47 protein-coding genes (2 of these 47 cut by a window edge) are annotated in these 57,671 nt (G+C 73.4%); 11 read left to right on the forward strand and 36 right to left on the reverse strand.

Going from position 1 to position 57,671, the window contains the following annotated elements; translation table 11 throughout:
• A protein-coding gene (locus WA762_RS19685) for an alpha/beta fold hydrolase (RefSeq protein WP_335937187.1) crosses the window boundary here: on the forward strand, window positions 1-317 show its end. 559 nt of this gene lie to the left of the window's left edge; the window shows 317 of its 876 coding nt (coding positions 560-876); the start codon falls outside the window, past its left edge; it ends in the stop codon at window positions 315-317.
• 106 nt (window positions 318-423) lie between these two features.
• Here WA762_RS19685 and fxsT read toward each other — a convergent pair whose 3' ends face one another.
• From fxsT to fxsA, 4 genes are all read right to left on the reverse strand, one after another.
• The gene (gene fxsT / locus WA762_RS19690; RefSeq protein ID WP_335937188.1) at window positions 424-4,356 is read right to left on the reverse strand and encodes an FxSxx-COOH system tetratricopeptide repeat protein; all 3,933 of its coding nucleotides are present in this window, start codon (window positions 4,354-4,356) and stop codon (window positions 424-426) included.
• Window positions 4,340-5,695 carry a TIR-like protein FxsC gene (locus WA762_RS19695; RefSeq protein WP_335937189.1) on the reverse strand — a complete coding sequence of 452 codons (1,356 nt, stop codon included), beginning with the start codon at window positions 5,693-5,695 and terminating at the stop codon, window positions 4,340-4,342. Before WA762_RS19695 ends, fxsT begins: the two co-directional genes overlap by 17 nt.
• A gap of 214 nt (window positions 5,696-5,909) precedes the next feature.
• Window positions 5,910-8,144, reverse strand: coding sequence for a radical SAM/SPASM protein FxsBH, inactivated beta-hydroxylase extension form (gene fxsBH, locus WA762_RS19700; RefSeq protein WP_335937190.1), 2,235 nt, complete (start codon window positions 8,142-8,144; stop codon window positions 5,910-5,912).
• Between the two features lie 29 nt (window positions 8,145-8,173).
• Window positions 8,174-8,341 (reverse strand): FxSxx-COOH cyclophane-containing RiPP peptide, encoded by a 168-nt coding sequence (fxsA, locus tag WA762_RS19705; RefSeq protein ID WP_335937191.1) that lies wholly within the window; start codon window positions 8,339-8,341, stop codon window positions 8,174-8,176.
• Between the two features lie 637 nt (window positions 8,342-8,978).
• On the opposite strand from fxsA, the gene WA762_RS19710 reads away from it, so the two are divergent.
• Entirely contained in the window at window positions 8,979-9,875 is an 897-nt protein-coding gene (locus WA762_RS19710) for a DUF4231 domain-containing protein (protein WP_335937192.1), read from the forward strand.
• A gap of 37 nt (window positions 9,876-9,912) precedes the next feature.
• Here the strand turns inward: WA762_RS19710 and WA762_RS19715 are convergent, their stop codons facing one another.
• From WA762_RS19715 to WA762_RS19745, 8 genes are all read right to left on the reverse strand, one after another.
• Complete coding sequence (locus WA762_RS19715; RefSeq protein ID WP_335937193.1) at window positions 9,913-10,392, reverse strand: hypothetical protein; 480 nt, start codon at window positions 10,390-10,392, stop codon at window positions 9,913-9,915.
• 285 nt (window positions 10,393-10,677) lie between these two features.
• Window positions 10,678-11,595 (reverse strand): S1 family peptidase, encoded by a 918-nt coding sequence (locus WA762_RS19720; RefSeq protein WP_335937194.1) that lies wholly within the window; start codon window positions 11,593-11,595, stop codon window positions 10,678-10,680.
• A 257-nt stretch (window positions 11,596-11,852) separates the two neighbouring features.
• A complete protein-coding gene (locus WA762_RS35715) occupies window positions 11,853-12,206 on the reverse strand; it encodes a DUF7919 family protein (RefSeq protein WP_443080635.1) in 354 nt (117 codons plus the stop codon).
• Window positions 12,203-13,498 (reverse strand): NtaA/DmoA family FMN-dependent monooxygenase, encoded by a 1,296-nt coding sequence (locus WA762_RS19725; protein WP_335937195.1) that lies wholly within the window; start codon window positions 13,496-13,498, stop codon window positions 12,203-12,205. The genes WA762_RS35715 and WA762_RS19725 overlap by 4 nt, the downstream gene beginning before the upstream one ends.
• Window positions 13,495-14,565, reverse strand: coding sequence for an LLM class flavin-dependent oxidoreductase (locus tag WA762_RS19730; RefSeq protein ID WP_335937196.1), 1,071 nt, complete (start codon window positions 14,563-14,565; stop codon window positions 13,495-13,497). Before WA762_RS19730 ends, WA762_RS19725 begins: the two co-directional genes overlap by 4 nt.
• A 255-nt stretch (window positions 14,566-14,820) precedes the next feature.
• Window positions 14,821-15,573: an amino acid ABC transporter ATP-binding protein gene (locus tag WA762_RS19735; RefSeq protein ID WP_335937252.1), complete on the reverse strand. Its 753-nt coding sequence runs from the start codon at window positions 15,571-15,573 to the stop codon at window positions 14,821-14,823.
• A 198-nt stretch (window positions 15,574-15,771) separates the two neighbouring features.
• Window positions 15,772-17,631: an FAD/NAD(P)-binding protein gene (locus tag WA762_RS19740; RefSeq protein WP_335937197.1), complete on the reverse strand. Its 1,860-nt coding sequence runs from the start codon at window positions 17,629-17,631 to the stop codon at window positions 15,772-15,774.
• Window positions 17,628-18,506: an amino acid ABC transporter permease gene (locus tag WA762_RS19745; RefSeq protein WP_335937198.1), complete on the reverse strand. Its 879-nt coding sequence runs from the start codon at window positions 18,504-18,506 to the stop codon at window positions 17,628-17,630. Before WA762_RS19745 ends, WA762_RS19740 begins: the two co-directional genes overlap by 4 nt.
• Before the next feature lie 582 nt (window positions 18,507-19,088).
• On the opposite strand from WA762_RS19745, the gene WA762_RS19750 reads away from it, so the two are divergent.
• The gene (locus tag WA762_RS19750; RefSeq protein WP_335937199.1) at window positions 19,089-20,024 is read left to right on the forward strand and encodes an ABC transporter substrate-binding protein; all 936 of its coding nucleotides are present in this window, start codon (window positions 19,089-19,091) and stop codon (window positions 20,022-20,024) included.
• Window positions 20,025-20,246: 222 nt separating this feature from the next.
• On the opposite strand, the gene WA762_RS19755 is transcribed toward WA762_RS19750, so the two are convergent.
• Window positions 20,247-21,614, reverse strand: coding sequence for a DUF5685 family protein (locus WA762_RS19755; protein ID WP_335937200.1), 1,368 nt, complete (start codon window positions 21,612-21,614; stop codon window positions 20,247-20,249).
• Between the two features lie 312 nt (window positions 21,615-21,926).
• Between WA762_RS19755 and WA762_RS19760 the strand changes: the two genes are divergently transcribed.
• Window positions 21,927-22,370: a cell division protein SepF gene (locus WA762_RS19760; RefSeq protein ID WP_335937201.1), complete on the forward strand. Its 444-nt coding sequence runs from the start codon at window positions 21,927-21,929 to the stop codon at window positions 22,368-22,370.
• 24 nt (window positions 22,371-22,394) lie between these two features.
• Here the strand turns inward: WA762_RS19760 and WA762_RS19765 are convergent, their stop codons facing one another.
• Together WA762_RS19765 and WA762_RS19770 are read right to left on the reverse strand one after the other, a co-directional pair.
• A complete protein-coding gene (locus tag WA762_RS19765) occupies window positions 22,395-23,603 on the reverse strand; it encodes an acyl-CoA dehydrogenase family protein (RefSeq protein WP_335937202.1) in 1,209 nt (402 codons plus the stop codon).
• Between the two features lie 167 nt (window positions 23,604-23,770).
• Complete coding sequence (locus tag WA762_RS19770; RefSeq protein WP_335937203.1) at window positions 23,771-25,606, reverse strand: MFS transporter; 1,836 nt, start codon at window positions 25,604-25,606, stop codon at window positions 23,771-23,773.
• A 542-nt stretch (window positions 25,607-26,148) separates the two neighbouring features.
• On the opposite strand from WA762_RS19770, the gene WA762_RS19775 reads away from it, so the two are divergent.
• Window positions 26,149-27,171 carry a phosphatase PAP2 family protein gene (locus WA762_RS19775; RefSeq protein WP_335937204.1) on the forward strand — a complete coding sequence of 341 codons (1,023 nt, stop codon included), beginning with the start codon at window positions 26,149-26,151 and terminating at the stop codon, window positions 27,169-27,171.
• Between the two features lie 162 nt (window positions 27,172-27,333).
• Here WA762_RS19775 and WA762_RS19780 read toward each other — a convergent pair whose 3' ends face one another.
• The 3 genes from WA762_RS19780 to WA762_RS19790 form a co-directional block, all read right to left on the reverse strand.
• Window positions 27,334-27,549: an I78 family peptidase inhibitor gene (locus WA762_RS19780; RefSeq protein WP_335937205.1), complete on the reverse strand. Its 216-nt coding sequence runs from the start codon at window positions 27,547-27,549 to the stop codon at window positions 27,334-27,336.
• A 509-nt stretch (window positions 27,550-28,058) separates the two neighbouring features.
• The gene (locus WA762_RS19785) at window positions 28,059-28,970 is read right to left on the reverse strand and encodes a transferase (protein WP_335937206.1); all 912 of its coding nucleotides are present in this window, start codon (window positions 28,968-28,970) and stop codon (window positions 28,059-28,061) included.
• Window positions 28,967-30,250: a glycosyltransferase gene (locus WA762_RS19790; RefSeq protein ID WP_335937207.1), complete on the reverse strand. Its 1,284-nt coding sequence runs from the start codon at window positions 30,248-30,250 to the stop codon at window positions 28,967-28,969. Before WA762_RS19790 ends, WA762_RS19785 begins: the two co-directional genes overlap by 4 nt.
• Before the next feature lie 354 nt (window positions 30,251-30,604).
• Here WA762_RS19790 and WA762_RS19795 point away from each other — a divergent pair, with 354 nt between their 5' ends.
• Entirely contained in the window at window positions 30,605-31,405 is an 801-nt protein-coding gene (locus WA762_RS19795) for a hypothetical protein (RefSeq protein WP_335937208.1), read from the forward strand.
• Between the two features lie 137 nt (window positions 31,406-31,542).
• Window positions 31,543-31,887, forward strand: a complete 345-nt coding sequence (locus tag WA762_RS19800; protein WP_335937209.1) for a hypothetical protein — start codon at window positions 31,543-31,545, stop codon at window positions 31,885-31,887.
• Between the two features lie 69 nt (window positions 31,888-31,956).
• Here WA762_RS19800 and der read toward each other — a convergent pair whose 3' ends face one another.
• The 5 genes from der to aroH all read right to left on the reverse strand — a co-directional run bounded on the left by der (window position 31,957) and on the right by aroH (window position 36,507).
• Window positions 31,957-33,426 carry a ribosome biogenesis GTPase Der gene (der, locus tag WA762_RS19805; RefSeq protein ID WP_335937210.1) on the reverse strand — a complete coding sequence of 490 codons (1,470 nt, stop codon included), beginning with the start codon at window positions 33,424-33,426 and terminating at the stop codon, window positions 31,957-31,959.
• 66 nt (window positions 33,427-33,492) lie between these two features.
• On the reverse strand, window positions 33,493-34,191 hold the full coding sequence (locus WA762_RS19810; protein ID WP_443080634.1) for a lysophospholipid acyltransferase family protein: 699 nt from the start codon (window positions 34,189-34,191) through the stop codon (window positions 33,493-33,495).
• Window positions 34,149-34,865 (reverse strand): (d)CMP kinase, encoded by a 717-nt coding sequence (gene cmk / locus WA762_RS19815; RefSeq protein ID WP_335937212.1) that lies wholly within the window; start codon window positions 34,863-34,865, stop codon window positions 34,149-34,151. Before cmk ends, WA762_RS19810 begins: the two co-directional genes overlap by 43 nt.
• A 197-nt stretch (window positions 34,866-35,062) precedes the next feature.
• Window positions 35,063-36,148, reverse strand: coding sequence for a prephenate dehydrogenase (locus tag WA762_RS19820; protein ID WP_335937213.1), 1,086 nt, complete (start codon window positions 36,146-36,148; stop codon window positions 35,063-35,065).
• Window positions 36,145-36,507 (reverse strand): chorismate mutase, encoded by a 363-nt coding sequence (gene aroH, locus WA762_RS19825; RefSeq protein ID WP_335937214.1) that lies wholly within the window; start codon window positions 36,505-36,507, stop codon window positions 36,145-36,147. The genes WA762_RS19820 and aroH overlap by 4 nt, the downstream gene beginning before the upstream one ends.
• Before the next feature lie 187 nt (window positions 36,508-36,694).
• Here aroH and WA762_RS19830 point away from each other — a divergent pair, with 187 nt between their 5' ends.
• Window positions 36,695-37,402, forward strand: a complete 708-nt coding sequence (locus WA762_RS19830; RefSeq protein WP_335937215.1) for a nucleotidyltransferase domain-containing protein — start codon at window positions 36,695-36,697, stop codon at window positions 37,400-37,402.
• A gap of 90 nt (window positions 37,403-37,492) precedes the next feature.
• On the opposite strand, the gene WA762_RS19835 is transcribed toward WA762_RS19830, so the two are convergent.
• The 10 genes from WA762_RS19835 to WA762_RS19880 form a co-directional block, all read right to left on the reverse strand.
• Entirely contained in the window at window positions 37,493-38,278 is a 786-nt protein-coding gene (locus tag WA762_RS19835; RefSeq protein WP_335937216.1) for a nucleotidyltransferase domain-containing protein, read from the reverse strand.
• 3 nt (window positions 38,279-38,281) lie between these two features.
• On the reverse strand, window positions 38,282-39,304 hold the full coding sequence (locus tag WA762_RS19840; protein WP_335937217.1) for an ADP-ribosylglycohydrolase family protein: 1,023 nt from the start codon (window positions 39,302-39,304) through the stop codon (window positions 38,282-38,284).
• On the reverse strand, window positions 39,301-40,035 hold the full coding sequence (locus WA762_RS19845) for an NUDIX hydrolase (protein ID WP_335937218.1): 735 nt from the start codon (window positions 40,033-40,035) through the stop codon (window positions 39,301-39,303). The genes WA762_RS19840 and WA762_RS19845 overlap by 4 nt, the downstream gene beginning before the upstream one ends.
• A gap of 225 nt (window positions 40,036-40,260) precedes the next feature.
• Complete coding sequence (locus WA762_RS19850) at window positions 40,261-41,370, reverse strand: pseudouridine synthase (RefSeq protein ID WP_335937219.1); 1,110 nt, start codon at window positions 41,368-41,370, stop codon at window positions 40,261-40,263.
• Entirely contained in the window at window positions 41,370-42,020 is a 651-nt protein-coding gene (gene scpB / locus WA762_RS19855) for an SMC-Scp complex subunit ScpB (protein ID WP_335937220.1), read from the reverse strand. Before scpB ends, WA762_RS19850 begins: the two co-directional genes overlap by 1 nt.
• On the reverse strand, window positions 42,017-43,240 hold the full coding sequence (locus WA762_RS19860; protein WP_335937221.1) for a segregation and condensation protein A: 1,224 nt from the start codon (window positions 43,238-43,240) through the stop codon (window positions 42,017-42,019). The genes scpB and WA762_RS19860 overlap by 4 nt, the downstream gene beginning before the upstream one ends.
• 105 nt (window positions 43,241-43,345) lie before the next feature.
• Entirely contained in the window at window positions 43,346-43,933 is a 588-nt protein-coding gene (locus tag WA762_RS19865) for a hypothetical protein (RefSeq protein WP_335937222.1), read from the reverse strand.
• The gene (locus tag WA762_RS19870; protein WP_335937223.1) at window positions 43,918-45,036 is read right to left on the reverse strand and encodes a ParA family protein; all 1,119 of its coding nucleotides are present in this window, start codon (window positions 45,034-45,036) and stop codon (window positions 43,918-43,920) included. Before WA762_RS19870 ends, WA762_RS19865 begins: the two co-directional genes overlap by 16 nt.
• 398 nt (window positions 45,037-45,434) lie before the next feature.
• Window positions 45,435-46,559 carry an alanine dehydrogenase gene (ald, locus tag WA762_RS19875; protein WP_335937224.1) on the reverse strand — a complete coding sequence of 375 codons (1,125 nt, stop codon included), beginning with the start codon at window positions 46,557-46,559 and terminating at the stop codon, window positions 45,435-45,437.
• A 135-nt stretch (window positions 46,560-46,694) separates the two neighbouring features.
• A complete protein-coding gene (locus WA762_RS19880; protein WP_335937226.1) occupies window positions 46,695-48,758 on the reverse strand; it encodes a tetratricopeptide repeat protein in 2,064 nt (687 codons plus the stop codon).
• Window positions 48,759-49,285: 527 nt separating this feature from the next.
• Between WA762_RS19880 and WA762_RS19885 the strand changes: the two genes are divergently transcribed.
• Entirely contained in the window at window positions 49,286-50,125 is an 840-nt protein-coding gene (locus WA762_RS19885; protein WP_335937227.1) for a class I SAM-dependent methyltransferase, read from the forward strand.
• A gap of 86 nt (window positions 50,126-50,211) precedes the next feature.
• Here the strand turns inward: WA762_RS19885 and WA762_RS19890 are convergent, their stop codons facing one another.
• Window positions 50,212-50,838, reverse strand: a complete 627-nt coding sequence (locus WA762_RS19890) for an NUDIX hydrolase (RefSeq protein WP_335937228.1) — start codon at window positions 50,836-50,838, stop codon at window positions 50,212-50,214.
• A 100-nt stretch (window positions 50,839-50,938) separates the two neighbouring features.
• A complete protein-coding gene (locus tag WA762_RS19895) occupies window positions 50,939-52,600 on the reverse strand; it encodes a CTP synthase (RefSeq protein WP_335937230.1) in 1,662 nt (553 codons plus the stop codon).
• Window positions 52,601-53,005: 405 nt separating this feature from the next.
• On the opposite strand from WA762_RS19895, the gene WA762_RS19900 reads away from it, so the two are divergent.
• Together WA762_RS19900 and WA762_RS19905 are read left to right on the forward strand one after the other, a co-directional pair.
• Window positions 53,006-54,808, forward strand: coding sequence for a glycoside hydrolase family 15 protein (locus WA762_RS19900; protein WP_335937253.1), 1,803 nt, complete (start codon window positions 53,006-53,008; stop codon window positions 54,806-54,808).
• A 191-nt stretch (window positions 54,809-54,999) separates the two neighbouring features.
• The gene (locus WA762_RS19905; RefSeq protein ID WP_335937231.1) at window positions 55,000-56,628 is read left to right on the forward strand and encodes a PucR family transcriptional regulator; all 1,629 of its coding nucleotides are present in this window, start codon (window positions 55,000-55,002) and stop codon (window positions 56,626-56,628) included.
• A gap of 19 nt (window positions 56,629-56,647) precedes the next feature.
• On the opposite strand, the gene WA762_RS19910 is transcribed toward WA762_RS19905, so the two are convergent.
• Window positions 56,648-57,671: the 3' portion of a glycosyltransferase family 4 protein gene (locus WA762_RS19910; RefSeq protein WP_335937232.1), read on the reverse strand. Its footprint extends 74 nt past the window's final position; 1,024 of the gene's 1,098 nt are visible here — the last part of the coding sequence; its start codon lies beyond the right edge, outside the window; it ends in the stop codon at window positions 56,648-56,650.

Consider the following 57,671-nt stretch of genomic DNA (forward strand, 5'->3'; position numbering starts at 1 on the left):
TGGTGGTCAACGACGCGGGGGTCCGCACCATGCTGCTGCGCAACTACAGCGAGGGGCTGCGCACTTCGGCATGGGGATGGATCGACGACGCGATCGCGTTCAGCCGCCCTTGGGGGTTCGACCCCTCGGACATTCCCGGTCCGGTGCTGCTGTGGCACGGCGAGAAGGACGTGTTCTCGCCGGTGGGCCATTCCCGCTGGCTGGCCGACCGCATCCCGAACTCGACCGTGGTGGTGGACCCGACGGCCGCGCACTTCGACGCCCTGCACGCCCTGCCCAGGATCCTCAACTGGCTGCTGGAACCGACCGCCGGCTGAGGCCCCGGGCGCGGACACGGGTACGGGCGACGCCGCCGGGCGGGACGAGTGCCCCGCCGGGGCGGTCGGGGCGGGCCGGCCGGATGGCGGACCCGCCCCCGGCCGGTCACGCCCCCATCGGCTCCAGCTCGCGCTCGAAGCGGCGCTCGTCCCGGGCGATCCGGGTCATCGGGTGGTCCTCGCCGAGCTGCCGGGCCAGTTCGTCGCCCGTTTCCGCCCGCAGCCGCGCCGCCTCCTCCTCGCGTCCCATCGCGTCCAGTGTGACCGCCATGTTCGACGTCATGGCCAGGGTCTCCGGGTGATGCGACCCGAGGGCGTGCCGCAACTGCCCGGCCAGTCTCCGCTCGGTCCTCAGCACGAGGTCGAGATCGCCCCGTTCGGCCGTCGCGTTGGCGAGGTTCATGGCGCAGAACAGCGTGTTGGGGTGCTCCTGCCCGTACATCTCCCGCATCGATGCGACCACCCGGGTCAGCACCCGCTCCGACTCCTCCACATCGCCGACGCCCAGGTGGTAGACGGCGAGGTTGTTCAGCGCGGCCAGAGTGGTCGGGTGCTTCTCCCCCGGCACCTTCATGTACTGGTCGACGACCTGCTGCGCGGTGTCCCTGGCCTCGGTGAGCTCGCCCGCCGCGTACAGGTCGGCCGCCAGGTTGAGCTCGCAGGCGAGCCATTCCGGGTTGGCCGCCGTGTACTTGGCCCGGTAACGGCCGAGCGTGGCCACCGTGAGCCGGCGGGCTTCCTCCAGCCTGCCCGCCCTGCGCAACGAGACCGCCAGGCTCTTGGCGGCGCTCAGCGTGCCGGGGAAGGCCCGCCCGAGGGTGGCCTTGTAGCTGTCGTATGTGCGGCTGAGGATGGCGACGGAGTCCTCGTACCGGCCGACGTCGCGCAGGTCGCGGGCCAGGTTCATGGCCGAGGACAGGCTGTAGGGGTGCTCCTCCCCCAGCACCTCGACCCTTCGGTCGAAGACGTCCTGGTCGATCTCGCGGGCCCGGGCGTACTGCCCGATGGACCGCAGGGTGAACGCCAGGTTGTTCGCCGCCGCCAGGGTCCTGGGGTGCGAGTCGTGGAAGATCTGGTTGAACCCGTCGGTGGCCTCCGTCGCCAGCTCGATCGCCCTGGTGTACTCGCCCAGCGTGCCCAGGTCCGTCGCCAGGCTGCTGATGCTCATGTAGGTGTGCGGGTGCTCCGGGCCCAGCACCTCCTGCTGCACCGCCAGAGTGATCTCGTCCAGCTCCCGCGCCTCCACGTAACGGCCGCGCGAGCGGTAGATGTTGGCGAGGTGGAAGCAGAGGTAGAGGTACTGGATGTCCCGCTCGCCGAGCGTCTCCTTCCAGATGGCGCGCAGCTCCTCGCAGAGCGCCCCGGCGGTCCTGAACTCGCCGCGCTTCCAGAGGTAGCGGACCCGGTCGATCAGCAGCCTGCGGGCCTCCGGCTCCTTGCAGTTGCGGGCGTCGGAGGGGGCGAGGTGCGGCCAGATGGTGGCGAACTGCGGCCAGGTCGCGGGGTTGTCGATGGGCTCGTCGTCGTCGGGCCGGGCGCCCGCCAGGATGCGGTGGACGGCGTGCCGGGCGTCCCGCCGCTCCTCCTCGCTGAGCTGCGCCCGGATGACGGCCTGGACGAGGCGGTGCACCTGGATGGAGTTGGACACCTGGTCGACCTTGGCCAGGGCGAACCGGCCGATCTCCCGGATGACCCGGCCCAGCACCAGCTTCTCCTGGAGCGCGGGGTCGTACGGCTTCAGCGCCTCGATCATCTCCTTGCTGTAGAGGAGATTGCCCGAGATCGGCTCCGGGGCGAAGAAGGCGCAGAGCTGGAGCAGCCGCACCGCGGCGGGCGAGCGCTCCTTGAGCCGTTCTATGGAGATGTTCCAGGTCGCGGCGACCGGCTGCGGATAGCCGGCCGGCTGGTTGAGCGCCAGCACCTCGGGGGCCTGCTGGGCCAGCTGTTCCAGGTACGTGTCGATCGGGGTGGCGGTCTCCGCGATCCACGCCGCCGCCTGCTCCACGGCCAGCGGCAGGTCGCCGACCGCCATGGCCACCTGGTCGGCGTCCTCGGCGCTCAGCCCCGGCGCCCGGCGCTGGAGGTGCTCGACGGACTCCTCGCGCAGGAACACGTCGACGGGCAGCGCGTCGCCGTGCTGCGACCACGACTGGTTCCGGGAGGTGACCAGGATGTGCCCGGAACCGCTCTGCGGGAAGTACCGCTTGAGCCGTTCGGGGTCGTCGGCGTTGTCGAAGACCAGCAGCCAGCGGTCCGTGGGCACACCGCGCCGCAGCAGGTCCACCGCCTCCCGGGAGGCGGCCACCATGTCGTCGCCGCCCTGGGCGCCGATCTGCACGGCCAGCTCCGCGAGCGAGGCCACCACGTCGTCGGTCTGCTCCGACGCGATCCACCAGACCAGGTCGTAGTCGGCCATGAAGCGGTGCACGTACTCCAGCGCCACCTGGGTCTTGCCGACGCCGCCGAGGCCGTACAGGGTCTGCGGCTGGGGCAGGACGACGGCCATGCCGCCGCCGAGCTGGTCGCGCATCCGCTCCAGGACCGTGGAGCGGCCGGTGAAGCCGGGGTTGCGCGGCGGCGCGTTCCAGATCCGGGGGACGGTGCCCGGGAAGCGCGGGCCGGGCGGCACCCCGTCGGTCGGCTGCACCGGCCGGTCCAGGGCGCGCAGCAGCGCGGCGGTGGCGTGCGCCTCGTCGAGCCGGAAGAGGTCCACGGGGTTGCGGTCGATGTAGGACGCCGACAGGCGCACGTCGCCGACCCTGACCGGCAGCAGCTGGCGCCGGCCGCCGCCGGGGTCGTCGGACGCGGCCCGGTTCCAGGCGCCGACCGCGCGCTGCGACTTGAGGTAGGCGTTGGAGAGCAGGACCACGGTGCGGGCCGCGTTCTCCGCGGTGGCCGTCTGCTCCGTACCCTCCCGCTCGACGGACACGTCGCGCGGCACGACGCGGAATCCGGCCCGGGTGAGCACGGATTCGATCCAGTCGGCCCACATCCGGTTCTCCGCCACGTAGCTGAGGAAGAGATCGGCGGGCAGGGTGGGCCGGCGCCGGGTGAACGCGTCCCGGATGCGCAGCCGCACCTCCTCGCCGACCGGGGGCATCGAGGTGATCCGCCGGTCGGTGATGAACGCGGTGAGCCGTTCGAAGGCGGAGAGCAGCGAGTTGCTCAGACCGGCTTCGTCGCCGAAGGTGGCGAGGGTCTCCTCGTACGCGTAGTAGGGGCGGTACGGGATCTCCACCGCGCCCCAGTAGGCGGTGAGCTCGTCGCCGGAGAGGTCGCGCGGCAGCCGGTCGAACTTCAGCCGGGCCAGGGCCCGTCCGGCGTCGGCCTTCTCCTTCTCGCCCTCGTCGATGCGCATGGGGACGGGGTAGATCGCGATGGGGCGGCCGGTGTAGCGCTCGGAGATCTGCCGGGCGACGGAGGCGGCGCCGTCGATGGACTGGTCGCTGAGGGTGAAGCAGTCGACGAGGACGTCGGGCAGATGGACGGTGCAGATGTCGGCGATGTCGCTGAGGCCGGTCCGGCTGTCGATCAGGACGTAGTCGTAGTTGGCCTTCATGTCGTCGCGCAGGGCGTCGAAGAAGTGGCCGCCGCCGAGCCGGTCGTAGAAGTTGTCCCAGTCGAAGGTGGAGACGGTCGCGGAGTACTCACGGTTCTGGCGCCCCGCGGAGACGAAGTCGAGGGTGCCGCCCTGCGGGAACTGCCAGCCGAACGTCTCGGGGGTGAGGGAGACGGCGTGCGGCTGGATGCGGGCGTAGTCGCGGTGCCAGTCGTCGGGGCGCCGGGCGGGGCTGGTCGCGGCCCACGCGTACTCGGTGATCAGGTCGATGACGCCGGTGGTGGCGCCGAGCGTGGAGGGGTCGAGGAACGGGTGGAAGAACCGGTGGAGTCCCGGCGCCTCCAGGTCCCAGTCGACGGCCAGCACCCGTTTTCCGTTGGCGGCGAGTATCCAGGCGGTGTTGGCCAGGGCCATGGTGCGCCCGGTGCCGCCCTTGTACGAGTAGAAGGTGACGATGCGCCCGTCACGACCGGTGGTCATCCGTGTCCTCCGCATCCGTCGCAGGGTCGTGTGTCTCGGGGAGGTGGTCCGTCTGCGCCATCGGCCCCGTCAAGCGTGTCCGTTCGGTGTGTCCGCCGCCGGCGGGCGGGTAGACCGTCGCGTGCCTCAGGTACTGCTGGGCCGCCACCTCGACCACCTGCGGCAGGATCTGCCCGAACGCCTCCATGCTGGGCACGCCCTTGGCGGCGGCCCGGCAGAAGGCCCGTCCCTGGCGCATCTTGGCCGGCATGGTCTGTTCGAGCTTCTCGGTGAGTTCGGCCTCGGCCACCCTGTTCTCCAGGTCCTCCCGGTTCCACGGCACGACCATCGTCACCCAGGGGCGGTCCTCGGCGTCGAAGGCGGCGAGCCGCTGCCGCCGCTCCTCGTCCTGGAGGGCCCAGCGGTCGACGAGCAGGATCTCCGGCCTGCTGGGCGTCTGCTTGCCCTCGGGATGCCCGGACTCCTCGTCGAAGGAGGCGATGGTCGCCTGGTAGTTGAGGGACCGGACCAGGTCTTCGGCCACATAGGCCAGCGGGCGGACGGCGGCCGGATGGTACGGGTTCCAGTCCTGCGGGGTGTCGCCGTAGTACTCGTCGCTGCGGCCCTCGGGCAGTTCGTGCCGGGTGGGCGCGGCGATGGTCACCTGCATCGGGCGCGGGGAGACCGTGCTGTTGGGCGGGCCGAAGGCGCTGGGGGCCATGCGGTAGTCGACGGGGCGGCCGGTGCCGAGCCGGATCGTGTCCGCCACATTGACTATGCGTTTGGCGAGTTCGTAGACGGCGCGCTCGTACTCCTCGGCGAAGAGCCGGAGTTTGATGAGTCCATAGAGTCCGTCGCTGACGTAGCGGTCCCCGAAATCGCGGTGATTGAACTGCAATCGCTCTGCGGGGCCCGGGAGTTGACTCGGCGGCACCGGCACCCAGAGCGCCGGGACGATCGCCTCGGCCCGCTGATTCGAGCGGGCGCGATGATGGATGGCGCGCTGCGCGAAGGCGTACCACTCCTTGCCGCACATCTCACTGGCGAAGTAGCGCGGCGAGAACAGCGGAACGAACACCCGGCAGGTGGCGAGCACCTCGCCCAGCCGCTCCGACCAGCCCTCGCCGGAGCGTATCTCCCGGTCGATGAACCCGGCGGGCGCGCCCGCGGGCAGATCGGTCATGGCCATCACATGGCCGCAGAGATCGTGGAAGAGCCGCTCGACCCACATGTCGGGGTCCGTTCCACCGCCGTACCCCGGTGTGTGGGCATAGCTCAAGAAGAAGTACGGCCGATGGTCCGCCGCTCGCTGTTGCGTTGTTGCGTGCACACGACCCCCGTCCTGTGTGAGCACCCGCATCCGAGGCGTGAAGTGAATGCGGGCGAATTCATCATTCCGGAGCGGACGCTGCTCCACCCCCATGGCGTTCGGTCATTCAACGCCGGTTTCCAGTCATACGTTCCCGGAACGAGCCGATCGTTCCCTTGATCGAATTCGGTCTGCGGCCTTTATTCCCGGTTGTCCCGTGTTCGGCGGCGTCCGGCCGAAACGGAATAAGGGAATCGAATACCTCTCAGGTCTCTTTTCGCATCAGGTCCAACAGGCGCTTTCCATGGACGGTCAGCTCGGCCGCCCCCTCCAGCGTGTCAAGAGCCTGCCCCACGCCTTCCAGCCATTGCGGCCCGAAAGCACCCAATGCCATCCGCTCATAGGTCTCGGCCAGCAGCCGGGAAAACGGAACCGGCTCTTCCTGCCAGGGAATTCGATGCTCCCAGGAGCCGTCTGCCGCGTAAAGATCCGTGACATCGCGAAGCGCCCGCAACCGGGCCCGCCGGAAGCCCCGGAGCAGGACGAACGCCAGCTCCTCGGCGGTGCCGTCCACGGGGACGCCCAGCGCGCCGGGCCCGTGCCGTCCGACGGCGGGCTCCGCGGGGGCCGCTCCGGACAGCGGGGTGAGGGTGGTGAGGAAGCCCGCCATCTCCCGGGCGCGGGCGGGCGCCTTCGCCTCGATCAACGCCCATGCCTCGCCGACCCGGGCCGCGAGAGCGGCGGCGGCGCGGTCGCCGAGGGCGTCGGCCGGCGGAAGCCCGAAGCAGTCGCGGTACGGGTCGGTGTCGTCGAGCACCGGGCCGGTCGCCGCGCCGGGCACGGCGATCCGTCGCAGCGGCCGCCAGCCGGGGCCGGGCTCCTCCGGCCGGACGGTCCTCGTCCCGGCCGCACCGCCCCCCTCCCGCCGGACCAGGAAGCCGTCCCCGGCGCCCCGCACCACGGCCGTGCCGCTCTCCCCCGCGTCCGCGAGCCGCAGCGCGCCGAGACCGGGCAGGAGGAGTCGTCCGTCCGTGAACGTCACCCGGACGGGCAGATCGAGTCCGGCCCGGACCGCGGCCGCCGCCAGGTACGCCGGCAGCCGCCGCGCCGCGCGCGCGGCCCCGGACGGGTCGTGGGCCGTCTCCAGCGCGTGGAGCAGCCAGCCGCGGGTGTAGGGCAGGGCCAGCACCTCGTCCAGGCCGCGGGCCCCCTCGTCGGAGCCGTCGAGGGCGGCGGCCAGCTCCCAGGCGGCGGCCCACTCCGCGCCGCCGCGCCGGCCGATGTCGGCGTTCAGCCGGGCGAGCAGGGTGCGGGTGAGGTCCTGCTGGGCGGCGGCCAGCTCGGCGGGGTCGGTCACCGCGGGCGCGACGAGGGTGTGCGCCGTGCGCGCCTCGACGCCGCGCACCAGGGCCGCCAGGTCGGCGCAGTACACGGAGGGGTTGTCGAACGCGTCGGACGGCGACACGGAGTCGTAGCGGTGGGTGTAGAGGCCGCCTCCGCAGGAACGGACGACCGGGCAGCTCCGGCAGGTCTCGCTCACCCCGGCCAGCCCGAGTTGGCGGGCGCGCACGCCGGGATGGGCCGCCACCTCGTCGAAGGCGTGGTCGAAGACGTCGAACCCGGTGGCCGCCGCGCCCTCGTAGGCGCTCTTGAGCGAGTCGACCTGCTCCAGCCGGCCGTCGGTCTCCACCACGACGAGGTCGGTGGGGGCGAGTCCCAGGGACTCGGTGAGGCTGGGGCCGCCGCCCAGGGTGGACAGCAGCGAGGAGAACATCCGCACCGGCACCGGACGCCCCCGCTCCTGCCAGCGGTCGAAGACCGCGAGGAGCCAGTCGGCGTAGGCGGTGGGCGACCCGTCCGGGCGAAGGGGCGGCTCGTCCCAGGTGGCGTGCGGCAGCAGGAAGTCGATGAGCGGCGGTTCGAGGTCGACGAGCGCGTCGAGGACCGCGTGCGGGTCGTTCCGGACGTCGACGGTGCACAGCAGGCCGAGATCGAGGTGGCGGTAGCGCTCCTGGTGGAGCAGTTCGACGGCCTTGAGCACCAGGGGGTGGCTGCTGCGTCCGTCGGCGTAGCGGCGGTGGCGGTCGTTGGCGGCCCGGTCGCCGTCGAGGGAGATGCCGACCCTGACGCCGAACTCGTCGAAGAGGTCGAGATAGCGCGGGCTGAGCTGGGTGCCGTTGGTGTGGACGCGGAGGTCGAGCTCCGTGATGCCGTCGAGGGCGGAGACGAGTGCCTCGCAGACGCGTCGCAGTCGGGCGGGACCCGCCAGCAGGGGCTCCCCTCCGTGCAGGATCACTGACACGGAGGGCAACGCATGCGCTGCGGCATGCTCGGCCAGGCGCTGAGCTGTCCGGAAAATGACGTCGTCAGAGATTGTTCTGGGGCGGGTACGCCAACTCTGATCTGCATGTTCGTAGACGTAGCAATGGTCGCAGGCGAGATCGCACCTGCTGTGCACTTTGAGCACGATTTCGCGGAATGGGACCAGGGGTCCTGTCATTCCCTCAGTCTAGCCAGCATGCGACGCGGTCAGAGCGCGGAATTGAAGGTGGACGCCTGGGTGTGGCGGTCGGCGGGGGCCGAGAACACTCGGCCGAGCTTGCGGGCGGCTTCGGCGCCGCGGGCGTCGATCTCGGTCAGCGACGCGCGGCCGTTCTTCGCGCGGGCGAGGGCACGGGGGGATTCAGTGATCTTCACGGGTCATCCTTGAGGGGAGAGTTCCGGATCATGGACAAAGCAGCCGGTTTCCGCGTCATCACAGTGCCCGGCGGAATGACTTTACTCCCCTCAACAGCCTTGGCAACTGCGGAGATCCACTCGTCACACGAGTGGCATACAGCGAGGCCCGGGCGTCACGGGAGTCGCCCGGGCCCCCTCCCGCGACCAGCCAAATCCGCAGAGAAATCCGAAGACGGCATCGGCGTTCGAGTCGAGGCCCCGAGACGTCCGGGTCGAGATCCCGAGACGCCCGGACCGGGGTCCCGGGAGCGGGCCGTCGCCCGCCCGGCGCATCGGCGCCGTGGGGCGGCAGCCCCGGCCGCTCGGCCCGCACCCCGACCCGCCCGGTCCGTCGTCGCGCCCCCACTCGCAGCCGCAGGGTGAACTCTCGGTAACTTGCCTTAAAATACTGCCAGTTGGACTAGGCGCTCACAACGTCCCGCCCCGGGCGCGGCGGGGACCGGAATCGGCCAGGACCGGAATCGGCCGAGCAGGACCGAAAACAGCCGTTGTCGCGTCGGATCCGTTGCCGCCCCCGACGCCGCCGCCTACCCTCATGCCCCCACAACCGCAGACGGGAGCGAACATGACGGCGATTCCCGGACCACTCCAGAGCATGGTGTTCAGGAACGCTGACCTGCCGGAGCTCTTCCATCACACGGACACGATCGCCATCGCGAGCCAGCGGGAGGCGGTGAACACCACCCGGATCCAGCTGATCCTGCTGGTCGTCGGCACGATTCCGGCGGCGCTGCCCTGGCACGCACGACTGGGCGACGCCTTCCAGCTCGCCGACGCCGTGGGCGTGCTGTCCTACGCGGGGGTGCTGATCACGACCTATGCCGCCACCCGACGCCGGGCGAAGTCGCATTGGCAGCTCAACCGCTCCGCGGCCGAGTTCATCAAGTCGATGTGCTGGCGCTACTCGGTGCACGGGGCGCCCTTCGACTCCGGTGTCGAGCACCCCGAGGCGGTGTTCGCCAACCGTCTGGAGGAGGGACTCCAGGAGCTGCGCAAGGTGGGCTGGGCCGACCCGCGCGAGCTGACGGCGGATTCGGGCGGGCTGATCACGGAGTCCATGCGCAAGCTGCGGAACAAGGCGTTCACCGTCCGCAAGGAGACCTATGTGCGCGACCGGCTGATCGAGCAGCGCACGTGGTACCGCAGGCGCCAGGAGGTGTCGCGCCGGGCCACCCTGCTCTGGTCGAGCACGATCGCCGTGCTGACCGCGCTGGCCCTGCTGTCGGCCCTGCTGCGGACGTTCTCCGTCACTCAGTCCTTCGCCCTGACCGGGGTGCTGTCGGCCGCCGCCGCGGCCTGTCTGGCGTGGAACGAGATCCGCCGTCACCACCCGCTGATCTCTGCCCACTCGCTGGTGGAGCAGGACCTGGAGTCGATGCAGGTGGCGATGGAGACCACGCTGACCGAACGGCAGTGGCCGCGGGCCGTGTTCGAGACCGAGCGCATCGTCTCCCCGCAGCACACCGACTGGCTGGCCCGGCACCAGATGTGAGCGCGGGGCCCGTTCCCGCCCGCCGCGGCGCCGGCGGTCAGCCGCGCTCCACGCCCTCGCGCCAGATCACGGTGACCGGGCGGCCCAGGCTGCGGGCGTACGTCACGATGTCGCCCGTGCCGCCGAGGCCGCGGGCGGGCCGGCCGTCCCACACGGCGAGCAGCCGGTCGCAGTGGTCCACGATGTACGCGCCCGCCGCGTAGTACGCCTCGTCGGTGGAGTGCGCGAAGTCCAGCCGCACCTCGCGGGACGCCCGGTTCTTGAGGGCCCGGTAGCGGGCGAGTTCGAGCGCGTCCGCGAAGCAGGACTCGTAGTCGCCGCTGGGGACCACCGCGGTCAGCTCCGCGCCGTGGGCCAGGGCGAGGTCGGCGAAGAGCTGGTCGGCGCCGACCGCCAGGCTGGACAGCGCCTCCAGGGAGCCTTCGAGGCCGCGGAGGGCCGCCTCCAGCCCTGCCAGCACATACGCGTGGGCCTCCTGCGGGATGCTGCGGTGACCGGTCACTCCGATGCGATTCACGGCTCCGCAACCCCCTGGGGTCTCTGCCGGGGGCTCCGGAGGGCCTCCCCCGGGAGGCACTGCATCCGCCCCCGTTTGCTCCTGCATGACCGACCTGCCCCACATCCTCTCAAAAGCCGCCGGGCGAACGGGAGCCCCTGCCCAGCATTCGGGCAGGGGCTCCGTCTCTTTTCAGGCTGTCGACCGAGGATGTGACCAACGGGCGTTCGACAGTCGGTCATGAGTGCGGAAACCGCCGGGCGCGGGCCCGTACGCGATCAGGCCCTCGCGATCACGCCCTCGCGGTCAGTAGACGCTGACGCCGTACGCGCTGAGCGCCTCGGTGACCGGCTGGAAGTACGTGGTGCCGCCGAAGGTGCAGTCGCCGCTGCCGCCCGAGGTGAGACCGATGGCGTTGGAGCCGGAGTAGAGCGGGCCGCCGGAGTCGCCGGGCTCCGCGCACACATTGGTCTTGATCAGGCCGTACACGATCTCGCCGTTGCCGTAGTTGACCGTGGCGTTGAGGCCCGTGACGGACCCGCTGTGGATGCCCGTGGTGGAGCCGCGGCGGGTGACGGACATGCCGACCGTGGCGTTGGCCGCGCCGGTGATGTCGACGCCGCCCACGGTGCCGTCGTGGGGAACCGAGGTGTTGTCGTAGCGCACCAGGCCGTAGTCGTTGGTCGGGAAGCTGGAGCCGACCGTGGCGCCGATTTTGGTCGTCTGGGAGGAGCTGGTGTACCAGGGCGGGTTGCCGTCGGTGCAGTGACCGGCGGTCAGGAAGTAGTAGGTGCTGCCGCTGCGGACGTTGAAGCCGAGCGAGCAGCGCCAGCCGGGGGCGTAGATCGCGTCGCCGCCGGAGAGCAGCTTGCTGAGCTTTCCGGGGGTGCGCTCGATCCGCAGGGCCCCCGCGTTGGCCCCGGCGGCCTGCTTGATCCGCTTGATCTCGGCCTGGGTGACCGTGCTGTCCGCGGAGACCACCACGTCGCCGTTCTTCTGGTCGACGCTCCAGGCGGTGCCCGCCACGTCGGCCTTGAGCACGGCGTCGCTCGCGGCGGTGAGCTGACTGGCGCCGAACGTGGGGGCGGGGTCGGCCTGGGCGCTGGGGACCGCGAGGGCCGCGACGGCGACGAGGCCCGCGGCGACCGCTGCGGCCCGGCCGCGTCTGCCGGCGCCGCTGAGGGGCGTGGTGCCGTTGAGGGGGGTGGTGCGCTTGATCCTCACTTTTCGTTCCTCCCGAGGGAAGTCGGGGGCCCGCCTGTGGGGTGGTGGGGCCCGTGAGGCGCAGTCGTTCGCACGACGGCCCGCCCATGGCACGGACATGCCGTGTTCCTGACAAGCGCTGTACGGGAGTATTCAAGGGGTCAACTTCTTTCGCAAGGGGGCGTCACCGCCCGGACGCGTTCGGCCCGGAGGTCTGCCCCGGTGCCGCGGAGACCCGCGAAATCGTTGCCCCATAAGGAATATGACGGTGAGGTGCGCTACTCGGCGAGGGTCAGTACCTCGACCGTCTCGAACCCCGCGGCCCGCACCGCGGCCTGGCAGAACTCCTCGGGTGGGCAGTATCGGTGCTCCGCGATGTAGTGGATCACCAGGTCCGGCGCGGCGTAGCAGGCCCCGTCCTCTCCCTCCGCACGGATTTCCGCTCGCCGGATGGGCCGGGCCCATGTTCGGTTCGAGGATCTCGTCGGGCAAGGTGTGCCGTCGGCGAACGCGACACCGTCGAGCGCCGCGTCAACGAGTTCGAGCCGCGGCGCGGCCCTGCCGCCCGCCGCGGCGAGGCCGCCACCGCCTGCCTCGCCGCCCTCCGCGCCGCGGGCGGCCGCAGCCCTCAGCGGTCCGGGGCGGCCAGGCCGAGGTGCGAGCGCAGCGTGGGGCCGGCGTACTCGGTGCGGAACGCCCCGCGCTCCTGGAGGAGCGGCACGACCCGGTCGACGAAGTCGTCGAGCCCGCCCGGCGTGAGATGCGGCACGAGGATGAAGCCGTCGGCGGCGTCCTCGGCCACGAACTCCGTCAGGGCCGCCGCGACCGTCTCCGGGCTGCCGATGAAGGACTGCCGGCCGGTCGCCTCGACGACGGTCTGACGGATGGACAGCCCCTTCTCCTTCGACAGCGCGCGCCAACGGGCCGCCGTCTCCAGGGGGTCGCCGTGCGTCACCCGGCCCCGGGCGAGCGTGGCCCCGGGGTCCGGGTCGATGTCGGGGAGCGGCCCGTCGGGGTCGTAGGAGGAGAGGTCGCGGCCCCAGACCTGTTCCAGGGCCAGCAGCGCGCCCTGGGGGGAGACCTGCTGGAGGCGGATCCCGGCCGCCCGTTCCCGGGCTTCGGCGTCGCTGTCGCCGAGCACCACGGTGACGCCGGGCATGATCTTCAGCGCGTCGGGTTCCCGGCCGTACGCCGCCAGCCGGCCCTTGACGTCGGCGTAGAAGGCGCGGCCCGCCGCCAAGGTGCTGTGCCGGGTGAAGACGACGTCGGCGGCGGACGCGGCGAAGGCGCGGCCCTCCGGCGAGTCCCCGGCCTGGATGACCACGGGATGGCCCTGCGGGGAGCGCGGGACGGTGAACTCGCCCTCGATGCCGAAGTGCCGGCCGCGGTGTGCGAAGGGGCGTGGCTCGCCGTCGGGGGTCCAGCTGTCCCAGAGCTCGCGGGCGGTGGCGACGAACTCGGCGGCGCGGGTGTACCGGTCGGCCCGGTCGAGGTAGCCGCCGCGGCGGAAGTTCTCCCCGGTGAAGGCGTCCGACGAGGTGACGACGTTCCAGGCGGCCCGTCCCGCGCTGAGGTGGTCGAGGGTGGCGAGCCTGCGGGCGAGTTCGAAGGGTTCGTTGAAGGTGGTGCTGACGGTGGCGGCGAGGCCCAGCCGGTCCGTGACGGCCGCCAGCGCGGCCAGCACGGTGAGGGATTCCGGCCGGCCGACCACGTCCAGGTCGTGGATCCGGCCGTTGTGTTCGCGCAGCCGCAGCCCCTCGGCCAGGAAGAAGAAGTCGAACAGGCCGCGTTCGGCGGTGCGCGCCAGGTGGGTGAAGGAGGAGAAGTCGATCTGGCTGCCGGAGCGGGGGTCCGACCAGACGGTGGTGTTGTTGACGCCCGGGAAGTGGGCGGCGAGGTGCATCCGTCGCGGCGTACGGCTCATGCGCGTCCTCCTTCGAGGGCGTACCGGTTGGCGGGGCGGGCCAGCCCGAGGTGTTCGCGCAGGGTGCCGCCGGGGTGGAAGGTGCGGAACAGGCCGCGGTGCTGGAGCAGGGCCACGGTGCAGTTGACGATGCGTTCGAGGTCGCGTCCGGGGGTGATGGGGGTGAGGTGGAAACCGTCCGCCGCCCCGCCGCGATGCCAGCGGATGATGAGTTCGGCGAGGTCGACCGGGCCGCCGCGGTAGTAGGAGCCGCCGGCGGCGAGCGGGGGCCCGCTGTCCAGCCCTGGTTCGGGGGCGGTCTCGGCGTCCCCGAGGTCGACGGTGAGGGCGACCAGGACGCGGAGCGTGCGGGGGTCGCGTCCGTACGCCTCGGCCCGGCGGCGCAGGTCGGCGCGGAGGGCGGCGGCCCGCTCGGGGGCGGTGGCCCGGACGAGGACGACGTCGGCGTGCCGGGCGGCGGTGTGCGCGGCCGGACCGGCCGTGCCGTCGACGACGACGACCGGGTGTCCCTGCGGGGGCCGGGGCACGATGGCCGGGCCGCGGACTGAGAAGAACTCGCCCTCGAAGTCGACGTGGTGCAGTCGGTCGCGGTCGACGAAGCGGCCGGTGGCGACGTCCCGGATCTCGGCGTCGTCCTCCCAGCTGTCCCAGAGCCGGGCGCTCACGTCGGCGGTCTCGCCGGCCTCGCGCCACAGCGCGTCGGCGGGCGCGGCCGGGCGTCGGCCGAACAGCCGGGCCTCGGCGCCCGTCGTCGACACGTCGACGAGCCAGCCCGCCCGGCCCCGGCTCACCCAGTCCAGGGTGGCCACGGCCGACGACACGTGGAACGGCTCGGTGTGGGTGGTGGTGACGGTGGGCACCAGGCCGATCCGGTCGGTGGCCGGCGCCACCCGGGAGAGGACGGCGAGCGCGTCCGGACCGGGCCGGGCGAAGGAGTCCCCGAGCGTGACGAAGTCGAGGGCGCCGCGTTCGGCGAGCCGGGCCAGGCCGGTGTAGTGCCCGGGGTCGTAACGGGGCGGACCGCCGATCTCGGCGGCCAGGTGCAGGGGGGCGGTGGTCACGGACATGCGTCCTGCCTCTCGGGATGTGCTTCCGGAGCCCCGTTCCGGGGCCGGCGCTCCGGCCCGCACGGACGGGCCGGACGGATCGGGTGGATCGGGTGGATGCGGACATCGGGTCGGGGTGGGTGGTTGGCGCTGGGTCGGGCGGCCGGGTCGGCCGGGCGCCCCGGAGGCGGAGCGGGCCGGGCGGGCGCTCCGGAGACCGGGCCGACCGGGCGGGCGGCCCGGCGCCCCCGCCCCGCCCGGCGCGCGCGGCCGGGGTCACAGGACCTTGGAGAGGAAGGCACGGGTGCGTTCGTGCTCGGGGCGGTCGAGCACGTCCGCGGGGGCGCCCCGCTCCACGATCCGCCCCTCGTCCATGAACACGACGGTGTCCGCCACCTCCCGGGCGAAGCCGGTCTCGTGCGTGACGACGATCATGGTCGTGCCCCGGCGGGCCAGGTCCTTGAGCACGTCGAGGACCTCGCCGACGAGTTCGGGGTCGAGCGCCGAGGTCGGCTCGTCGAAGAGCAGCAGCTTCGGTTCGAGGGCCAGCGCGCGGGCGATGGCGACGCGTTGCCGCTGCCCGCCGGAGAGCTGCCCGGGGTACGCCCCGGACCTGCCGGCGAGCCCGACCCGGGCGAGCAGTTCCTCCGCCGCGGCGACGGCCTCCTTCCTGGGGCGGCGAAGCACGGAGACCGGTGCCTCGACGACGTTCTCCAGCACGGTCAGGTGCGGGAAGAGACGGAAGTCCTGGAAGACGAAGCCGATCCGGGTGCGCCGGCGCAGCACCTCGCGCTCGCGGAGTTCGTACAGCCTGTCGCCGTCCCTGCGGTAGCCGATCGGGTCGCCGTCGACGCCGATCCAGCCCCGGTCGACCTTCTCCAGATGGTTGATGGCGCGCAGCAGCGTGGACTTGCCGGAGCCGGACGGGCCGAGGACGACGGTGACCTCTCCGGCGCGCACGGTCAGGTCGATGCCGCGCAGCACGTCGAGCGTGCCGAAGCGCTTGTGGACGGAGCGGATCTCGACCATGACGCCCGCGGCTCCGGGGGCGCGCCCGGCGTCGGTGTCGGCGGACGCGTACGCGCGCTCGGCGGCGGTGTCGTGGGCGGTCGTCGTGGCGGCCTGCGGTGTCGTCGCCTTGTCGATGTGCGGATCGTCGGTGAGGGGCATGCCGGGTCCTCGAACTCTGGTCGCGGTAGGCGGAGTTGGCTGTGCGCGGGGCGGCCGTCAGGCGTCGCGAGGGCCGCCGCCGGTACAGTCCGGCCCCCGTAGGAGGGCGAGTGCCCTGCGCGCGGTGGCGTCGTTCTGCCGGAAGGCCGGGCCGCCGGTGCGCGGCCGGGTGAACGCCGCCCCCGCGCGCCCGGTGGTGAACGGTCCGAGCGCGAACCGGCGCGGGTGCGGGCGGCCGTCGCGGTCCAGGATCCGGCCGTCGTCGGGGTCGACGGAGAGCAGCCCGGAGCCGGTGGCGGCGGCCCCGTCCTCGTACAGGCTCCGGAGCAGCGGGCTGCGGGTGCGGTCCGGGGACGGGGCCGGCAGCCGGGCCTCGACCAGGGCCCGGGCCTCGACCCGTCCGCCCGGCACGGTGGCGCTGCCGGCGACGAAGAGTCCCCGTTCCTCGTCGGCCGCCACGGTCATTCCGGCGCCGAGGAAGCGGACCACACCGGCCCGGGAGAGCGCGAGGAGCCGGCGCAGCCGGGGCCCCGGAGGCCCGGAGGCGAGGTGGCTGAAGAAGCCGTGCCACCAGTCCCCGATGTCGCCGAGGCGGCTCAGCTGCCCGTAGGCGGACAGCAGTGCGAGGAAGACGGCGAGGTCCGGGCTGTGCTCCGGGTCGTGCCGGCGTGCCAGGTCGTCGGTGATGTGGGCGCGGAGCACCTCCTGGAGGGCGTCGAACGAGGGACGGCGCACCCCCTCCAGCGGGCGGTCGAGCGCTTCGAGGTCGAGCCGGTCGGCGGGGTCGGGGACGGCGTCCCGCACCAGGGCGCGCAGTGCGGGACCGGCCGGGTCGGCGGCGGCGTACTCCGCCTCGAACGCGGACCAGTCGCCCCGCGTCCGCTCCGGGTGGGCGGTGAAGAGCCGGTGGTAGTGGGCGTAGCCCAGCTCCTTGCCGACATGGGGCCACAGATCGCGCCGGAAGTCGACCGGGCCGTCCCGTTTCAGCAGTTCCTCGATCAGGTCCGGTCCGAGGAAGCGCGGCAGTGTCGCGCGTTCGCCCCGCCAGGGGTAGCCGATCTTGGAGTGGTACGGGACTCCCCGGCGCGAGCCGACGTGGAGCACGGGCTCCCGGCCGGACGGCACGTAGGCGCCGTTCTCGTACCGTCCGCCGCGTCCCTCGGTGAGCAGCACCATCAGGTCGACGAAGGCGAGCCCGAAGCCCCGGACGAGGACCGGTTCGCCCGCCGGCAGCCGGGTCAGATCGGTGTCGGCGGTGAAGTCGGGCGGCAGGTGGACGAGCCCGTGCCGGGCCGCGAAAGCGGTCAACTCGACGTGTTCCGGCTCGGGTTCGGCGTCCAGGTGACCGAGGGTGAGCACGACGAGATCGGCCGGGAGCGGCTCTTCGCGCGTCTCCAGCCAGACCTGCTGACGGCCGTCGCGCGCGCCGGTCACGCGCACCGCCCGGTCGCGGTGCCAGTGCACGGCGACGCTCCCCGGGAGCGCGGCCACGGCCTGCTCGTGCACCCAGCGCAGATAGACGCCCTGGAGCCTCCTGCTGGGGAAGTCGTCTCCCTTCAACGCCCTTATCTCGTCGAGGAGCACGGGTTCGACCGCGCTCCCGCCGGGGAGCGCGATCCGGCCGTCCCGGATCCGCGCCGCCCAGGCGTGCAGCGCGGGCCCCGGGCGTACCGGTCCCTCCTGCCGGACCGTCTCGTCGGTGAACATCGTGACGTCCTCGGCCATGGAGTTCATCCAGAGCAGCGGCGACTGGTCGTGCCGCCAGACGCGTCCGGCGCCCGGCGGGTGCGGGTCGACGAGGTGGATGTCCAGCGGGCGGTTCCCGTGGATCTCGGGGGCGTTGGCGGCGATGCGCTCGATCAGGCCGGTGCCGCGCGGTCCGGCGCCGACGACGACGAGCGCGGGGGCGCGGTTCACCGGGCGCTCACGGTGCCGCTCGCGATGCCGCGCGCGTAGTACCGCTCGACGTAGTGCTGTCCGATGCCGAGCAGCGAGGTGACGACGGCGTACCAGAGCGTGGCGACCAGCAGCAGGGGGATGACCTGGTAGGTGCGGTGGTACACGAGCTGCACCGAGTACAGCAGGTCCTGCACGGCGATGACGCTGACGATCGAGGTGCCCTTGAGGGTGCCGATGAGCATGTTCCCGGCGGGCGGGACGATGGAGCGCATCGCCTGTGGCAGCACGATCCGGCGGAGCCGGCGCCAGGGTCCGAGGCCGAGCGACTGGGCGGCCTCGATCTGGCCGCGGTCGACGGAGAGGACGCCGCCGCGGACCACCTCGGCGGCGTACGCGGCCTCGTGCAGGGTGAGGCCGACGACGGCGACCGCGACGGGGCCGAGGAGGTTCACCGTGCGGACTCCGAGGATCTCCGGGTAGAGCGCGCCGATGTTGAACCAGAACAGCAGCTGCACCAGGATCGGAGTGGACCTGAAGAGCCATATGTAGCCCCAACTCACCGCTCTCAGAACGGGGTTGACGGAGAGTCTGAGCACGGCGAGCAGGGTGCCGAGGGCGAATCCGAGCACCATGACCAGCGCGGTCAGCCAGAGCGTGAGGCCCAGGCCCCGCAGGACCGCGGTGGTGGTGAAGTACTCGGCGACGACGTCCCACTGGAAGGCTTCGTTGCGGAGGACCGAGTTCAGGACGAGGGCGAGGAGGGCCAGGACGACAACGGCCGCCGCCCATTGGCCCGTTCGGCGCACGGGGACGATCCGCAGCCGGTCGGCGTCGGCGCCCTTCGCGGGCGGGGCGGTACGGACGGGGGAAAGGATGTCTGTCTGCGCGGGCATGCGAGGGCTCCGTGGATGCAGAGATCGAACACGGGGCGCGTCTTCAGCGCGGACACACACGGACCGGGCCCCTCAGCGCCGATCCGCCTTCGAGGTAAGCGTCGTTCACCCCGCATTGTCAAGCCTGTCCATACGGTGAGTCATAGATCTCAGGTCGGTTGACGGACCACCGGATGCCTGTTCCACTGGGGCCATGCATTCGCAGCAGTGGCTGGTCAAGCGCTCCCACATCGACTTCGGTCGCGTGTGGTCCTCCTCCTGTTGAGCCCCGCCCCGCTGCGTTCCCGTCCCTCCGTGCTCCGCGCCGTGTGCGGCGCCTGAGCACTGCTCCCCCGCGCGTCTTCTCGCGCACGGCATCGCCGTGCCCTCCCCTCGCACGCCCCTCCCCTCGCTCCGCCGTCTCCCCCGCACGACCGTTTGCCTCGCTCCGCCGTTCTCCGTCCCGCCGATTCCCGTTCCGCCGTGCCCGCACCGCGCCGCACCGTCCCGCCCCGCACCGCCGCGCCCGGCGCACGGGCACGCCGGCGCGGGGCGTCCCGGTGCGCCCGTGCACGGCCGACGACTCCTGGAGAAGCACGCCTCATGCCCCGAATCCGGAATACCGCCGCTCCCGCCCTGCTCACCGCCGCCGCGCTCGCGCTGACCGCCTGCGGGTCCGGCGACCCGTCCGCCACGTCGGCCGGGGCGGCGGACGGCAAGGGTGCGGTCCCGACCGACGACGTGGTGTCCTCCGTACGCGAGGACGCGGCCGCGGCCAGGCTGCTCCCCGCCGAGGTCCGCGCCTCCGGCGCCCTGACCATCGCCTCCAGCGTCGGCGCCCCGCCGGGCGCCGCCTATCTCCCGGACGGCAGGACCGTGGCCGGCACGGACATCGACATCGCGGACGCCGTCGCCAGGAAGCTGGGGCTGAGACTGAAACGCGAGGTGGCCTCCTTCGAGGCGATCCTGCCGGCCCTGGACAGCGGCAAGTACGACGTGGGCACAGGGAACTTCGGGGTGACCGACGAACGCCGCAGGACGATCGACTTCGTCACCTACATCAACGACGGCCAGGGCTTCGCGGTCCGCGACGACAGCGGCCTGAAGAAGGTCACCGATCTCACCCAGCTCTGCGGACTGACCGTCGCCACCGGTGCGGGCACCACCTTCGAGGTGACGCTGGAGGAGAACCGGCACCGGTGCTCCGACGCGGGCAGGAAGCCGTACCGGCTGAAGACGTACAACGACCTCGGCGCGGTCTGGGGCTCGCTCCAGCAGGGGCGGACCGACGTGGTGATGTCGACGATCAACGGGCTGCGGTACGCGGTGGACCAGCAGGAGGGGGTGCGCTTCCTCAACGAGTTCAAACGGCTCGACGTCGGCTTCGCCTTCAAGAAGGGCACCCCGCTGGCACCGGCCTTCCAGGCCGCGGTCAACGGCCTGAAGGCCGACGGCACCTACGACCGGATCCTGCGGAAGTGGGGCATCACCGCGTCGGCGATCGAGACCTCGCGGATCTCACCGCCCGAGATCAGGTGACCGCCCGACCCCGCCCCACCCGCGCGACGGCCCCGGAGCGGGAACGGGGCCGGGGCCGGGCCCGACGAGGGAAACCCGACGGAGGAAACCGGCGGGGAACCCCGGGGAAGAGCCCGAGGAGGAGCGCGGGGGAGCACGGAGGCACCCGCCGGGACCGCCGCGCCGCCACCCCGGCTCTCCGGCGCCCCCGGCTCTCCGGCGCCCCGGCTCTCCGGGCCGGCCTCAGCAGTCGCAGCCGCAGTCGCAGTCGCAGCAGTTGCACGACTCGCAGCAGTTGCCGCAGTTGTTGCAGCACTCGCACGCGTCGCAGCAGCTACAGCAGTCGCACCGGGTGCACAGCCCGTCGCGGCGCTGACCGGTCCACGGGTCCTCGAAGGTGCCGCAGCACATCTGGCAGGTGCAGGCCAGGCCCATCCACACCAGGCAGCCCGCGACCAGCCCGCGCCGGTCGCGCGGCGGCTCGGGCGGAGGCAGCGGCGGCCCGCCCGGGCCCCCGGGCCCCGGGGCGTACGGGTTGCCCGGGCCGGGGGCGTGCGGGCCGCTGGGGGCGTACGGGTTGCCGGGCGGCGGCCCGAAGGACCCGGCCGGGCCGTCCCCCACGAGCCCGTCCCCCGCCGGCCCGTCCGTCACGAGCCCGTGGCCGGCGCCGGCCGGCCCGGGACCCGCGGGCCCGTGCGGGGCGGGCCCCCCGCCGGCCGGCCGGTCCGTTCCGCCGTCCGCGCGGTGCGAGCACGTCGTGGTGCCGAAGGCCCGGTCCACCGACTGCCGGAGCTCATGCGCCAGCAGCACATGGGCCAGCCTGCCGTCGGTGAACTCCGCGTCGCGCAGCGCCAGCCGTACGCCGTGCAGGGCGTCGTCGCACAGCCGCCGCGCCTCCGCCCGCGAGGTGCCGGTCGCGGTGAGCGGGTTCCAGGCGCCCGACGCCGCGTCAGCTTCCTGGTCCTCCACGGCGTCCAGCAGGTGCGCCAGGCGGCCGAAGAGCCGGCCCGCCTCGGCCAGCGGCTCCGCGTTCCCCGGCCGCCCGGCCAGTACCGCGGTGTGGGCGAAGGCCGCGGCGGTGGCGGTCTCGGTCGGCTCGGTGACCGTGAGCAGCGGCGTCCCGGGCCCGGCGAGCAGTTCGATGCCGCTCTGCCGGTCCACCGCGTCGACCAGCAGCGCTGTGTCGAAGCCGAGTTGCGCCCCGGTGCGCGCGCCCGCGCGGTCCCACCCGGCGGCGACCCGGCGCGCGGCGGCGGCGACCGGGCGGCGCTTCAGCCAGCCGTCCCGGTCCGCGACATGGTCCCGCACCTTGGCGGACGCCAGCACCAGGGACACCGCGGCGGCCAACCGGGCCCCCTCTCCCCGGGCCACCGGAGCGGTCCGCATGCCGCGCAGCGGACAGGGCCCCGCGGTCCGGCGCCATCCGGTGGCGCGCTCGGACTGAGCCTCCGTCAGGACCGAGACGATCAGGCCGTCGTAGTTGGTGACGACCCTCGCGAACTGGCCATGGTCCGACCGAAGGGCGAGGCAGAGGCCGCAGAGGTGGGCCATCCACTCGGTGCGCATCCCCTCGGACAACCGATGGGCACAGGGCCTGACTATTCCGAACACGACGATCCCCCGAGTGCCGTTCACTGGTGTCGCGCCGAGTCCGCACCCGGGCGCGACGTGCATCGTAATCGAGCCAACCGTTCACCCGGACGTGCCCCGCGTCACCCGTACGGACTGGTGCATCAGATTTTCTTTCTTTCAGACCATAGATACGGGAGGAACCCTGACGAATCGCCACATCTTCTGCACCAGTACCGTCACGAATCCCCTGCGCGCCGACTATCCACTTGGCGCACGATCCGCATCATGGACGACCATAGGGATACGAAAAAGATGCGGAGCAACACGGAACCGCGGTGAGAGGAGGCGTCCATGGGATCGGTGCGCAGGGCGAGTGCCTGGCTGGGCCTCGTAGAGGACAACGACGAGCGGTACTACGACGACGACGAGTACGCCGAGGTCCCGCACACCGGGACCGGTCAGGCGTGGGTGACCGACCCCCGGGTGCACACGGCCCCCGGGGCGGCCGAGGAGACGAGCCGCCGGATCGCCACCGTCACCCCGGACAGCTTCCGGGACGCCCGGGCCGTCGGGGAGCTGTTCCGGGACGGCGTGCCGGTGATCGTCAACCTCACGGCCATGGACCCCGCCGACGCCAAGCGCGTCGTGGACTTCGCCGCCGGGCTGACCTTCGGGCTGCGCGGCTCGATCGAGCGGGTGGCCACCCGGGTCTTCCTGCTCACCCCGGCCGACACCCGGGTGGTCAGCGGCGAAGCCGTCGGCCGGCCGGCCGACGGCTTCTTCAACCAGAGCTGAGCGGGGCGCTCTCCCCGGCCCGCCCTACCGGAACGCGTCGAGACCGGTGAGCGCCTTGCCCAGCACCAGCTGGTGCATCTCCACGGTCCCCTCGTAGGTGAGCACCGACTCCAGGTTCGTCGCGTGGCGCATCACGGGATACTCCAGCGAGATCCCGTTGGCGCCGAGGACCGTGCGCGCGGTACGGCAGATGTCGATCGCCTCCCGCACGTTGTTGAGCTTCCCGAAACTGACCTGCTCCGGGCGGAGTGTGCCCGCGTCCATCCGCCGCCCCAGATGGTGGGCGAGCAGAATGCCCTTGTGCAGTTCGACGGCCATGTCCGCGAGCTTGGCCTGGGTGAGCTGGAAGCCTCCGATCGGCCTGCCGAACTGCTCCCGGGTCCGCGCGTAGCCCAGGGCCGCCTCGAAGGCGGAGCGGGCCGCGCCCATCGCTCCCCAGACGATGCCGTAGCGGGCGTGGCCGAGACAGCTGAGCGGGCCGCGCAGCCCGGTGACGCCCGGAAGGACGGCGTCGGCCGGCAGCCGCACCTCGTCGAGGACCAGCTCGCTGGTGACCGAGGCGCGCAGCGACCACTTGTGCCTGATCTCGGGCGCGGAGAAGCCCGGGGCGCCGGCCGGCACCAGGAACCCGCGGATCCCGGAGCCCGCCGGGCCGTCGCCGGTCTGCGCCCAGACGACGGCGACCCCGGCGACCGAGCCGTTGGTGATCCACATCTTGCGTCCGGTGAGCACCCAGTCCTCGCCGTCGCGCCTGGCGTGCGTCCGCATCGCGGACGGGTCGGAGCCGTGGTCCGGCTCGGTCAGGCCGAAGCAGCCGATGGTCTCGCCCGCGGCCATGCCGGGCAGCCACCGCTGCCGCTGCTCCTCCGAGCCGTAGCGGTGGATGGCGTACATGGCGAGGGAGCCCTGCACGGAGACCAGCGAGCGGATCCCGGAGTCGGCCGCCTCGAGTTCCAGGCAGGCCAGCCCGTACTGGACGGCGCTGGCGCCCGCGCAGCCGTACCCGCTCAGGGACATCCCGAGGGCGCCGAGCGAGCCGAGTTCGCGGGCCAGCTCACGGATGCCGGGCAGCTCGCCGTTCTCGTACCACTCGGCGATGTGCGGCAGGATCCGGTCGGCGGCCCAGTCGCGGACGGTGTCGCGGATGGCCACGTCCTCGGAGCCGAGGAGATCGTCGATGCCGAGGGGGTCGGCGGGGTCGAAGGGCGGGAGCTTCGACGGGGTGGTGGACATGGGGGCGCCTCCGGGGCGGCTCGCACGGCACTGGGGCCGGGCGGCGCGGCACGGGGAGCGCGGCGGCGGCGCGGGCCCGGGCAGCCGCCCGGCCGCTCCCCCGCCCCCGTGGGCCGGCCGGCCCGCGACCAGCGGTGTCGGTCACGACGTCGTGCCGACGTTACGGGTCAGTGTCCCGCCCGTCCAGAGCCGGCCGCCTCGGCGGGGCGATGGCGGGCGGGCCCCGGAAGCGTGCGGCGGGCGGGGCCCGCGACCGGGTCCGGGCGCGCGCCGGGGCGTTCCGCTCCCGCGTCGCCGGTCTCCTCGGCCGCACGGGCGGCGGGAACCTGGCCCTCCGTACGGGGCGCCGGGACCTGGTCCTCCGGGCGGGCCACCGGAAGCTTCCCATCCGCCCGGGGCTCCTGGGCCTGTCCATCGGCCCGGGGCGCCGGAACCTGTTCGTCCGCCCGGGGCGCCGGGGCCTGCTCCTCCGCCGCCCGCGGCAGCCGCAGCGCGGCGAGCGCCCCGAGCAGCAGCAGGGCGGCGCTGACCAGCAGGGTGACGTGCAGCCCGGTGACGAAGGAGCCGCAGGCCGTGCCGCGCACCGTCTCGCCCAGCCGGCCGCCGAGCCGGTCCGCCACCTGGTACGCCTCGCCCAGGGAGTGGGACGCGGCCGCGCGGTCGGCGGCGGGGACGCCCCGGTCGGCGAGGGCCGCGAGCCCGGGGGCGTAGGCGGCGTTCATGACGCTGCCGAGCAGCGCGATCCCCATGCCCGCGCCGAGCTGGTAGGAGGTCTCGCCGATCGCCGCCGCGCCGCCGGCCCGGTCGGCGGGGGCGTCGCTGAGCATGGACTCGTACGCCCCGAAGAGCGTGGTCTGCAGCCCGAAGCCGAGCGCGACGAAGGCCGCGGCCAGCAGTCCCGGCCGGTCCTGGCGGCCCATCGCGGTGAGGACCAGCACGGAGACCGCGGTGAGCACGAAGCCCCAGCCGACCATCCGGCGCGGCCCGAGGCGCTGCAGCGTGTACGAACCGGTGGCGCCCGCCGCCATGGCGGCGAACGTGAGCGGCAGCAGTCGCAGACCGGTCTCCAGCGGGCTCAGGCCGAGCACGAGCTGGAGGTACTGCACGGCGATGAGCTCCAGCCCGACCAGGGCCAGCATCGCGACGACGATGCAACCGACCGAGGTGGAGAAGGCGGGCCGGGCGAACATCCCGATGTCGATCAGCGGATGGGCGCGCCGCTTCTGACGGCGCACGAAGAGGACCAGCAGCGCGGCCCCCGCGGCCAGTGGGACCAGCGTGGCCGCGCCGAGCAGCCCCTCGCCGGCGCCCGCCCGCTTCACCCCGAGGACCACGCCGAGCACCCCGGCCGCGGCCATCAGCGCGCCGAGCACGTCCCACGGGCCGTCGTCGCCGCCGCGGGACTCGGGCAGCAGCAGCCGGCCGACGGGCAGTACCAGGGCCATCAGCGGGACGTTGATCAGGAAGACCGAGCCCCACCAGAAGTGCTCGACGAGGAACCCGCCGATCACGGGCCCGGTGGCGGCGCCGACGGCGGCGACCGCGGACCAGATGCCGATGGCCAGGGCGCGCTCGCGGCGGTCGGGGAAGACCTGGCGGAGGATCGACAGCGTGGCCGGCATGATCATCGCCCCGCCGACGCCGAGCAGAGCGCGCGCCGCGATCAGGACGCCGGGGCTGCCGGCCAGCGCGGCGACCGCGGAGGCGATGCCGAAGAGCCCGTAGCCCAGCAGCAGCACGCGGCGGCGGCCGACCCGGTCGCCGAGCGTGCCGAACAGGATCAGCAGCGAGGCGCAGACCAGCGGGTAGGCGTCCACGATCCACAGCAGCCCGACCGCGCTGGGCCGCAGGTCCTCGGTGACCGCGGGGACCGCGACATGGAGCACCGTGGCGTCGAGCGCGACGAGCAGCAGGCTGAGACAGAGGACGACGAGGACGACCCATCGACTGGCCCCATCGGCCGCCGGGCGCGGCCGGACTCGGGCTGTGGTCGTCCCGGACATGCATGTACCTCCCAAAAGGTCACTCGCACTCGGCGGGCCGGCCTGGGACGTGGCGGGTGCGCCGCCCCTCGGGGGCCCGGCATCGACGGGCGAGTGATCCGTCAGCGTACGCGAGTTCGGAGAACTCCCACGTGGTCCACCTCATACCTCGACGGGCCGTGGAGTGCGGCCCGCGCCACGCGGCGGCCCGCAGCCCGCGCCTCCGGCCCGCACGGGCGGCCTCCGCGCCCGGCACAGAAGGTACTCGCCCCGATTCGGGCAGCGATCACCGGCCCGCCATCGCAGCGCCAGGTGACCGGACGGACACGTTCCGTCCTGCCGGAAGGGACGCCGGTTAATTTCATACCGGCACCTCCTGGGCTTTTCCGGCCGCGCCAAACACCCTTCCGAAATAAGTGCGAAATCAATCGCGCTAAATCCCGTCGAAACGCTTCTGCGGATCAGGAATTAAGGCCCGGCTGAGACATAGTCCACATCACATCGTCATCACAAAGAGACCGGATCGCCCTGGTCGTGCACTCACTCGCTGTAACGTCGATTGGGTGCGTACCGACATCTTCGCCCGCCTGGACCGGGAGCCGGAACCGCCGAAGATAGTGCCGCCGCGGATGAGCCGTCACCGCGTCGCGCTCTTCGGCGGGACGTTGACGTTCTACATCGCCATCGTCGTCGCCGTGCTGGTCTCCTCCTGGCTGGTGGCGCTGGACTGGAAGGTCATGCTCTTCCGGCCGTATCAGCAGTGGCCGGACATCCACGCTTTCCTCGACTACTACATCGTGCTCGGCCAGCGCGGCCCCACCGCCACCATGGTCGCCTGCTGGCTCGGCTGGCGCTCCTGGCGGCAGCACACGCTGCGCCCGCTGCTGACGCTCGGTGCGGCACTGCTGCTGCTCAACGCGACGGTCGGCGCGGTCAAGATCGGCCTGGGGCGGCTCGGCCCGCACTACGCGACGCAGATCGGTTCCGCCGAACTCTTCGCCGGCGGCGACATATTTCCCTCGGGCCACACCGCCAACGCGGTCGTGACCTGGGGAATCCTCGCGTATCTGGCCACCACCCCGAGGGCCAGGCGCTATCTGTCGGCCACGTCCGCCATCGTCTCTCTCGGCGTCGGCCTCACCACCGTCTACCTCGGCACGCACTGGCTCAGCGACGTGCTGCTGGGCTGGGCCGCGGGGCTGCTGATCCTGCTGGGCCTGCCCTGGGTGGAGCCGCTGATCGCACGGACCGAGGCATGGATCTTCGCCCAGCGCGAGAGCCTGCGGGGGCTCGGCCGCCCGGCGCCCGCCACGCCCCCGGCGGGCCCGCGGGCCGCGCCGCTGCCGCATCCGGAGAGCGGCGACGCCCCGGTGCTGGAGCCGGTCGGCGCGGGCGGGCATCCGGCGGTGGCCGCCGGCACGGTCACGGCCACCCGGCCGCGCACCCACCCGGCCCCTCCGCACCAGGCCCATCCGCCGCGCTCCGAGCGGACCCCGGTCACCCCGGCCGGCAGCCGTCGGCCGCCCGCCCCGGACCGGGTGCCGCGCGGCGGGGCGGCGCCGGCCCGGCCGGTGGCCGGCGGCTGACCCCCGGGAACGGCGGCGGGACCGGTACGCACCCCGCCCCGCTCCCCCGCGCGAACGAACGGCCGGCCCGGCGGGCCGGCCGGCCCGGCGCCGCGCATCCGCGAAGGCCCCGGTCCGCCCCGATTCCGGCGGGCCGGGGCCTTCGCCGTGCCGGACCGGGTCTCAGCCCACCCAGCAGCGGACGACGACCGAGTCCGCGACCTCGAAGTTGATCCGCCCGGCCCGGAACTCCATGGTGATCACCGTGCCCGGCGGCAGGGATCTGACGGTGGTCCAGCCGCGGCCGCGGGCCCGCCGCTCGGCCGCGGCGGCGGCGAGGCCGACATACGCGCCGGGCGAGTCCTCGGGCTGGACGGGACGGTTCGGCAGGGGCTCCATATCCCTCACCGTAGGCGGCCCGGGGTCGCGGGGGAAGCCGGGGCCGGACCCGTCGCACGGCATCCCCACATCCCTCGCCGGTCACACTTGTGTCACAGGATCACGACAGTCGTTCCCCCGCGGCCACACGTCCCGGGCTCACGCCCGACGACCGGACGGACAGTAATCGGAAAACCCGGCGGACAATCGCACGGAGAGCCCGGAAATCAAACGGAATACGCCACCCCGGGGCGACGGAATTTCCGCGCACCATTTCGGGCGTAAATGAGCATGCCACCGGGAATTCACGCATCCTTATGGCAGCCTTATCTGCTGGTCACAAAATTCGCATCGCGGAGAGGAGGGCCTCGCGTCACGGCCCCGGGAAGACCGGAACGCGCCCGGTACGCGGCCACCGGATCGCCCGGAGCGGGCGCCGCCGTTCCCGGGCGCCCCGCCCGGAATCCCCGGTGGCCGCGCCCGGCGGCCGCCGCGCCCGTATCATCCGCGCCGAAACCCGCGGACGGGCCTCAGGACCCCGCCCCGGGGCGGGGTCCGACCCGTACGCAGAGATCGTTGTCTCCCGTGTAGCAGGGGGTGGCCCGGGCGTCCTCCCCGATGTCGCGGCCCGGGTAGACGAAGACGTTCCTACGGTCCCAGACGTCGTCGAGCAGGCGGGAGATCCGCACCTCCCCGGCCCGCTCCCCCGCCGCTTCCCCGGCGCGCCCGCCGTCGGCCGCCGGGATCAGCCACAGCGTCCACAGCTGTTCCTCCCGCACCGGCCCGTCCCGCAACGGGGTGAGCGGCAGCGTGAAGGAGAACGTCCCCGCCTCCCCGGTGACCGGCGCCCGGTGGACCCGGCCGGACGCGCCGTCCCGCCTCGCCTCGACCCGGGCGCCGTCGCCGAGAACGACCCCGTACAGGGCGCCCTCGACCGTCATCCCGTCCCCGTCGAAGGTCACCGGCCCGGCCTCGGCGTGCGGCGAACGGACCCAGCAGCGCACGGCGAGCCGGCCATCGGCGGTCGGGTACGGGACACGGACCGCGATCCGCCCGGCGCCCGTCGCGTCGCGGTCCACGAGGAGCCGCAGGTCCCGGAGCCCGGGCTCGACCGGCACCGCCGCGCCGTCGTCCGTGCCCGGCCGGCGCAGCCGGACGTCCCAGCGGCCCTCGGCCGGCTCCACCGTGCCCGGCAGCACCGCGCGATACCGGTTGTTCCCGCCGGCCGGGCGCAGCGGCAGCCGGAGGGTGGCGTGGTCGCCCGTGCCGCCGCGCAGCCGGAGCAGCAGTTCGGGCGCCTCCCCGCCGTCGGCGCCGGACGCGGAGCCGCCGCCGGGGTCGTCGAGTTCGAAGGTGATCGTTCCGTCCGGGGCCGCGGCGCAGTCGGCCCGCGGCGTCCGCCGCTGCCCGGGGACGGTCGCGTGCGCTGTGGTGACGGTCATGCCGATTTCCTTCCGCGGATGACGTCGGCGGCCTTGTAGCGCAGGGCGTACGCCCCGTCGAGGACCGTGCCCCGGGCCCGGTGCACGGCGGTGCGCAGGGCGCCGTGCGCGCGGTCGTGCGGGGCCCGGGAGGCGAGTTCGGCGAAGAGCCGCTCGTGGCGTTCGGCGATCCGGGCCGGGTCGAACCGCTCGGAGGCGGCCAGCGCGGCACGCCCGAGGCGTCGCCGTGCCTCGTCGTCCTCGATCAGGCCGAGCAGGGCGTCCCGCACCGCCGCCGGGTCCCCGACCGGCACCAGCCGTCCGTCGGCGCCGTCCTCGATGATCTCCCGGGGGCCGTGCGGGCAGTCGGTGGCGACGACCGGCAGCCCGCAGCGCATCGCCTCGACGATGGTCATGCCGAAGGACTCGCGGTCCGAGGTGACCGCCGCGATCGACCCCTTGGGCCACTCGGCCTCCAGGGGGTCGACCGCGCCCATCAGGAAGACGTGGTTGTGCAGGCCGAGCTCGCCGATGAGCTCGAGCAGGGCACGGCGCTCGTTCCCGGTCGCGTCGCCGGCCCCGTAGATGCGCAGCCGCCAGTCCGGGCGTGCGGCGACCACCCCGGCGAACGCGCGGACCAGCAGGTCGTAGCGCTTGACCTTGTGCAGCCGGCCCGCGGCGATCACCCATCTGCCGGTGCCGTCGGCGGGCGGGATCCGGGGCGCGGGCACGCTGTTGGGGATGGCCTCGATCCGCACCCCGGGCAGCGTGAACGCGGCCCGGTAGGCGCGGGCGTCGGCCTCGGTGACGGTGGTGATCGCGTCGAGCAGGGCGTAGCGGTGCCCGATCTCGCGGCGCAGCCGGTAGCCGTGGCTGTCGAGGGTGAGGTGCTCCTGGCCGATCCGCACCGGGCCGCGCCGGGTCTGCCGGCTGATCTGCACGTTGAGCCCGGGCCGGGTGCCGACGACGACGTCGGCGTCCAGGGAGCGCAGATGGTCCGCCACCCGGGCGTCGGTCAGCCTGCTGTACTGCCGGTGCCTGGTGTCGCCGCGTGGGAAGACGGACGCGGGGCGGGCGTGGTCGGCGGCGTCGCCGTCGTATGCCGGGCTCTTCTTCCGCAGGTCGACGAGGTGACCGAGGCGCACGCCGGCCGGGGCGCCGAGCACCGGGACGTCCCGGTGCCGGAAGACGGACACGATCTCGACGTCGTGCTGCTCGGCCAGCGTCGCGGCGAGGTTGAACGTCGTGCGGATCGTGCCCCCGACCCCGTAGGCGTTGTGGAGCAGGAAGGAAATGTGCATGAAGAGCCTTGACTCCTGGTTCGGCTGATCGTCGGCGGGCAGCACTTGCCAGGACGGCCCGGACCGGCCGCGGGTTCACTCGGATCGCGACGAGTTTCAGCCACCGCCGCGTTCACCTGTTTTCCCGATTTATCGATGTATCGGTGAACCGCTGCCCGGTCAAGTCGCCCGCATCACCCTGCATCAACCGCCATATACGGGAGGTAATCACCCTCCGGACGGCGAGATTCACCCGCTCCGTCAGATGGTTCGATTACGTTCCCTTTCTCGCGTGACCCCGGCCGCGGATCACCCGTTGTCCTTTTCATGAGCCGGGAAGCGCCCGGCTCACGCACCGAGTTCGAGGAGCCACCCGTGCCGCGCATGCTCGACGTCAGCGAGGACGTACGCGCCGAGATCGGCGACGCCGAAGCCGACCGACTGCTCGTCGGCGACAACACCCCGGGCAGTTACGACTGCACCTCCTGCCGCACCCCGGGCGACTCCGCGCAGGAACGCACCAGCACCGTCCTCTTCGTCGGCGAGGAGACCGCGGTCCTCGCCTTCGCCCACGCGACCTGCATCCCCTCGCAGGTGGTCAAGGTCGCGGAGGACCAGCTGCAGGGGGCGGTGCGCAGCATCACCCGCGCCGAGACGGGCCCGGGGAGGCAGCGGGAGCGGCCGGAGGGGATCAGCCCCGAGCAGGCCGTCCTCGGGATCACCAGCGGGCTCGTGCTGATCGACGACGACCTCCACCCGGCGCTCGTCGTCGAGCCGACCGGCGCGATCGTCCGCCCGGGCACGGACGGCAGCCAGGGCGACGAGTTCCTCCCGCTGCTCCTGGAGCAGGGCTTCCAGCCGGTCCAGGGACTGGAGCGGGCGCCCGCGGTCCTGCCCGGCTGGTCGATCCTGCTCGCCATGGGCCATCTGCACGCGGTGCTCCAGCCGGGCACGGACGGCGGGCCCCAGGTCGCCTGGTGGCAGGCGCACGCACCGCTCCAGGTCACCGAGGGCTGGCGGAACGCGGCCACCAAGTCGCGGACGGTGCTGATCTTCGCCGCCCCGGCGGGCGCGATCGGCCAGCAGCCCCGCGAGGACCTGCTGCGCGACGCCCTGGACCGGGCCGCCGCGAACGGCGTCCTGGTCGCCGCCGCGATGCCGCTGGCCGGGACCTGATCCCGCCCGCCGGGCGCACGGGGCTGCGGCGAACAGTTATTTCTCGGCCGGGCCCGCATCCGACGGACGGCGGGGTCGTTGGCAGATACGTGCACTCATACGACTCCTCCCATCAGCGCCCGAGCCCGATCCCTGGTATGCGCCCGTCGCACGAGCCCTCGGGCGGTCAGTCCCCCACCCCGATCTACGACGCGCTGTACTCCGAGTACCGCCGGTCGTTCCGGGCGCTGCCGGGTGACCGCAGTGGTGAGGAGAATCTCGGCTTCGTGGCCTTCGGTCTCGGGCTCCTCGGCGGGCGCGCCCCGCTGAGCGGCCACTCCTCCGGCCATCCGGCCGGTCTCTCCACCGGGCTCGCCGTTCACGGCGGGCTGTCCGGGCACGGCGGGGGCGCCCATGCCGCCCCCGGTTCCTGGCAGCGGGTGGGGCGGCACTCCGGGCGTCATCAGCCGGCCGCTCTCCCCCCGGGACCGCGCCGCTCCTGAACGGCATGACGGAGCCCCGGACCGTATCGCCCACGAGCCGGTCCGGGGCTCCGTCATGCGCTCATCGCGTCACTGCTTGCGCCCGCGCTTCTCGCGGACGCGCACCGAGATCTGGATCGGGGTGCCCTCGAAGCCGAACTCCTCGCGCAGCCGGCGTTCGACGAAGCGCCGGTAGCCGTGCTCCAGGAAGCCGGAGGCGAACAGCACGAACCGCGGCGGCTTGGTGCCCGCCTGGGTGCCGAAGAGGATCCGGGGCTGCTTGCCGCCACGGATCGGGTGCGGGTGGGCGGCGACGAGCTCGCCGAGGAAGGCGTTCAGCCGGCCAGTGGGGACGCGGGTCTCCCAGCCGGCGAGCGCGGTCTCGATCGCCGGGACCAGCTTCTCCATGTGGCGGCCGGTGACGGCGGAGATGTTGACCCGCGGCGCCCACGCGATCTGCGCCAGCTCCGTCTCGATCTCGCGCTCCAGGTAGTAGCGCCGCTCCTCGTCGAGGGTGTCCCACTTGTTGTACGCGATCACCAGGGCGCGCCCGGCCTCGACGGCCATGGTGATGATGCGCTGGTCCTGGACGCTGACGGACTCGCCGGCGTCGATCAGGACGACGGCGACCTCGGCCTTCTCCACGGCGGCGGCGGTGCGCAGCGAGGCGTAGTAGTCCGCGCCCTCCTGGAGGTGGACGCGGCGGCGGATGCCGGCTGTGTCGACGAACTTCCAGGTGACGCCGCCGAGCTCGATCAGCTCGTCGACCGGGTCGCGGGTGGTGCCCGCGAGCTCGTTGACGACGACCCGCTCCTCCTTGGCCACCTTGTTCAGCAGCGAGGACTTGCCGACGTTCGGACGGCCGATGAGGGCGATGCGGCGGGGACCGCCGATCACGGTTCCGAAGCGCTGCTCCGGGGCCTCGGGAAGCGCTTCGAGCACGGCGTCCAGGAGGTCGCCGGTGCCGCGGCCGTGCAGCGAGGAGACCGGGTGGGGCTCGCCGAGGCCGAGCGACCAGAGCATGGCGGCGTCCGCCTCGCCGCTCTGCCCGTCGACCTTGTTGGCGCACAGCACGACGGGCTTGCCGGCCCGGCGCAGCAGCTTGACGACGGCCTCGTCGGTGTCGGTGGCGCCGACCTTCGCGTCGACCACGAAGACGCACGCGTCGGCGGCCTCGATCGCGTACTCGGCCTGGGCGGCCACGGAGGCGTCGATGCCCAGCACGTCCTGCTCCCAGCCGCCGGTGTCGACGACCTTGAAGCGGCGGCCCGCCCACTCCGCCTCGTAGGTGACGCGGTCGCGGGTGACGCCGGGCCGGTCCTCGACGACCGCCTCACGGCGGCCGATGATCCGGTTCACCAGGGTCGACTTGCCGACATTGGGGCGGCCGACGACGGCGAGCACCGGGAGCGGGCCGTGGCCCGCCGCGTCGATGGCGCCCTCGACCTCGTCGGCGTCGAACCCCTCCTCCGCGGCGAGCTCCATGAACTCCGCGTACTCGGCGTCGCCAAGTGCTCCGTGCTCGTGGTCCGAGCCCTCGGAGTGAATCTGGTCGTTCATGAAGTCCGTTCCTTTGTGCCTCATCATCGATGGGCCGCCGTCGGGCGGCCCACTGCTCATGTCCTGCTAGCGCCCGGTGAAACGCCGGGCCTCCTCCAGGTGGGCGGTCAGCCGGGCCTGGATCCGCGCCGTGGCCTCGTCCAGCGCCGCACGGGTCCGGCGGCCGTCCCCGGCGCCCGCCTCGAAGGCGTCCCCGAACACGACGTCGACCCGGCCGCGCAGCGGGGGCAGCGCCGGTACCAGCCGGCCGCGGCGCTCGCCGCTTCCCAGGACGGCCACCGGCACGATCGGCGCCCCGCTGCGCACCGCGAAGTACGCGAGCCCGGCGCGCAGGGAGGCGAAGTCGCCCTCGCCCCTGGTGCCCTCGGGGAAGATGCCGAGCACCCCGCCGTTCTTCAGCACCCCGAGGGCGCTGGTGACGGCGGTGCGGTCGGCGGTCGTCCGGTCCACTTTCAGCTGGCCGATCCCGCGCAGGAACGGGTCGAGCGGGCCGACGAACGCCTCTTTCTTGATCAGGAAGTGGACGGGCCGGGGCGCCGTGCCCATCAGCATCGGACCGTCGATGTTGTGGGAGTGGTTCACCGCCAGTATGACGGGTCCGGCGGCGGGCATCCGCCACGCGCCGAGGACGCGGGGCTTCCACAGCCCGTACATCAGGCCGATGCCTATCCCGCGTCCGACGGCCGCGCCGCGCGGCGAGGGCGAGCCCGTGGTGGCTCGGGTCACTTCGCGGTCCGCTTCTCCTCGACGAGGGTGACGACGCACTCGACGACCTGCTGGAGGGTCAGCTCGGTGGTGTCCACCTCGACGGCGTCGGCCGCCTTGGCCAGCGGCGAGGTCTTGCGGCCGGAGTCCGCCGTGTCCCGCTTGATCAGCGCCTCCCTGGTGGCGGCGAGGTCGGAGCCCTTGATCTCCTTGCTGCGGCGGGAGGCGCGCGCCTCGGGCGACGCGGTGAGGAAGATCTTCAGGTCGGCGTCGGGCAGCACGGTGGTGCCGATGTCGCGGCCCTCGACCACTATGCCGCGCTCGGCCGAGGCGGCGATGGTGCGCTGCAGCGCGGTGATCCGGGTGCGCACCTCGGGGACCGCGCTGACGGCGCTGACCCTGGCGGTGACCTCATGGGTGCGGATCGGGGCGGAGGCGTCCTCGCCGTCGACGGTGATCGTCGGGGCGGCCGGGTCGGTGCCGGAGACGATGACCGGCTTGGCCGCGGCGGTGGCGACCTCCGCGGCGTTCTCGACGTCCACGCCGTTGTTCAGCATCCACCAGGTGATCGCCCGGTACTGGGCGCCGGTGTCCAGGTAGCTCAGGCCGAGCTGGGCGGCGACGGCCTTGGACGTGCTCGACTTCCCGGTGCCGGAGGGGCCGTCGATGGCGACGATCACTGCGGCCGGGGCGGTCCGGGCGGCGGCGCTTGCGGTTTCCACGGTGGTGGACACCTTCCTGGTACTCGGGGTGGGCGGACGGGGCGCTCGATTCCCGCCCCGCACAAGGTTACCGAGTGCCGGGGCGGTCCTCCGCACCCCTGTGGACAACCGCCTCCCGGGCCCCCTGGGCGCAACCGCCGCCGGACGCGTCCCCCGCGGCCGCGGGCCGGTCGCTCCCGCCGTGGCCCGCCGCCCGCCGCGGCCCCGCCCTACTGGCGGATGGCCCAGCCGCGCTCGCGCAGGCCCGCGATCAGTCCCGGGGCGGCGTTCGGCTCGACCATCAGCTGGACGAGACCCGCCTGCTGCCCGGTGGCGTGCTCGATGCGGACGTCCTCGACGTTGACCCCGGACCGTTCGGCGTCGGCGAAGATCCGGGCCAGCTCGCCCGGCCGGTCGCTGATGAGCACGCACACCGTCTCGTACGCGGTGGGGGCGGTCCCGTGCTTGCCGGGGACCCGGACCCGGCCGGCGTTGCCCCGGCGCAGGACGTCCTCGATGCCCTCGGCGCCCGTGCGGCGCCGCTCGTCGTCGGCGGACTGGAGGCCGCGCAGCGCCCGGACCGTCTCGTCCAGGTCGGCGGCGACCCCGGCGAGCACGTCGGCGACCGGCCCGGGGTTGGCGGAGAGGATCTCCACCCACATCCGGGGGTCGGACGCGGCGATCCGGGTGACGTCCCTGATGCCCTGGCCGCAGAGGCGCACGGCGGTCTCGTCGGCGTCCTCCAGGCGGGCGGCGACCATGGACGAGATCAGCTGCGGGGTGTGGGAGACCAGGGCGACGGCCCGGTCGTGGGCGTCGGCGTCCATCACGACGGGGACGGCGCGGCAGAGCGCGACCAGTTCCAGGGCGAGGTTGAGGACCTCGGTGTCGGTGTCACGGGTCGGGGTGAGGACCCAGGGCCGCCCCTCGAAGAGGTCGGCGGTGGCCGCGAGGGGGCCGGACCGCTCCTTGCCCGCCATGGGGTGCGTGCCGATGTACGGGGCGAGGTCGACGCCGAGGGCCTCCAGTTCGCGGCGCGGGCCGCCCTTGACGCTGGCCACGTCGAGGTAGCCGCGGGCCGCCCCGTCCCGCATGGCGGCGGCCAGCACCGGGGCCACATGGGCGGGCGGCACGGCGACGACCGCCAGGTCGACGCGGTCCTCGGGCGCCTCGTCCGTGCCCGCCCCCAGCGCGGCCGCGGTGCGGGCCGACTCGGGGTCGTGGTCGACGAGGTGGACCTGGATGCCCCGCCCGGCGAGGGCGAGGGCTGCGGAGGTGCCGACGAGGCCCGTTCCGATGACGAGGGCGGTTCTCACTGGGTGATGTCCTTGCGGAGGGCGGCGGTGGCGCCGAGGTACACATGGGTGATCTCGGACCTGGGAAGGTACGTCTCGACGTGCGCGAGGAGCCGGACCACGCGGGGCATGGCCCCCACCACGTCGAGCTCCTGCGCGCAGATCAGCGGCACGTCGACGATACCGAGCCCGCGCACGGCGGCGGCCGGGAAGTCGGCGTGCAGATCGGGGGTGGCGGTGAACCAGATGCTGATCAGGTCGTCCGCGAGGAGCCGGTTGCGCTCCAGGACGGCGGTGAGCAGGGCGCCGACCCGTTCGGCCATGTGCCCGGACTCGTCCCGCTCCAGCTGGACGGCCCCGCGGACCGCTCGTACCACCACGTCGTGCTCCCGCCTCCGCGCCTGCGTGGTCCTTGCCGCACCCTCCTGTGGGACCAGCCTAAGGGGAGTCCCCGGACGGGCGGCGGGCGGCCGGAGGGCGGGTCCGCGCCGGGCGGGTGCTCCCGCCGGCCGGGCGCGGCCCGGAAATCCCGGGCGGCCGCACGGCCGTCCGCGTACCCTCGCCCGCATGATCACTCCGGCCGCCGAGGCCCTCGTGCGCGACCACACGGTGTACGCGTGCGTGATGGGCTCGCGGGCCTTCGGGCTCGCGACGGACGACAGCGACACCGACCGGCGGGGCGTCTTCGTCGCGCCCACGCCGCTGTTCTGGCGGTTCGAGAAGCCCCCGACGCATGTCGAGGGTCCGGCGCCGGAGCAGTTCTCCTGGGAGCTGGAACGCTTCTGCACGTTCGCGCTGCGCGCCAATCCCAATGTCCTGGAGTGCCTGCACTCCCCGCTGGTGGAGCACGTCGACGAGGTGGGCCGGGAGATCCTGTCCCTGCGCGGGGCGTTTCTCTCGCGGGAGGCCCATCGGACCTTCAGCCGCTACGCGGTGGCGCAGCGCGCGAAGCTGGAGGCGGGCATCCGGCGGCACGGGACGCCGCGCTGGAAGCACGCCATGCATCTGCTGCGGCTGCTGGCCGGCGGCCGGGACCTGCTGCGGACCGGTGAGCTCCGGATCGAGGTGGGCGAGGCCCGGGAGGAACTCCTGTCCGTGAAGCGGGGCGAGGTCCCCTGGCCGGAGGTCGAGCGCCGGATGACCAGGCTGGCGGAGGAGTGCGAGGAGGCGGCCGCCTCCTCGCCGCTGCCGGCCGAGCCGGACCGGGCCCGGGTGGAGGACTTCCTGGTCCGCGTCCGCCGGGCGTCCGCGCTCTCCTCCGCCGAGCGGGAGTGAGCGCCCGCCCCGGGCGCGAGCGGTCCCGGCACGGACGGACCCGGCACGGACGGGACGGACGCGCGGGCGGACCGCCGCCCGCGCGGCGGCTCAGCCCGGCTGCCCCGACCGGACGCGCACCACGAGCTCGTTCAGGGCGTCGAAGCCGCCCGCCGTCCCGGGGAGCACCGACGTTTCCCGGGCCTCCTCCAGCACCCCGTGCGGCGCCTCGACGTCGCGCGCGACCAGCCCGCCGTCCAGCCCCTGTGCCCTCCCGTGCTCGGCCTCGGCCTTGGCCTCGATCAGTTCCGGCAGGTACGCGGGGGCCTCGACGTCGTCGAGGAGGGACGGCATATGGGCCCGCACCTCGCCGCTGCGCATCAGATGGATGCCGGTGAGCAGCGCCCGGAACGTGTACAGCAGGGGCTTCAGTTCGCCGGACTTCTCGTGGAGCCGCCACTGATTGCGGGCGAAGCCGCCGTAGTGACGCGCGTGGTCACGGGTGAGCACCGCCGGCGCCAGGGCGACCAGTTCCATGTGCGGTCCGCTCGTGTGCACGACCAGCGGGGACAGCAGCTGTTCCAGCACGTAGCCGTTCGGTTTCAGCATCAGCCGGACGAACTTCCGCAGGTCGTGGGTGACGAGGTCCGTCTCGGTCCCGTCCCGGTCCCACATCCGCGAGCGCGTCTCCTCGGGCCTGCGCAGTCCGAGCAGGTCGGCCGCGGGCAGGAGATGGACCCCCCGAAGGTCCACATCCGAGTCCCTGGACGGGAATCCGTACAAGTGCGCCCCGGAGACCGTGGCGAACAGCAGCTGATGGCGCTCCTCGGCGAGGACCGGACCGAAGTCCGTGACCGGCAGCCCGGCCTTGCGGAGTGCCGTCGTTTCCGTGGGCATGGCTCAGGCGTCCCAGAGCGCCCCCAGTGACAGCAGGTCGCTTCGGTACTCGATCCGCTCCGACCATTCCTTGGGCCAGGCCGCCGCCCCCAGGTGGGCTCCGGCGAACGCGCCGGTGAGGCAGCCGAGGGAGTCGGAGTCGCCGCGGGTGCAGGCGGCCCGGCGCAGGGCGGTGACCGGTTCGCCGGGGAAGAGCAGGAAGCAGTGCAGGGCCGTGGCGAGCGCCTCCTCCGCGATCCAGCCGTCGCCGGTCCTCTCGCAGGGGTCGGTCTCCGGGGACGGGGCCAGCAGCGCGTCCTGGACGCGGGCCAGGGCGTTCAGGCACTCCTCCCAGCCGCGCTGGATGTACCGCTCCGGCGAGGCGTCGCCCGCGTACCGCCACAGGTCGCCGAGCCAGCGCGTGTGGTAGGTGCCGCTGTTCTCGTACGCGTACGAGCGCAGCTGTCCGAGCAGGCCGGCCGGGGCCGCGCCCTGCGCCAGCAGGTGCACCGCGCGGGCCGTCAGGTCGGACGCGGCGAGCGCGGTGGGGTGCCCGTGGGTGAGGGCCGCCTGCAACTGGGCGGCGCCGGAGCGCTGTTCGTGGCTGAGCCCGGGGACGAGCCCGACCGGCGCCACCCGCATGTTGGCGCCGCAGCCCTTGGAGCCGGTCTGGCTGGCCTCCTGCCACAGCCGGTCGCTGTCGAGCAGCCGGCAGGCGGTCATGCAGGTGCGGCCGGGGGCGCGGTTGTTGTCGGGCGAGTGGTACCAGTCGACGAACTCCTCGCGCACCGGGCGGACCAGCCGCAGCGGGGTGAGCAGCCCGCGGCCCATCGCGGTGCGTATGCCGCGTCCGAGGGCCAGCGCCATCTGGGTGTCGTCGGAGACGAACGCCGGCTTCGGCAGCCGCATCCGCCGCCAGGGACCGCATTTGGCGAGGATCGAGGGCACGTTGTTGAACTCGGTCGGGAAGCCCAGCGCGTCGCCGAGCGCGAGCCCGGTCAGCGCGCCGGTGGCGGCCTGCTTGGTGATGGTCCTGGTCACGATCACGTGCTTCTTCCTTCCGGTCTCAGGAGTGGGGGGTGCAGGGCGGTGGCGGCTCCCGCCCGGTACAGCGCCGCGGGTTTCCCCCGCCCGCCGGTGCGGCGCGGCGCCCCTTCCACGGCCTGGACGAAGCCGGGCGTGGTGAGGACCTTGCGCCGGAAGTTGGGCCGGTCCAGCACAACGTCCCAGACCGTCTCGTACACCTGCCGGAGCTCCCCCAGGGTGAACTCGGGCGGGCAGAACGCGGTGGCCAGGCAGGTGTACTCGAGCTTGGCGCCGATCCGGTCGTGGGCGTCGGCGAGGATCCGGTCGTGGTCGAAGGCGAGCGGGCCGGCGGTCTTCGCGTCCCACCAGCGGGCGTTGGCGGCGTCGCCGCCGCCCCGGGGTTCGGGGAGGTCGGGGACGAGCGCGGCGTAGGCGACGGAGACGACCCGCATCCTCGGGTCGCGGTCCGGGGCGCTGTAGGTGCGCAGCTGTTCCAGGTGGAGGGCGCCGACGGTGACGTCGGTCAGCCCGGTCTCCTCGGCGAGCTCCCGACGTGCGGCCTCCTCGGCGGACTCGCGGGGCCGGACGAAGCCGCCGGGCAGCGCCCACTGCCCCCGGTGGGGCTCCTCGCCCCGTTCGACGAGCAGAACCTTCAGCCGGGTGGCGCGGACCGTGAAGACGGCGAGGTCGACGGTGACCGCGAACGGCTCGAAGGCGTACGGGTCGTAGCCCGCGGGGGCGCCGGCGCTCATCGCCGGTCCGGGAGCGGTGCGTCGGGGCACACCGAATCTGCGAGCCTCACACCCGCCTCCTTAATAGTCATTCTGACTATAAAGAATGGACGGGCAGGACAGAAGGCCCGCGGCCGGTTCCCGTCCGGGGAGAACGGGAACCGGCCGCGGGCCGTGGAACGGAGGGGCGCGGCGTCGCGGGCGGTCGCGGAGGCGCGGACCCGCCGGGGCGTCGCGGACGGCCGCCTACAGGCCGACCTCGCGCATCAGCATGCCGACCTCGGTGTTGGTGAGGCGGCGCAGCCAGCCGGACTTCTGGTCGCCCAGCGGGATCGGGCCGAAGGACGTCCGGACGAGCCGTTCGACCGGGAAGCCGGCCTCGGCCAGCATCCGGCGGACGATGTGCTTGCGGCCCTCGTGGAGGGTGACCTCGACCAGGTAGTTCTTGCCGGTGTTCTCGACCACCCGGAAGTGGTCGGCGCGGGCGTACCCGTCCTCCAGCGGGATGCCGTCCTTGAGCCGCTTCCCCAGGTCGCGCGGGAGCGGGCCCTGGATGGCGGCCAGATAGGTCTTCTTCACCCCGTACTTGGGGTGGGTCAGCCGGTGGGCCAGCTCCCCGTGGTTGGTGAGCAGCAGGATGCCCTCGGTCTCGGTGTCCAGCCGGCCCACGTGGAAGAGGCGGGTCTCGCGGTTGGTGACGTAGTCGCCGAGGCACTGGCGGCCGTCCGGGTCCTCCATGGAGGAGACCACTCCGGCGGGCTTGTTCAGCGCGAAGAAGAGGTACGACTGGGCGGCGACGGTCAGTCCGTCGACCTTGATCTCGTCCTTGTGCACGTCGACGCGGCGGCCCTGCTCCAGCACCACCTCGCCGTTGATCTCGACGCGGCCCTGGTCGATCAGCTCCTCGCAGGCGCGGCGGGAGCCCAGCCCGGCCCTGGCGAGGACCTTCTGCAGCCGCTCGCCCTCCTGCTCGGCGCCCGGGAAGGTCTTGGGCGTGCGGACCTCGGGCCTGCCCGCGTACCGGTCCCGGTTGCGCTGCTCGATCTTGGCGTCGAGCTCGCGGGGGCGGGACGGGGCGCCCTGGCGGCGCTGACCGCCGCCGCCTCGCCCGTCGCGGCTCTGCGCGGGCCTGGGACCGCCCTTGGCGCCGCCGCGCGCGGCCGCGCCGCGGCCCTTGCGGGGGCCCTCGCCGTCCTGCCCGCCCTGGGCGCCCACGTCGTAGCGGCGCTCCTCCGGCCTGGGCCGGCGGGGGCGCTGCTCCTGACGTCCGCCGCGACCCGCGCCGGCACCCCGGGAATTCCGGTCGCCGCCGCTCCGGCCGCCGCCGCTTCCGCTGTTCCTGCCACTGCTTCGCATCAAAATTCCGTCTTGTCGTCTGCGTGGGTATCGGGGGTGTCCGGTGCGTCCGGATCGAACGACGGCACACCCTCTCGCGTCTCGGCCTCGATCGCGTCCGCCTCGGGGAGGAAGGGCGCGAGCTCCGGGAGCTCGTCCAGGCCGCGCAGGCCCATCCGCTCCAGAAAGTAGTTCGTCGTCCTGTACAGGATCGCACCTGTTTCGGGTTCCGCGCCCGCCTCCTCGACGAGCCCCCGCTGGAGCAGGGTCCGCATGACCCCGTCGCAGTTCACTCCGCGGACGGCGGAGACCCGGGACCGGCTGACGGGCTGGCGGTACGCGACCACCGCCAGGGTCTCCAGCGCGGCCTGGGTGAGCCGGGCCTGCTGGCCGTCCAGGACGAAGCCCTCGACGGCCGCCGCGTACTCGGGCCGGGTGTAGAAGCGCCAGCCGCCGGCGACGAGTCTCAGCTCGAACCCCCGGCGCTGGGCGGTGTACTCGTCGGCCAGTTCGCGCAGCGCGCCGGCGACGGCCGCGCGGGGGCGGGCCAGCACCTTGGCGAGGTGCTCCTCGGTGGCGGGCTCGTCGACGACCATGAGGACGGCCTCCAGGGCGGGCTTCAGGTCGAGATCCGCGACGGCGGGGGCGTCGTCGCTGTCCTGCCGGTTCATGTCTTCCCATCCTCCCGGACGTCCTGCGCCCCGGTTCCGGAGCCGGCGTCGGTCTCCGCGTCGAACTCGTCGGTGACGACGGGCCCGGCGCCCTCTCCTCCGGCCCAGCGCACCAGCAGCTCTCCGAGTGCCTCGTCCTGGTCCAGCGTCACGGCCCTCTCCCGGTACAGCTCCAGCAGCGCGAGGAACCGGGCGACGACGGTGAGGGTGTCCGGGGCGTCCTCGGTGAGCTCCCGGAAGGTGGCGGCGCCCGCCTCGCGCAGCCGCGCCACCACGACCTCGGCCTGTTCCCGCACGCTGACCAGGGGGGCGTGGATGTGGTCGACGTACACCCGGGGCTCGGGCTTCGGCCGCGTCGCCTTCACGGCGAGCCTGGCGAACCCCTCGGCGCCGATGCCGAGGACGACCTCGGGGAGCAGCTCGGCGTGGTGCGGCTCCAGGCCCACGGTGCGCGGGTGGCGCCGCCCCTCCGCGTCCAGACGGCCGTCGAAGATCTCCGCGACGCGTTTGTACGCGCGGTACTGGAGCAGCCGGGCGAAGAGCAGGTCCCGGGCCTCCAGCAGCGCCAGGTCGGCCTCGTCCTCCACCTCGGCGGCGGGCAGCAGCCGGGCGGCCTTCAGGTCCAGCAGGGTCGCGGCGACGACCAGGAACTCGGTGGTCTGGTCCAGGTCCCAGTCCGGGCCCCGTGCGTGGATGTGCGCCATGAACTCGTCGGTGACCTGGGACAGCGCGACCTCGGTCACATCGAGCTTGTGCTTGGAGATGAGCTGGAGCAGCAGGTCGAAGGGGCCCTCGAAGTTCGCCAGCCGCACGGTGAACCGACCGTCTCCGGCGGAGTCGGAGTCGGTCGGCTCGTCGGTGTCGTCGGCGTCATCGACCACGGGGGCCTCGGGGGCCTCTGCCGCGTGACCGGCCACCGCCCCGGCGTCCGGGCCCGGCACGGCCGGCTCGGACGAGGGCGGCTCGGACGCGACCTGTTCGGAGGGGGCCGTTCCCGGCCCGCCCGGGTCCTGCGCCGGTGCCGCGGCGGCCGTCGCCGTCGGGACGCCCGTGGACGCCGGGGGTTCCGCGCCCGCCCCGGCAGGCGGCTTCGACACGGCCGGCCCGTTCCCGGGCGCCGCGCCCGCTCCGTCCTCCGTCCCCCGGGACGCGGTCCGGCCGCCCGGACCGGGGCCCAGGGGGCGGCGGGGAGTGCGGGCGGGCTCGTCGGTCGTCGGCATGTGGATCCAGGGGCAAGCGGGATACGGGCGGCGGGCGGCGGCCCGTACGGAAGAGCCGGCCGATCGGCCGGCGGCGGCGCTCCGGGCAGGCTACCCGCGCCCGGGTCAGCGGCCGCGCAGCCGCCGTACCAGGATGCTCGCGTCGCCCCGGGACTCCAGGTCGGCGAGCACCACCGCGACCGCCTCACGGACGATCCGCCCGCGGTCGACCGCGAGCCCGTGCTCGCCGCGCAGGACGAGGCGGGCGTGTTCGAGGTCCATGAGTTCCTCGGCCGAGACGTAGACGGTGATCTTCTCGTCGTGACGCTCCCGGCCGCTGGGCCGCCGGTTCGCCCCGCGGCCGGCTCCGCGGCCGCGCTGCGGCTGGACGCCGGGGGCCGTCTCCGGCGCGGCGGGCCGGGCCCTGCGGGCCGGCTGTCCGGCCGCCGGGCCCCGGTCGCCCTCGGCTCCGCGGCCGCGCGGCTCCGCCGCCTCGGCGTCCGCCGCCGTGTGCTCCTCCCGGCCGCCGGCCGCCTCGGCCGCGCCCGTCCCGGGCCGCTCGGCCCCGGGGTCGTTCTCACCGGCGGGACCCGGGACCCGGGCCTCGCCGTTCGCCTTGCGCCGCCGGTCCGCCGGGGACGAGGACTGCAGTCCCGTCCCCCCGGTGGTACGGAACAGTTCGTCGGCTCCGGGCAGACTCACTCGGCGTGACACCGGGCGAGCACCTCCCTGGCGAGCTGGCGATAGGCGGCGGCGCCGACCGAGTTGGAGGCGTACGTGGTGATGGGCTCGCCGGCGACCGTGGTCTCGGGGAAGCGCACGGTGCGCCCGATGACCGTGTGGTAGACGTGGTCGTCGAACGCCTCGACGACGCGTGCGAGGACCTCGCGGCTGTGCACCGTACGGGAGTCGTACATGGTCGCGAGGATGCCGTCGAGCTGCAGCTCGGGGTTGAGCCGCTCCTGGACCTTCTCGATGGTCTCGGTGAGCAACGCCACACCGCGCAGGGCGAAGAACTCGCACTCCAGCGGCACTATGACCTTGTGCGCGGCCGTGAGGGCGTTCACCGTGAGCAGGCCCAGCGAGGGCTGGCAGTCGATCACGATGTAGTCGTAGTCGGCCATCAGCGGCTTCAGGGCGCGCTGCAGGGTGGACTCCCGGGCCACCTCGCTGACCAGCTGCACCTCGGCGGCCGACAGGTCGATGTTGCTCGGCAGCAGGTCCATGTTCGGGACCGCGGTCTTCAGCAGGACCTCGTCGGCCGACATGCCCCGCTCCATGAGCAGGTTGTAGACGGTGAGGTCGAGCTCCATCGGGTTGACGCCGAGCCCGACCGACAGGGCGCCCTGCGGGTCGAAGTCGACGAGCAGGACCCGGCGTCCGTACTCCGCCAGCGCGGCGCCCAGGTTGATGGTCGACGTGGTCTTGCCGACGCCGCCCTTCTGGTTGCACATCGCGATGATCTTCGCGGGGCCGTGGTCGGTCAGCGGGCCCGGGATCGGGAAGTAGGGCAGGGGCCGACCGGTCGGGCCGATCCGCTCGCGGCGCTGACGGGCAGCGTCGGGTGCGAGGGTGGCCGCGTACTCCGGATCGGGCTCGTACTCGGCGTCGGGGTCGTAGAAGTGCCCCTTGGGCACCTCGTCGAAGTCGGCGAAGCGGGCGGTCTCTCGGCCACTCTCGTTGCCGGCCATGGCGTTCACGTGTAGGCCGTCCATCATCTGGGGGGCTGTCGTCATGTGCTGGTTGGTGGCGAAGGTGCGGACAGCGACGGAGCCGACAGCCTCCGGCCCGAGCGGGCCCCGGCCCCGTGCGGGCATCCCTGGACGAATACCCCCGGGAGTAAATGTCGACTCATTCACAAGTCGTCTTACCTCCTTGGAAGTGACCAGGAAACTTATCGATAGGTCAGCGTGGCACCATGCCGACGATTGGCGACTCTATGGCGTGTCACCGCTTCGCAGCAACACAATCCGCCGGACGCGGCCCGATGTGTCGGCAATCAAACACCTCCCTGTCAAGGGTGCGCGGCGATCCGGACACATCTTCACCGGGTGCGCGAACCGGCCGAAGAGCCGCTTTCACCACGAGTCGGACGGCGGCGCCGGGCTCCCGGCACACGTCGGGCCGGACCCTGCTCGGCAGGATCCGGCCCGACGTGTGAGGTTGACGGGAGGGTCCACAGACCCTTCCCGGGCGACTGGACCGAGGGCGGCCGTCAGCCGATGAGCGAGCTCAGCTCGACGTGCTCCAGGCCGTGCGCCTCGGCGACCTCGCGGTAGACGACCTTGCCGTCGTGGGTGTTGAGACCCTTGGCCAGCGCCGGGTCGCGGCGCAGCGCCTCGACCCAGCCGCGATTGGCGAGCTCGACGATGTACGGCAGCGTGGCGTTGGTGAGGGCGTAGGTGGAGGTGTTCGGCACCGCGCCCGGCATGTTGGCGACGCAGTAGAAGACCGACTCGTGGACCTTGAAGGTCGGCTCGGCGTGCGTCGTGGCGTGGGAGTCCTCGAAGCAGCCGCCCTGGTCGATCGCAATGTCGACAAGTACGCTTCCGGGCTTCATCTTGGCGACGAGCTCGTTGGTGACCAGCTTCGGGGCCTTGGCGCCCGGGATGAGGACGGCGCCGACGACGAGGTCGGCCTCGACGACGGCCTTCTCCAGCTCGAAGGCGTTGGACACGACGGTCTGCACCTTGGTGCCGAAGATCTTGTCGGCCTCGCGCAGCTTGTTGATGTCCTTGTCGAGCAGCGTGACGTGGAAGCCGAGGCCGACGGCGATCTGGGTGGCGTTCCAGCCGGAGACGCCGCCGCCGATGACGACGGCCTTGCCGGCCGCCGTGCCCGGGACGCCGGCGGGGAGCACGCCGCGGCCGCCGGCCGAGCGCATCAGGTGGTACGCGCCCACCTGCGGGGCCAGCCGGCCCGCGACCTCGGACATGGGGGCCAGCAGCGGCAGGGCGCGGTTGGCGGTCTCGACCGTCTCGTACGCTATGGCCGTCGTGCCGGACTGCAGGAGCGCGTCCGTGCACTCGCGGGAGGCCGCGAGGTGCAGGTAGGTGAAGAGCGTCTGGTCCTTGCGGAGGCGGTGGTACTCCTCCGCGACCGGCTCCTTGACCTTGAGCACCAGGTCGGCGGCGGCCCAGACCTCGTCGGCGGTGGGGAGGATCTGCGCCCCGGCGGCGACGTACTCCTCGTCCGTGATGGAGGAGCCGGCCCCGGCGTTCTGCTCGACGATGACCTGGTGGCCGTTGCGGACGAGCTCGTGCACACCGGCGGGCGTGATCGCCACCCGGAACTCGTTGTTCTTGACTTCGCGGGGGATGCCGACCTTCACGTCGATCACGGTCCTTGGCTCAGAGGGTTGCCCAGGGCATGACTGCGCATACCCGGATAGACACTGCGTAAATGGAGACACCGCGAACTGACGCGGTACAGCCAGTCTAATGAAGGGTTTCTCCCTGTCTAGCCTTACAAAGCATTAATTTTCTGTCACCCCACTACGGATTTCGCAGGTCTCGCCCTGGTTCCGCAGCAGACTGCCGGCCAGTCCCCGGTGCAGCCGGGCCGCGGCGGGGTCGCCGAGCCGCTCGAACGTGTCGGCCAGCCGCAGCTGCAGCGCCGCGTGGAGCCGCACGTCCCCGGCCCGCGCGGCCCAGTGGACGGCCTCCTGGCAGGTCTCCAGCGATTCGCGCGGCCGGCCCGCGTACTCCTGCACCCGGGCGGCCTCGCTCAGCGCCCGCGCCTGGGCCGGCACGTCGCCGAGCCTGCGGTACCCGGCGGCGGCGGCCCGCCAGTTCCGCAGTGCCTCGCCGTACCGCCCGGCGTAGGCGTGGACGGCACCCAGCCGCCCGTACAGCCGCGCCTCGTCGGCCCGCTCGCCCTGGCCCAGGCGCTGGGCCAGGGCCCGGCCGAACCAGTCGGCGGCCCGTTGGTAGTCGCCCAGCTCGGCGTAGGCGGCGCCTACGGATTCCATCGCCCTGCCCGCGGCGTACAGGTCGTTCGCCGCCCGCCCGGCGTCCAGCGCGGCCCGGTAGCGGGCCAGCGCGTCCCGGGTGCGGCCGGTCCTGGCGTCCAGGTCGGCGAGGTTGAGCAGCGCGGCGGCCCGTTCCCTCGGCAGGTCGCGCCGCTCGGCGACGGCCAGGACCAGGCCGTGCAGTCCGTACAGGTCGGGCGCGGCGGCCTCGGTGCCCTGGTGCACCGCCAGCGCCCGCACCAGCGCGGACACCAACCTCCTCGCCAGGGTGTCGAGTTGGCCGTCCGCCACGGCGAGCTCGGCGGAGGCCAGCAGGGCCGGCCGGCGGGCCCGCAGCCAGGCGGCGGCCGTGTCCGGGTCCGGGAAGCGCAGCGAGCGCGGCAGCGCGGCGAGCCCGCGGCGGGCCGGGGAGCCCTCGGGATCGGTGATCGCGCGGCAGGACTGGAGCAGCCGGACGGTCCGCTCCAGCATCCGGGCCCGGGCGAGCTGGATCTCGCCCGGCCGGTCCCGGGACTCCAGCAGGGCCCGCAGCAGGGGTGCGAGGCAGCCGGGCACCTCGTACCGCGACCGGTCCGCCTCGTCGGCGCGCAGCAGCCCCAGGGCCACGAAGCCGTCGAGGACCTCCCGGGCGGTGTGGACGGAGCAGCCGGCCAGCGCGGAGGTGGTGTGGACGTCCGCGAGCCCGGCCGGGGCGAGGGCGAGCAGGCGCAGCGTCCGGGCGGCGGCGGGCGGCAGGGTGTCGTGGACCAGCCGGAGGACCCGGGCCAGCGGGCGGGCCCCGGCGGACCGCTCCGGATCGTCCGGCTGTTCGCGGAGCCGCCTGGTGACGTCGGAGACGGAGGCCATGGGGCGGGCGGCGAGCCAGCCGCCCGCCATCATCAGGGCCGCGGGCAGCCCGCCGCACTCCTCGGCCAGGCTCTCGGCGGTGCACGGGTCGACGGTGATCCGGACCTCGCCGATGAGGCCGGCGAGCAACTGGACGGCGGAGGCGGCGTCCAGGCCGCCGAGCGTGCAGGGGCGGACGTCCGGGATGCCGGTCAACGGGCCCTCGGAGGTGGCCACGACGAGGCAGTCGGGATCGTCCGGGAGCAGTGGGTCGACCTGCTCCGCGTCCACGGCGTCGTCCAGGAACAGCAGGGCGCGGCGTCCGACCAGCGCCTCGCGGACCATCCCGGAGAGCTCGTCGCCGTCGGCGCCGGGCGGTCCGGTCACCCCCAGCTGGTCGAGCAGTTCCCGCGCGGTGCGCTCGGTGGACACGCGGGCGCCGTCGGGATCGGTGAGCCGGGCGTGCAGCGGGTCCTCGGCGCGGTCGCCCTCGGCGAGCAGACGGCGGACGAGCTCGCGGGCCAGCGCGGTGCGTCCGGAACCGGGGCGGCCGGCGATCAGCAGGACCCGGGCGCGGAGGGCCTTGCGGCCGGCCATGGTGTCCAGTCCGGCGCGTTCGACGTCGGCCCGCAACTGCTTCAACTCCCGTGCGCGGCCGAAGAATCGGGACGGGGCGGGGCCGGACGCCTCCTCGCTTCCCGCCGCCTTGGCCGGGCTGCCGGTGTCCACCGCCTGATCCGTCACGGGCCACGCTCCACTTCGCCGCACGCGTTGCCCGCCGGGACTCCGGTCAGGGCGTTCCGAGCGTAGTTCAGACGAGTGGACGATCGGCGTGGAGCGTGGCGCGGAGATCCCTCGATCGGATCATCGCCTTTTCCTATTGAAGGGATTGTCCGGCGGTTCGACGGCGCGGAAGGCGTGGCCTCGCGAGGGCGACCGAGCCGGGCCGGGAACGGGCCGGGGTCGGACAGGAAGCGAACCGAGAGCGAACCGGAACGGGCCTGCTTCGCGGCGCCGTGGTGCCGCGGACCCGCGGCCCCTCCCCGTTCCTCTCCCTCTTCTCCCCTTTTCCCTCTTCTCCTCTTTCTTCTCCGTTCCCCCGTCTCCCCCTCTTCTCTCTTCCTCTTCTTCTCCGGAACACCGTGACCGTCCCCGGCCATGCGCCCGGGCGGGGGGAGACGATCCGCCACGCCGGCCCCCCGCTTTCGTCGGGGCGGCCCGTCGCAGAACGGCGGATCCGGGGGAGGACGCCGCTTCCTAGCGTCGAAGCCATGAATGAACGGACCCCCTCGTACCACCCCGTCAGGGCGCGGCGCCGCGCCGAAGGCTGGATGTTCCTCGTCGAGGCCGTACGCGATCCGCGGACCACCGGCGCCGTCGCTCCCAGCGGCAGGGCGCTCGCCCGCGCCCTGTCCGAACCCGTCCGGGCCCGGTCGTCCCGTCCGCCGGCGGTCCTGGAGGCCGGCGCCGGCACCGGCGCGGTCACCCGCGAACTGATGGCCCTGCTGCCCCGCGGCAGCCGCCTCGACGTCGTGGAGGCCAACCCGCGCTTCGCCGAGCGGCTGCGCCGCCTCGTCGCCGCGCACCCCGGTCCGGCGTCCCGGTCCGTGGAGGTGACGGTGAAGCAGGCGTATGTCGAGGACCTCGCGACCGACCGGCGCTACGACGTGATCGTGTCCGGTCTGCCGCTGACCAACTTCGCTCCCCGGGACGTCGAGCGGATCATGGCCCGGTATCTGGAACTGCTGCGCCCCGGCGGCACCCTGGTCTGCTTCGCGTACCTGGGCACCCGCAGGGCCCGCGCCCTGTTCGCCTCACGGGCCGAGGCGCGCCGGCACGCCGCGGTGGACGACGTGATGGCCGCCTACCGGCATCGCTGCGCCACCGGCCGCCGCACGGTGTGGGCCAACCTGCCTCCGGCCCGTGTCTGGCACCTGCGACGGCCGCTGCTCTCCGCCCAGGACTCCGCCGCCTCCCCCGACCCCGTCCGCTCCCCGGACGCTGCCGGCCCCCGGAGCTCCCCCGTCCCCCACGTCGTTCCGGGCTCCCCGGACTCCCCCGGCCCCCGGACCCCCTCCGGCGTCCAGGACTCTCCCGGCTCCCGGATCTGATCCGGCTCCCCCGCCTCCCCCGGCGGCCGGCGGCGTTCCCGGGAGCGGCCCGCGCGCCGACGGGCCGTCAGACCTCGAACGGGCCGTCAGACCTCGAACGGGCGGGCCGGCCACGGCGCCTCGGCCGGGCGCAGCGCGTCGGCCCCGTCCCCGGCGAGCGCCGCCGCGAGCGAGAGGACGCCCACCACCAGGCAGTTGTTGTGCAGGTCCCCGGCGAGCACGCCCCGTACCAGCTCCTGGAGCGGCACCCGGGCCAGTTCCATGTCGGCCTCCTCCTCGGAGACCTCGTAGCGCTCCCCGTCCGCCTCGGACAGGCCGCGGGCCAGGAAGATCCGCACGGCCTCGTCGCAGCCGCCCGGCGTGGTGTAGACGTCGGTCAGCACCCGCCAGTCCTCAGCCTTGGCGTACGCCTCCTCGTAGAGCTCGCGCTGGGCGGCGTGCAGCGGGTTCTCGCCGGGGACGTCGAGCAGTCCGGCGGGGATCTCCCAGAGCTTGTGGCGGACCGGGTGGCGGTACTGCCGCAGCACCAGGACCCGGTTCTCCTCGTCGAGGGCGAGCACGGCGACCGAGCCGGGGTGGACCTGGTAGTCGCGGCGGACGACCGTGCCGTCGGGCATCACCACCTCGTCGGTGCGGACGCTGGTCTTGTTGCCGGTGAAGGGGGTATCCGTCGCGGTGACCTGCCACTCCTCGGGCGTGTCCTGGAAAACCATCTACGTCCTTCCACAGAAAACGGAAACCGGGGCACGCGTCCTGTTCGGACCCGTACCCCGGTCAACGTTAATGCCTGTGCGGCGCCCGGCCGCGCGCCCGCTACTTGCCGGCGGCGGCGCCCGTCTTGCGTGCGACGGCCGCCTTCACCAGGCCCGCGAAGAGCGGGTGCGGGCGGGTCGGGCGGGAGCGGAGCTCCGGGTGCGCCTGGGTGGCGACCAGGTAGGGGTGGACCTCGCGCGCGTACTCGACGTACTCGACGAGCTTGTTGTCCGGGGAGGTGCCGGAGAAGACCAGTCCGGCCTTCTTCTCCAGCTCGGCGCGGTAGGCGTTGTTCACCTCGTAGCGGTGGCGGTGGCGCTCCTCCACGTACGGCTGGCCGTCGTACGCCTCGCGGACCAGCGAGCCCTCGGCCAGCTTCGCCGGGTACAGGCCCAGTCGCATGGTGCCGCCCAGGTCGCCGGCGCCCTCGACGTAGGCCAGCTGCTCCTCCATCGTCGAGATGACCGGGTGCGCGGTGGCCGGGTCGAACTCGGTGGAGTTGGCGTCGGGGATCTCGGCGAGGTTGCGCGCCGCCTCGATCACGACGCACTGGAGGCCGAGGCAGAGGCCGAGCAGCGGCACCTTGTGCTCACGGGCGTACTGGATGGCGCCGATCTTGCCGTCGACGCCGCGGTCGCCGAAGCCGCCGGGAACGCAGATCGCGTCGACGTCCGCGAGCTGCTTGGCGGCGCCGGCCGGGGTCTTGCAGTCGTCGGAGGCGACCCACTTGACCTTGACCCGGGCCCGGTTGGCGAAGCCGCCGGCCCGGATGGCCTCGGTGACCGAGAGGTAGGCGTCGGGCAGGTCGATGTACTTGCCGACGAGCGCGACGGCGACCTCGTGGTCGGGGTTGTGGACGCGGTCCAGCAGGTCGTCCCAGGTGGTCCAGTCGACGTCCCGGAACGGCAGGTCGAGCTTGCGCACGACGTAGGCGTCCAGGCCCTCGGTGTGCAGCACCTTCGGGATGTCGTAGATCGACTTGGCGTCGACGCAGGCCACCACGGCGGCCTCGTCGACGTCGCACATCAGCGAGATCTTGCGCTTGATGGCGGTCGGCACGTCGCGGTCGGCGCGCAGCACGATGGCGTCCGGCTGGATGCCGATGTTGCGCAGGGCGGCGACGGAGTGCTGGGTGGGCTTGGTCTTGAGCTCGCCGGAGGGGCCGATGTAGGGCAGCAGCGAGATGTGCACGACGAAGACGTTGTCCCGGCCGACCTCGTGGCGGACCTGGCGGACGGTCTCCAGGAACGGCAGCGACTCGATGTCCCCGACCGTGCCGCCGACCTCGGTGATCACGACGTCGACGTCGTCGGTGGCCATGCGGCGGATGCGGTGCTTGATCTCGTTGGTGATGTGCGGGATGACCTGCACGGTGTCGCCGAGGTACTCGCCGCGCCGCTCCTTGGCGATCACCTGCGAGTAGACCTGGCCGGTGGTCACGTTGGCGGAGCCGTCGAGGTCGACGTCGAGGAAGCGCTCGTAGTGGCCGATGTCCAGGTCGGTCTCGGCGCCGTCGTTGGTGACGAACACCTCACCGTGCTGGAACGGGTTCATCGTGCCCGGGTCGACGTTCAGGTACGGGTCGAGCTTCTGCATGGTGACCCGGAGTCCGCGCGCCTTGAGCAGGGCGCCGAGGCTGGAGGCAGTCAGACCCTTGCCGAGGGACGAGGCGACACCCCCGGTGACGAAGATGTGCTTGGTCGTCGTGGATGTGGGCTGCATAGCCAAAGGGGGCTCCCGTGGTCGCGGTCATGAGGGGCGTTCCGGCGCCGCCGTCCGGAGGGTTCCGGCGATGCCGTCGCTGCGGTTCGGGGGCCTCGTCTGCTGTCACCGACGACCACCGGTCCACGGGCTACCAGGGTATCAGCGACAAAGGGGGGCCGCTTCCGGCCATATCCCGTACATTCACCCCACAAGATCATCACGGGTGCCGGTCCGCACCCGATCGGCGCAGGCCCGTTGTCAAGACGGTCGCGCAGATCACCCGGGTGCGTCGTATCCTGCTCGGACACTCGCTCCGGGCGAGGTACCCAGTGCGCAGGTTCCCTCATCACCACGCCTTGCGACACACTCTTGACCTGCAGTAATGCCCTACGGGGTGACATGGCCGTTCGACTGGAGACGCACGTGGCCGGGCGCATCGAGGATTACGCACTCATCGGAGACATGCAGACCGCAGCCCTGGTCTGCCGGGACGGCACGGTCGACTGGCTGTGCCTGCCCCGCTTCGATTCCCACGCCGTTTTCGCGGGCCTGCTGGGTACCGGGGAACACGGCTTCTGGCGCCTGGGGCCGGCGTGGGAGGACGAGGCGGAGCCGCCTTCCGCGGACCGCCGCCGGTACCGGGGCGATTCCCTCGTCCTGGAATCGGAGTGGGACACACCGCGCGGGACGGTCAGAGTGACCGATTTCATGCCGCCTCGTGACGGCGCCCCCCAGGTGATCCGGATCGTGGAGGGGATCAGCGGCCGGGTGCCGATGCGTTCCGAGCTGCGGATGCGGTTCAGCTACGGGCGGGTGACGCCGTGGGTGCACAAGGTGGACGGCCGTACGGTGGCCGTCGCCGGACCGGACTCGGTCTGGCTGGACACCTCCGCCGAGACGTACGGCGAGAACCTCACGACGTACTCCGACTTCACGGTGGCGCCGGGCGACCGGATCGCGTTCACGATCAGCTGGCAGCCCTCGCACCACGAGCCGCCGGCCCTGCCGGACCCGGAGGGCTCGCTGGAGGCCACCGCGGAGTTCTGGCGCGAGTGGGTCGAGCAGTGCACGTACCACGGGCCCTACCGGGAGGCCGTGGTCCGCTCCCTGATCGTCCTCAAGGCCCTGACATACGCCCCGACCGGCGGCATCGTCGCCGCGCCGACGACCTCGCTCCCCGAGGACATCGGCGGCTCCCGGAACTGGGACTACCGCTACACCTGGCTGCGCGACGCCGCGATCACCCTGTCCTCCCTGCTGCGCACCGGCTACCGCGAGGAGGCCCGCGCCTGGCGGGAGTGGCTGCTGCGGGCGGTCGCCGGCGACCCGGAGAACCTGCAGATCATGTACGGCATCGCGGGCGAGCGCGAGCTGGGCGAGGCCGAGCTGGACTGGCTGCCGGGCTACGAGAACTCCGCCCCGGTCCGGGTCGGCAACGGCGCCGCGGGCCAGCTCCAGCTGGACGTGTACGGCGAGGTCATCGAGGCGCTGCACCTCGCCCACATGACCGGGCTGACCCGCAACGACTACGCGACGGGCCTCCAGCTCAAGCTGATCGAGTACCTGGAGAAGCACTGGAACGAGCCGGACGAGGGCATCTGGGAGGTGCGCGGCCCGCGCCGCCACTTCGTCCACTCGAAGGTGATGGCCTGGGTCGCCGTCGACCGCACCATCAAGCTGATCGAGGCCGGGGACGCGGAGGGTCCGGTGGAGCGGCTGCGCGCGCTGCGCGACGAGATCCACCGGGACGTCTGCGAGCGGGGCTACGACGAGGAACGCAACACGTTCACCCAGTCCTACGGCTCGAAGGAGCTGGACGCCTCCCTGCTGCTGATTCCGCAGATGGGCTTCCTGCCGCCGGACGACAAGCGCGTGATCGGCACGATCGAGGCGATCCAGCGCGAGCTGTCCACGGAGGACGGCTTCGTGCTGCGCTACCCCACCATGGGCGACGACGCGGGCGTGGACGGCCTGGAGGGCGACGAGGGCGCGTTCCTGGCGTGCTCGTTCTGGCTGGCGGACGACCTGGCGATGATCGGCCGGGTCGACGAGGCCCGTCAGCTCTTCGAGAGGCTGCTGTCCCTGCGCAACGACCTGGGGCTGCTCGCCGAGGAGTGGGACCCCCGGCTCCAGCGCCAGGTGGGCAACTTCCCGCAGGCGTTCAGCCATGTCCCGCTGATCGACACCGCGCTGCGCCTGACGGCGAGCGGGGCGTACGTCGGCTGACCCCGGCGCGCCGGGCGCCGGGCCCGCTTCCGGTTCCCGCCGGGAACGGGCCCGGCGCCGTCCCGGCGCCCCGGGCGGTACCTTCCGAATCGGGGGGCCGGTTCGGGGGCCGGAGCGGACCGGCCGGATCAGGGCGGCCGCAGCCGGGCGGCTGCCCGTCGGACCCGAGTGGAAACGCGAGGCCAGAGCCAGTGGAGACGCAGGGCGGAATCACCGTGCAGCGGGCCCTCGAACTGCCCGGGCTGCGCAGCGGGCTCCCCGAGGTGGTGGCCGGCGCCGACCGGCTGCACCGCACGGTGCGCTGGGTGCACGCGGGCGAGGTGCCGAACATCGCCTCGCTGCTCAAGGGCGGCGAGCTGCTGCTCACCACCGGTCTGGGGCTGGGCGCCCGGCCCGCCGAGCAGCGGGCGTTCGTCCGCCGGCTCGCGGACCGGGGCATCGCCGCCCTGGTGGTGGAGCTCGGGCCGCGTTTCAGCAGGCTGCCCGCCTCGATCGTGGACGCCGCCCGCACGGCCGGTCTGCCGCTGGTGCAGCTGCACCGCGAGGTGCCGTTCGTGACGGTGACCGAGGAGATCCACACCGAGATCGTCAACGGGCACTACGCGCTGCTGCGGCAGGCCGAGGACGTGCACCGGCGGTGCACCCAGGCGCTGCTCGGCGGGGGCGGGGTGCCGCAGGTGCTGCGGATCCTGGCGGACTTCGCGGCCAACCCGGTCTTCCTGGAGACGGCGGACGGGCAGCTGCTGTACGCGGCGGGCCCGGGCTCCGGCCCGGTGGGCGCCGACCCGCTCCAGGTGTGGGACGGCATGCGCGGCGGCCGGGCGGCCCGGGAGTCGCCGCCCGCCGGATCGGTCCTGGTGGACGTGGAGGGCGGGGGCCCGGGGGGCGGTTCGGTGCGGGCCAGGCTGGTGCTGCTGGCCGTGTCGGGGCCGCCGGCGCCGGTGCACCGGATGGCGGCGGAGCGCGCGGCCGGGATACTCGCCGTGGTGCTGATGCAGGCCCGCCAGGAGGAGGAGCTGGCCGCGCGCGGCCGGGGCGACTTCCTGACGGATCTCGCGGAGGGCCGGATCGCGCCGGAGGACGCCCCGGCGCAGGCCCGGGTGCTGGGCTTCAAGCCGGGCGGGGCGCCGTTGCTGCCGGTGGTGATGCGGCTGGCGCCCGAGCTGTCCGGGTCCGGGAACTGGGCGCTGCTGGCACGGGCGGTGCTGGAGGAGCTCTCGTCGGTGGGGGTGCCGGTGCTGCTCGGGGTGCGGCCGGTGGAGGGCCGGGTGCCGGTGCTGCTGGGGCTGCGCGCCGAGTCGGAGCGCGCGGCGGTCGCGGACCGGGTCGCGGCGGCGCTGCGGGCCGGTGTGGAGCGCGCCGGCCTGGAGCGGGCCGGATCGCGTCCGCCGGTCGTGGTGGTGGGCGTCGCGGGCGGCTGGGCGGCGGCCGGCGCGGGGCTGCGGCACGCCGCGGAGACGGCGACGGCGGCGGACGGTCTGGACGACCGGCCGTGGTACGACGCCCGGCGCCTGGACATCGATCTGCTGCTGTGGCGGCTGCGGGACCACCCGGACCTGGCGGCCTTCGTCGACCGGGCGATCGGTCCGCTGCGCGATCACGACCGGACCTCGCGGCCTCCGCTGCTTCCGACGCTGGAGACGTATCTGGCCCACGCGGGCCGCAAGGCGGAGACGGCGCGCGAACTGCATCTGAACCGTCAGACGCTGTACAACAGGCTCGCCCGTATCGGTGAGTTGCTCGGCACCGACCTGGACGACCCGCAGGCGGTCCTGGCTCTGAGCCTGGCGTTGCGGGCCCGCCGCCACACCTCTCGGTGACGGCGGGGCACGGCGGCGCTCACCTGGCCCGGGGCGGCGCCAGGGGCTGCGTCAACTCGTCGTAGACGCTGAGCACATGAGCGATGGTGTGGTCCTCGGTCGGCCAACTCGCGGCCTGCGCACGCCCGGCGGCCGCCAGCCGCGCGCACCGCCCCGGATCGCCGAGCAGCCCGGTCACGGCGCGGGCGAGCGCCTCGGCGTTTCCGTACGGCACGAGTTCCGCCCCGTCCCCGACGAGTTCGGGCACTCCCCCGACGGCGGTGGCGACCAGGGGCACGCCCAGCCGCAGCGCCTGCTGGGCCAGCACCGGGCGCGCCTCCCACCGGCTGGGCAGCACGGCCAGGTCGGCGGCGGTGAGCAGTTCCGCGATGTCGTCGCGGTCGCCGACGAGCCGGACGGGCAGCTCCTGTTCTCTGATCCGGCGTTGCAGGGCGGCCCGTTGCCGCCCCTCCCCCACGATGATCAGCAGCGGAGCGACGCCGAGTCCGCGCCATGCCCGGGCCGCGTCCAGCAGCAGTTCGTAGCCGCGATGCGGCACGAGGCTCCCGCAGGAGACGACCAGCGGCCGCCCCACCGCGCCGAGTTCGGCGCGCGTCTTGTCCGGGTCGGCGGCGCGCGGGAGGCACGGCACGGGGGCCGAGACCGGCGAGAGCCGGGCGTCCCGCGCTCCTCGCCACCGCGCCCGGTCGACCAGGTCCGACGTGGTGCCGAGCACAACGGCCGCCGCTCGGGCGGCTCTTCGCTCCATGAGCTGGAGGAGGCGGGCCCGGGCGCCCTCGGCGTGGGGGCGGGCGTGCCAGGTGACGACGAGCGGGATCCGGCGCCCGCCGAGAGCGAGCGCGGCGCGCACGGCGGCGTGCGGGCCGTGCGCGTGGACCACGTCCGCCGTCGAGCAGGCGGCGCGCAGGGCGGCGACGGCGGCGGGGTCGCTGCGCCGCGGCACGGGCGCGAAGCGGGCGCCGACGCCGGAGAAGTCGTGGGCGCGGTCCAGTCCGGCGGGGGCGCAGACGGTGACCTGCACGCCTCTCGCCACCAGCCCGGCG

Source organism: Streptomyces tyrfis, assembly GCF_037034285.1.
GTDB lineage: Bacteria > Actinomycetota > Actinomycetes > Streptomycetales > Streptomycetaceae > Streptomyces.

Bases quoted from the DNA above. Each gene is read 5' to 3' on its own strand.
- WA762_RS19830 (WP_335937215.1), top strand. From the start codon at position 36,695: ATGATCACTCCGGCCGCCGAGGCCCTCGTGCGCGACCACACGGTGTAC.
- WA762_RS19765 (WP_335937202.1), bottom strand. From the start codon at position 23,603: ATGTCCACCACCCCGTCGAAGCTCCCGCCCTTCGACCCCGCCGACCCC.
- WA762_RS19835 (WP_335937216.1), bottom strand. From the start codon at position 38,278: ATGCCCACGGAAACGACGGCACTCCGCAAGGCCGGGCTGCCGGTCACG.
- WA762_RS19785 (WP_335937206.1), bottom strand. From the start codon at position 28,970: ATGACCGTCACCACAGCGCACGCGACCGTCCCCGGGCAGCGGCGGACG.
- WA762_RS19860 (WP_335937221.1), bottom strand. From the start codon at position 43,240: ATGCCGACGACCGACGAGCCCGCCCGCACTCCCCGCCGCCCCCTGGGC.
- WA762_RS19770 (WP_335937203.1), bottom strand. From the start codon at position 25,606: ATGTCCGGGACGACCACAGCCCGAGTCCGGCCGCGCCCGGCGGCCGAT.
- WA762_RS19850 (WP_335937219.1), bottom strand. From the start codon at position 41,370: ATGCGAAGCAGTGGCAGGAACAGCGGAAGCGGCGGCGGCCGGAGCGGC.
- WA762_RS19735 (WP_335937252.1), bottom strand. From the start codon at position 15,573: ATGGTCGAGATCCGCTCCGTCCACAAGCGCTTCGGCACGCTCGACGTG.
- WA762_RS19725 (WP_335937195.1), bottom strand. From the start codon at position 13,498: ATGAGCCGTACGCCGCGACGGATGCACCTCGCCGCCCACTTCCCGGGC.
- WA762_RS19760 (WP_335937201.1), top strand. From the start codon at position 21,927: ATGGGATCGGTGCGCAGGGCGAGTGCCTGGCTGGGCCTCGTAGAGGAC.
- WA762_RS19710 (WP_335937192.1), top strand. From the start codon at position 8,979: ATGGTGTTCAGGAACGCTGACCTGCCGGAGCTCTTCCATCACACGGAC.
- der (WP_335937210.1), bottom strand. From the start codon at position 33,426: ATGAACGACCAGATTCACTCCGAGGGCTCGGACCACGAGCACGGAGCA.
- WA762_RS19890 (WP_335937228.1), bottom strand. From the start codon at position 50,838: ATGGTTTTCCAGGACACGCCCGAGGAGTGGCAGGTCACCGCGACGGAT.
- WA762_RS19845 (WP_335937218.1), bottom strand. From the start codon at position 40,035: ATGAGCGCCGGCGCCCCCGCGGGCTACGACCCGTACGCCTTCGAGCCG.
- fxsT (WP_335937188.1), bottom strand. From the start codon at position 4,356: ATGACCACCGGTCGTGACGGGCGCATCGTCACCTTCTACTCGTACAAG.
- WA762_RS19870 (WP_335937223.1), bottom strand. From the start codon at position 45,036: ATGCCCGCACGGGGCCGGGGCCCGCTCGGGCCGGAGGCTGTCGGCTCC.
- WA762_RS19780 (WP_335937205.1), bottom strand. From the start codon at position 27,549: ATGGAGCCCCTGCCGAACCGTCCCGTCCAGCCCGAGGACTCGCCCGGC.
- WA762_RS19745 (WP_335937198.1), bottom strand. From the start codon at position 18,506: ATGCCCGCGCAGACAGACATCCTTTCCCCCGTCCGTACCGCCCCGCCC.
- WA762_RS19790 (WP_335937207.1), bottom strand. From the start codon at position 30,250: ATGCACATTTCCTTCCTGCTCCACAACGCCTACGGGGTCGGGGGCACG.
- scpB (WP_335937220.1), bottom strand. From the start codon at position 42,020: ATGAACCGGCAGGACAGCGACGACGCCCCCGCCGTCGCGGATCTCGAC.
- WA762_RS19885 (WP_335937227.1), top strand. From the start codon at position 49,286: ATGAATGAACGGACCCCCTCGTACCACCCCGTCAGGGCGCGGCGCCGC.
- WA762_RS19800 (WP_335937209.1), top strand. From the start codon at position 31,543: ATGCGCCCGTCGCACGAGCCCTCGGGCGGTCAGTCCCCCACCCCGATC.
- WA762_RS19750 (WP_335937199.1), top strand. From the start codon at position 19,089: ATGCCCCGAATCCGGAATACCGCCGCTCCCGCCCTGCTCACCGCCGCC.
- WA762_RS19730 (WP_335937196.1), bottom strand. From the start codon at position 14,565: ATGTCCGTGACCACCGCCCCCCTGCACCTGGCCGCCGAGATCGGCGGT.
- WA762_RS19895 (WP_335937230.1), bottom strand. From the start codon at position 52,600: ATGCAGCCCACATCCACGACGACCAAGCACATCTTCGTCACCGGGGGT.
- WA762_RS19695 (WP_335937189.1), bottom strand. From the start codon at position 5,695: ATGCGGGTGCTCACACAGGACGGGGGTCGTGTGCACGCAACAACGCAA.
- fxsBH (WP_335937190.1), bottom strand. From the start codon at position 8,144: ATGACAGGACCCCTGGTCCCATTCCGCGAAATCGTGCTCAAAGTGCAC.